We start from the raw sequence: 57671 nt of genomic DNA, 5'->3' as shown, positions 1-57671 counted from the left end.
GGCAGTTGGACAGATTGTGTTTGAAGCAGCAAAACAAGGGGAGAGGATGTAACCATGGCAAAGCGAGCAGAAGAGTTGAAGCAATATAATGATACGCAGGAACAGATGGGCACGGAGCCTGAAGAAAGCGGGTCTAAATGGCGTTTTCCGCACATTTACGTGCTGCTTGTTATGTTTATCGCATTAATGAGCCTTGCCTCGTATGTGATTCCAGCGGGGGAATATGAGCGTATAGACGGACCGGCTGGACAGGAAATGATTAATGCGGAAGAATTCAATTTTATTGAAGCAGCTCCAATCGGACTGATGGACTTTTTGACTGCTGTACCAAACGGATTGATTGATGCAGGACCGGTCGTCTTCTTTACCTTTATGATCGGCGGCGTCTTTATGGTCATGCATGCAATCGGACTGATTCAGTTTGGCGTTGACCGGCTGACGAGGAAATTTATGAATCGAAAAGTGCTCATTATTCCGGTGCTTGTCGTGTCGTTTGCTTCAATCGCCGCTTTTGTCGGAACCCCGGAATTAAGCCTGTTGTACGTGCCGATTTTAATTCCGCTGATGATTCAGCTCGGCTACAATAAAATGATGGCAGCGGCGGTCGCCCTTATTGCAACCTCCGGAGGCTTTCTTGGATCGATTACCAATCCGGGAACAGTCGGGCTCTCGCATCAGCTTGCAGAGCTTCCGATGTATTCCGGTGCTGCGTATCGGGCACTCGTGCTGTCAACGATTATTCTGGCAGGCGTATTGTTTTTAATCTGGTATGCTAAAAAACTGGAGCGCAATCCGGAGCTTGTCGAAGAGGACCGGCAGGAGTTTGAGGAAAAGGGAGGACTTGAGCAGGAAGGACCGGTGGAGCTGTCGCTGCGCGGACGTATTGCCGGGATCGTTGCGATTTTGATGTTTATCGGCATGATCGTCGGGGTGCTGACGTTCCGCTGGGATTTCGTACAGTTGGCAGGTTATTTTCTTGCTATGGGGATTGTAGTCGGAATTGTCGCCGGCCTTTCCGGGGACAGGCTCAGTGAAGCGTTTAACGATGGTTTTCGTCAAGTGCTCATGGGCGCGATGATTATTGGAATTGCCAGAGGGGTAGCAGTAGTTATGGAAGAAAGCCAGATCATCGATACGATTATCTTCGGGCTCTCAACGGTCGTCAGTCAGCTGCCGCAGTCGGTTACGATTTTAGGGATGCTTGGATCACAAGGGTTTTTCAATTTCTTTGTCCCATCTGGAAGCGGCCAGGCACTGATTACGATGCCGATCATGATTCCGCTGGCAGATTTGGTTGGGACCACTCGTCAGACGGCGATTCTTGCTTTTCAGCTTGGAGACGGTATTTCCAACATTCTCTTTCCAACCTCCGGTTACTTTATGGCAACGATTGCCGCTGCGGGAATTTCCTGGTGGAGATGGACGAAGTTTATTTTTCCACTGCTCATTGCCTGGACGATCATAGGGTCTGTGTACCTGCTGATCGCTCACAGCATCGGCTGGGGTCCGTTTTAAAACGATGCAGATAAGCCTTCGGCGTGGTGCCGAAGGCTTGTTTTGACCGCGCTCGTGAATATCTAATGCTGCTTTTGCCTCAGTGTTCCAATCGCAGGTAGTTGTGCAGCTTTCGCCAGCCGGTAAGTTGTTTTTGAAAGGGCGCCCTCTTCAGTACAAAAAAGCCCGTCCGGAATAGAATCCGGCCGGGCTTTCATCATGATTTTTACAGGCTTAATCGGCCGGCGTCTTCCAGTTTGGCATACTTCAGCTTGTGATAGGCAACGGCGCCGATCAGGCCGGCGTCGTTTTTGAAACGGCACGTGTCCACTTCCGTTTGAAACACACGGTCAACGTAAGCCAGCTGAGAGCGGATTTCACTTAGAAAGGCCGGGCGTGCTGTGATGCCGCCGCCGATCAGCACCTTCTCCGGGTTAAGGACAGATACAATATTGTAAATGCCGACTGCGAGCGTCTGGTAAAATGCATCTACAATCTGCACGGCTACCGGCTCTCTCCGGTCATAGGCTTCAAAGACGCGCTCTCCTGTGACGTCAGCGAACGGCAGATCAAGATACTTGGCATACTGTTCCCGTACAGTCGTCATCGAGGCGTTGCAGCTGAGTCCGTCATATTCGGGGCTGCTGCTGTGAATGCCGTGGGTGATCATAAAGCCGAACTCGCCGCCGCGAAAAGCATGGCCGCGGTAAAGCTGATCATTTAAGAAAAGCGCGCCGCCGATTCCGGTGCCGACAGTCAGGCAGACAAAGTCTTTCAGGTCCGTGCCGTGACCGAGCCATTTTTCTGCGAGAGCGACACAGTTCACATCGTTCTCGACAGAAACGGGAAGACGGTGTTCCCGTTCAAGCGCTTCCTGGAGATTAAAGTGGTCAAATGACTTTACGGCTCCACCCATTTCAATGTATCCGGTCTCCGGATGAATGAAGCCGGGGGCGGATACAGCGACACCCTGCACGCGTGCGCGGTGCGTGCGGATGACGTGATGAATGCCGTTTAAAATCGTTTCACCGCAGCCGTGATTTGCTGCAAACTGTCCTTTCTCTGCAATAACTCCGTGAATGTCGACGAGGCCCCATTTGACGCTCGTACCGCCGATATCAAAGGAAGCAAATAGATGCTGGTTCACTGGCTGTTCACCCTGCCTTTCCAAAGGTTGGCTCCATGCTGCTGAATCGTCTGCTGGTACCAGAAAAAGCTTTTCTTTTTAATCCGTTCCAGACTGCGTGCGTCGTTTTCATCCCGGTCAATATACACGAAGCCATACCGCTTCTGATAGCCGTTCAGCCAGCTGAGCAGATCAGTAAAGGACCATGTGCAGTACCCGATAACATCCACGCCGTCCTGGAGGGCACTGCCAATTTCGCGAAGGTGGGCAGCCAGGTAATCAATTCGGTAGTCATCATGAATTTCCCCGTCCTCCAGCTTATCAAACTCTCCGAGGCCATTTTCCGAAATAAGAATAGGAAGACCGTAGCGGCTGTGGATACGGCGCATGCCGATACGCAGTCCTGTCGGATCAATTTCCCAGTCCCAGTTCGTCGTATCGAGGTTCGGGTTGCGGATCGTCTTAAACAAGCCTGGAACGCCGGAATCAGAGGACGTTCCCTTTTTACCGGTAGTATTCATCTTTCCTTCGGAAATGCCGTCCAGCGGATTACGTTCCACGGTCGTCGTCTGATAGTAATTAATGCCCATGAAATCAGGGCGTCCGAGACGAAGCAGCGCCATGTCACCTTCCTCTATCTCCGGAGCCTTGCCTTGCCGCTGCAGGTGCTCAAAAATGGTTTCCGGATAGCGGCCCCATGCATATACGTCCATGTACCAGTGATTCATCATCTCTTCCGCATTTTCAGCCGCGAGCACGTCCTCCGGATGACTCGTATAGGGATACACCGGACTTAAGGCAAAGCTTGGACCGACCTGTCCGTTTGGCACGAGCTCCCGGAAGGAGGCAATCGCCTTGGCATTGGCAAGGTTTGCGATATGATTTGCTTGGAACATGCGCTTTTCGTCCTTCACCCCTGGAGGATGAATCCCGGAGCGGTAGCCGAGGCCGATAAAAATATTCTGTTCATTAAGCGTCACCCAGTATTTAACGCGGTCCCCGTAGCGTTTAAACAGCGTCACGCAGTAATTATGAAAGTCATCGATGATACTGCGGGATTCCCAGCCGCCGTATTCATCCATGAGTGCCTGCGGCAGATCCCAGTGATAAACGGTTACGATCGGCTCAATATTGCTGGCGAGAAGCGTATCAATCAGCCGGTCGTAAAAGGCAAGCCCTGCTTCATTTGGCTCGCCGCGTCCCTCCGGAAAAATGCGTGTCCATGCAATCGAGAAGCGGTATGCTTTCAATCCCATTTCTGCCATGAGACGAACATCCTCTTCCATGCGGTTGTAATGATCGACAGCGGTATCGCCGTTTGTATCTTTATAGGTCGTACCTGGCTGCTTCGTGTAGACGTCCCAGACGGATGGCCCTTTTCCGTCCTGATCCCAGGCACCTTCAATCTGATAGGCAGCAGAGGCAGAACCCCATAGAAAAGACGTTGAAAAAACCGGCTGTTGCGGATGATACATAGCTAATCCCCTCCAGAATAATTAGAGCGCTTACCGAAAACGGTTTCGTAACTTGAGTATAAAAGAGAGAACTCTCCATGTCAAAGGATTTTCCAGTAAAGGCATGAACCTTTATCAAAAGAAAATACCGTTGATTTTCGAAAAAATATAAAACGGTTTCGTTGGTGCGGTTTTTCTTGATAGAAAATGATATGATGGAGGCATCGATACAGAACGGCGGAGCAGCAGGCTGCCGTCTGAAAGGGAGCGTCAGCAATGAAAATGACGATTAAAGAGATAGCGAAACTTGCAGGAGTATCGCAGGCGACCGTATCTAAAATCATTAATAACTATGATGATGTCGGGGCCAAAACGAAGGAACGGGTGCTCGGCATTATGGAAGAGTACGGCTATCGGCCTTCCTATGCCGCCCAGTCACTCGTGAAAAAAGTGACGAAGGTGATCGGCGTCATTTATGCTGGTAAAATCAACGCGAATTTTAATCATCCGTTCTTTGTGGATGTGATGAGCACCTTTAAGAAAACGATGGGGATGGAAGGATATGACCTGCTTTTCTTCTCAAACGAACAGTTCCATAAAAACGACGAAAATTATTTAGCCCGATGTCAGCATTATAACGTAGACGGCTGCATCATTATTGGCGGAGATGAAGTGGAACCGTCCGTTTATGAACTCGACCAGAGCGACATTCCGTGCATCGGGATTGATCTGACGCTCACCGGCAGCCATTCCGGCTACATTATGACGGATAACGCGAAGATATCAGCGCTTGCAGTCGAGCATTTTTATATGCTGGGCCAGCGTGAGATCGGCTTTATTGGAGGGAAACAATCGTCGAATATTTCACGTGAACGGCTCGAAGGGTTCCGGGACGTGATGCAGACTTACGGTCTTCCGGTAAAGGAAAATTGGATTCGCTACGGTGATTTTTTTGAAGACAGCGGCTATGAAGCAATGAAAGAGCTGCTGAAGCTTGACCACGTACCGAAATCTGTTTTTGCTGCTTCGGATTTGATGGCGATGGGAGCGATGCGTGCTGTGAAAGAGCTGCACGGGTCGATTGACGATTTTTCCATCATCGGCTGCGATGATATTACAGCCTCTAAACATACGGATCCACCGCTGACGACAGTAAAACAGGATAAAGACAAAATCGGGCGGATGGCAGCGTATATATTGAAAGATATGATTCACGATCAAATTGAGCGGACGGCGGTCAAGGTTGAACCGGAGCTGATTGTGCGGTCTTCCTGCGCGCCGGGCAGGCGGGTCCGCTAGGGGGAACACCGATGAAAATGATTGAACGGACGACGGAATGGATTTACCGCCTGGCCCTCTTAAATCTTTGCTGGATTTTCTTTACGCTGCTAGGGGGCGTCGTGCTCGGCGCCGGCCCGGCTACTGTGGCACTTTATGGAGCGTTATCCGATCAGGTACAGGGAGAACGCGGCAGCAAATCGCTGCCCGCGCTCTTTTTTCAGTATTATAAAGCGCATTTTCTGCGGGGGAGTCTGCTATTCGTCGCGGCCGCGGGCTTATCTGCGTTAGTAACGCTGAATGTGTATACCGCGTTTCGCATCGAAGGATGGGCGGCGGGCCTTTATCTTGGCTTTGTGCTCTTTTTAACGGTACTGGCGGCGGTCTTTGTCTTCTATAGCTTTCCGCTGCTGGCGATTGGCGGGGAAGGGATCCGCCGTACGATTATGAAAGCCTATCTGTTTGCGTTTTATGCACCGGCCTTAACATTGTCAGCTTTTCTCGCTGCAGGTGCAGTCTGGTACATGGTGTACGTGTTTCCGGTGCTTGTTTTCTTTTTTGCGGTCAGCGCGCCGGCAGCAGTGGTAACAAGAATCCTGCTTTATCTCCAGGAGCACCTGCAGAAGCGGATATAATTTTCAGAAAAAAAATTAAAAAGAAAGCGTTGACATTTTAATTAGCGCGCTATACAATTGCCTTACGAAACCGATTTAGTAAATTTATCTGACAAACGAACAAGAAAAAGCTGAGCGCTGAAAATGCCGGCTTCTCTCTTTTTTGAAATTTACGAAACCGGTTTAGGTACTAGCGTCAGGTTGTGTTTTGGTTGGTTTTCATACTTGAATCAAGGGGGATTTTATGATGAAAAAAGCAAGTGTATTGACGGCTCTTCTTTCTGTGACAGTTCTGGCAGCCGCCTGTGGTGGAAACGATGAAGATGCGCAGGCAGATAACAGCAACGCAAGCAATGCCAGCAATGAGGTGGCAACGGAAGATGAGGAAGCAGAATTAACAAGCCTCGGATCAGAGGATGCAGACGTTGAGCTTTCATTCTGGCTGTTTGGTGCTACTGGCTATCCGGAGCTCGCTGAAGAGTACGTTGAAGAAAATCCAAATGTAAACATCACCTTCCAGGAAATCGATATGGAAGACCACCATAACAACCTGTTTACAGCATTATCAGCCGGAAGCGGCGCGCCGGACATGGCAGCCATTGAAGTATCTGAAATTGACGGCTACAAAGGCGCTGAAGACCGGTTCCACAACTTATACGATCTCGGAGCAGAAGAAGTCGAAGAAGACTTCCTCGACTGGGTTTGGGAAGTAGGCTCCAGCGTTGAAGGTGACTTCCAGTTTGGACTTCCGACAGATATCGGACCGACTGTTATGTTCTACCGTGCGGACATTTTCGAAGAAGCAGGACTTCCAACGGAGCCTGAAGATGTCGAAGCAGAAATTCAGACGTGGGATGACTACCGTGCGGCATCGGATCAGGTATTAGAGGAAGCTGGCGTACCGATGGCAGGAAACCCGGAAACAGTTTACAACGCAAAGCGTGACCAGGCTCCGGAGCAATATTTTAATGAAGAGGACGAGCTGATTCTCGACTCTACTCCTTACGTGGAGGGTGCATTCTTTGATACATCCGAGATGATTGAAGACGGTCATATTGATAACTATGGCATGTGGACGCCGGAGTGGGGCGGCGCGATGGACGACGGCGGTTACGCAACACTGCTTGCACCAGCCTGGATGCAGGGTGTTATCAAGGACAACGCTCCCGACCAGGAAAACTGGAGAGTTGCGGCAATGCCTGAGGGCGGCGGTAACTGGGGCGGATCGTACATCACGATTCCTGAGCAGTCCGAGCATCCTGAAGAAGCGTACGACTTCCTGACGTGGCTTCTGGCACCGGAACAGCAGCTGAAAGCATTTGAAAACATGGGTCTCTTCCCATCTGCACCGGCAGTATACGAAATGGAAGAATTTCAGGATTACTCCGATGACTACTTCGGCGGACAGAACACCGCTCAGGTATTTGCGGACAGCGCTCTTGAAAACGAACACGTGCATAAGGGAGCTCAGTACGGCGATGTAAACTCTGAAATCCTTGCAGGTCTCGATAACGTCTATGACGGCATCGATCCGGAAGAAGAGTGGGAAGACATCCTGACACGGGTGGAACAGAGAATTTCCAGATAAGCTGCATGCAGAAGAGGGGGAGCGTGGCGTTCACGCCATGCTCCTTTCTGCATCCGGGCAGCTGCAAGGAGGAACAGCATAATGTCTGAAGCGGTCAGAAAGCAAAGCGGGCCAGGTCATCAGCCGCCGGCAGAAACATCTAATCAGCCTCCGTCTCCGCAAAAGCCAAAAAAGAGACGGATTTCACAGAAGCACCGGGATATGGCTTCTGGCTATATGTTCATTTCCCCATTCTACTTATTGTTTGCCGTGTTCGGCGTTTTTCCCATTCTCTTCAGCTTCTACCTCGCTTTTTTCCGGTGGGACGGGCTTGGGGACATGGAATTTGTCGGACTGAACAATTTCAACATCATTTTCAATGATCCGTTATTCTGGAAGTCGCTGTATAACACCATCATCATCGGGCTCATGGGAACGGCGCCTCAGCTTATCGTCGCCCTGCTGCTCGCCTTTGCCCTGAACTCGGCGCTGATCAAATATCAGAGCATCTTCCGGCTTGCAATCTTTCTGCCGTATGTAACATCTATCGTTGCAGTGGCCATCATTTTCAGTGTTATTTTCAGCAACCAGGATTCCGGGCTGATCAACTCGTTCCTCGGTCTGTTCGGTATCGAGCCAATCACGTGGACTCGTTCCGAATGGGGCGCGAAGGTTGCCATATCAGCGATGATTTTCTGGCGCTGGGTCGGCTATAACACGATTATTTATCTGGCAGGGATGCAGGCGATTCCAAAGGACCTGTATGAAGCTGCCAAAATTGATGGTGCATCGCTGCGTCAGCAGATCTGGCACATTACGATTCCAATGCTGAAGCCGTTCATTATTTTCACGGTTTTCACTGCTACAATCGGTGCGCTGCAGATCTTCGCTGAGCCGCACATCTTCCAGGGACGCGGAGGCCGTCCGGAAGGGATGAGTATCGTGTTGTATCTCTACCGTGATGCGTTCGGTAGCAACTTCTTTGGAACCGCTTCTGCGACAGCGATCGTGCTCTTCTTTATCATTATCATCTTCTCAACGTTAAACTTGTATTTCGCTAATAGAATCGGTCGTTCCAAGAAAGTGGAGGTGAAGTGATGAAATCGGAAAAGCAGAAACAGCGCACAGGTAAAATCCTGCTTTACATCGGTCTCGGAATTGTGTCACTTGCCTCTCTCTTTCCGTTTTACTGGATGTTTGTCATGGCGACAAACCCGAATAATTTAATCAACCGCAACCCTCCGGTAGCCATACCGGGAAGCGAGCTTATTTCGAACTTTCAGAAGGTAACGGAGAGCATTCCGTTTTTCCAGGCGATGATGAACTCGCTGATCGTGACGACGACGATTACAATCGGGGTGCTGATTCTTTGCTCACTGGCAGGCTTTGCGTTTGCGAAGCTGCACTTTCCGGGCCGGACGCTGTTGTTCGTCTTTATCCTCGGAACGATGATGATCCCGCCGCAGCTCGGCTTGATTCCGACGTACTTTATTATCACGGAACTCGGCTGGCTCAGTGATCTGCGTGCGGTTATCGTGCCGGGTCTGATGAACGCTTTCGGGATCTTCTGGATGAGGCAGTACATTTCAAGCGCTGTGCCGGATGAACTGCTCGAAGCAGCCAGAATCGACGGGTGCTCCAACTTCCGGATTTACTGGAATATCGTTGTACCCGTTATTTTGCCGGCTTTTGCAACCCTCGGTATTATCGTGTTCATGGCCATCTGGGGAGATTACCTCTGGCCGCTCGTCGTGCTGCAGGATCAATCAACGCATACGATTCAGGTCGCTTTGCGATCCCTTATGGATGACAGGGTGCGCGACTACGGCATGATCCTGTCCGGAACCTTCTGGGCAACGGTACCGCTGATTGTTGTGTTCCTTCTGTTCAATCGGTTATTTATTAAGAGTATTACAGATGGAGCAGTGAAGAGCTGACGTATGGTGTGAAAAAAGACAGGTGTGAAGGCGCCTGTCTTTCTTATTGCCAACATGACTTAGAAACGCTGGAGGAATCACATGTACAAGCTAAATGACGATCATTCATTTTCGATTATGGACTACCAGAAAAAAGCGCCTTTCTCGAGCTTTCTGCCGGGACTTGCCGGGGAGGAAGGGATCCCGATCTGGGCGTTCTATGTGAACCGGGGGCAGGGAATTGTCAGCTTCGGCACGCAGGATAAAAACAACGCGGTATTGGAATTTATGCCGGCTGATAAGGCGTATCGAGACGTGTATACGCACGGATTCCGAACGTTTATCAATCTTGTGGAAGGTGACAAACGCACCTTTTTGGAACCGTTTTCGGCCTATCCTGCTGAACATGAACAGATGGAGGTCGCACAGAACGGGCTGAAGCTTCAGTCAAAGGGAAACGACGTTGAGGTGGAGGTTGACTACTTTGTGCTTCCGGAATCGGCTTCCGGGGCGCTTGTACGCCGCCTGCAGCTGCGAAACGTGAGCGGACGCTCCCTCCAAATCGAGGCGGCAGACGGGATGCCGGCCGTTCTGCCTTCCGGCGTGGACCACGTTCCGTATAAGGAACTCGGCAATACGCTGAAAAGCTGGTTTGACGTGCTGTATACGGAGAGCGGCACACCGTTTTATCAGCTGCGCGGCAGTACTGCCGACAGCTCGGAAGTGTCCTCTGTGGAAGCTGGGAACTACTACTGGAGCCTTGTCTGCCGTGGAAACGAAGAAGAGCTCGGGAGCAAGCTGACAGAGCGCTCGCGCTTGTTCGGAACGGATACGTCGCTTCAATTTCCGCAGCATTTCGTAAGTGGCTCGGTGTTTACGAAGCTTGGGGATGCTCAGCAGACGACGAATCAGGTATCCTCCGGCTTTACGCTCGTAAGCGGTGAGCTCGCAGATGGAGAAGCCTGGGAGGTTTGGAGCGTCTCCGGCTGTGCCGATTCGATTGAGCTGTTGGAAAAGACAGAAAAGCACTGGGACAGAACCTTTCTGCAGCAGTGCAGCGAGCGTGCGGAGGCCATCGCCGAAGAAGTAACAGCGCCGGCCGCTGCTGCAACAGGTGAAAAGACCGTCGATGCATACACCCGCCAGTGCTACCTCGATAACGGGCTGCGCGGAGGATTCCCGCACGTATTCGAATCCGAAGCTCAGCGTCATGTTTACTACTTATTTTCCAGGAAGCACGGCGATCTGGAGCGGGATTACAACTTTTTCTCGATCAGCCCGACCTTTTATTCACAGGGGAACGGCAACTACCGGGATATTAACCAGAACCGCCGCATGGATGTCTTTTTCGAACCGGAAGTGCGAGACGCAAATATTCATCAGTTTATGAGTCTCACGCAGCTGGATGGCTATAATCCGCTCCACGTTAAAGGCGTGCTGTTTCATCTTCCGAAGGGAGCAGACGTCCTCAAGCGCTTTGCAGACAGCCGTCAGGCGGCAAAACTGCTTCAGGACGGGTTTACGCCCGGAAGCGTCAAGCATCTGCTTGAGAGCGGCAAACTGTCGTCTTCCGAATCGTTCAGCGAGCTGCTTGGCTACATGCTGGACGAAGCGGAAGTGTCGTACGAAGCGGACTACGGTGAAGGCTACTGGACCGATCACTGGACGTACAACCTGGATTTGATCGATGCGTTCCTCAGCGTGTATCCGGACAAGCAGCACGACTTGTTCTTCGGGCGCAGCTATCCATTTTTCCGCAGTCCGGCGGTCGTCGTACCGAGATCAGAAAAATACGTGATGACAGCGAACGGCTTGCGCCAGTATAAAGCAGTGCGCGTGGATAAAGACCGCACCGGCAAATGGGAGCAGACGACTGACGGAGGCCGCTACGAAACAAATCTGTACGGGAAACTCCTGCTGCTTGCTGCCACAAAGGCAGCGAACCTGGCTCCTTACGGCTACGGGCTGGAAATGGAAGCAGACAAACCGGGCTGGAACGATTCATTAAACGGACTGCCGGGCATGATCGGGTCCTGCACAGCAGAATTGTTTGAGCTGAAGCGCCTGTTTTACCTGCTCAGGAAAGCAGACGGAGAGGCGTCACTGCCTGAAGAGGCAGTTCGCTTCATCGACGGACTGTGTAAGGACGCAATAGCCTTTTCCCTCGATTCGATAGCGCTTTGGCACGCGTTTCACGCTCGCAAAGAGGCTTACCGGCAATCGATTCTGGACGGCGTGAGCGGAGCGGAGAAGCGGCTTGCTGCTGCTGAATGGAACAAGAAGCTGGAGCCGCTGCAGCAGCTGATCGACGAGGCGGCAGAAAAAGTGAACGAGCCGGAACTTCCGGCAACGTACTACTATTTTGAGGCTGACATCAGCAGCCTTCCAGAAGACCTCACCGAGCTCGACGTCACACCGAGGGCGGTAGCCCCTTATTTGGAAGGCATCGTCAAATCGATGAAAATGCGTGACTCGCAGGCGGATCAGAAAAAGCTCTATGATGCCGTGAAACGCTCCGGGCTGTATGATCAAAAGCTTGGTATGTACAAAGTTTCCGGGCCGATTGGAGCAGAGCCTGCAGAAATCGGACGTGCAAAAGCCTTTACGCCGGGCTGGCTTGAAAATGAATCCGTGTTTTTGCACATGGAATATAAGTACATGCTTGAAGTGCTGCGTTCCGGTATGCATGACGCTTTCTTCGATGACGTTTCGACTGTATGGATTCCTTTTCTCGATCCGGATGTATACGGCCGAAGCACGCTCGAAAACAGTTCCTTTATTGCAAGCTCTGCCAATCCGGATCCTGCCCTGCACGGGCGCGGCTTTGTCTCACGTCTGAGCGGAGCAACCGTTGAATACCTGCACATGTGGATCCACATGATGACAGGGCCTGCCCCGTTCCGCATGCAGGACGGCGAGCTTCGTTTACAGCTGGAGCCGGTGCTGCCAAGCTGGATGTTTACAGAGGACGGCACTGCCTCGTTTACGTTGTTTGGAAGCTGCAGCGTGACGTACCACAATTCATCAGGGAACGCAACATTTGGTGAAGGGTCTGTGCAGCCGGAAGCATATATCGTGACGTACCGTGACGGAAAAAGCAAGACCATCACTGGGAGAAGTCTCGGACAACAGGAAGCAGAGGCTGTCCGCAGCAAAGATATTACATCGGTGGACGTCTATCTGAAGCCGCCCGTAAACACGGAAGCGCAGTCAGCATCAAGTGTGAATCACAGCAGCTAACTTTATTTTGGGAGGGATTGGATGAAGAAGGGACTCGTATTTACTGCAGCAGCAGGACTGGCAGGGGCTGCCCTGCTTGCACTGCCACAGGAAGGGAAGGCGGACAAAGAAGACTGGTCGCTTATCTGGGAAGACAAGTTTGAAGGGGACACGCTCAACGAAGACAACTGGACGATTGATATCGGCAATGGCTTTGAAGATGCTAACGGAAACTGGGTTCCAGGCTGGGGCAACGAAGAGCTTCAGTCGTACCAGGAAGACAACGTAACGGTAGAGGACGGCGAACTGATTCTCGAAGCACGCGAAGAAACCGTGTCGGATGAGCGCGGTACCTATGACTACACGTCCGGAAAAATCCACTCTCAGGGGAAGTTCAGCCAAAAATATGGCAGGTTCGAAGCGAAGATGAAGCTGCCGGAAGGTCAGGGCTACTGGCCGGCCTTCTGGATGATGCCGGAAGATGACGTCTATGGCGGCTGGGCAGCATCCGGTGAAATCGATATTATGGAAGCAGCGGGCGGACGCACGAATAAAATCGGCGGCGCCATTCATTACGGCGGCGAATGGCCGCAAAATACGTACACAGCTAGGGACTACTACTTCCCGGAAGGCACCGATATTACCGACTACAATGAATATGCGGTGGAGTGGGAGCCTGGGGAAATCCGCTGGTACGTGAACGACGAGCTGTATCAGACGCTGAACAACTGGAGCAGCGTCGGGGCGGGAAATGCAGAAAAGTTTTCGTATCCGGCTCCGTTTGATCAGGAGTTTCACCTCATTCTGAACCTGGCAGTCGGCGGCTGGTACGGCGGAGATCCGGATGAAACGACCGAATTTGAAGGCCAGGTGAAAGTGGACTACGTCCGTGCTTATGAGCTGACGGGCCGTGACTACATGGAGCCGGTCGAACCGGAATTCGAGCCGGAAGAGCTGCCGGAAGGTGCGAAGGAAGCCATTGATGGCAACTACATTTACGATACGTCCTTTGCAGAGCCGTTCCGCACCATTTCGACAAACGCTGAATTGGAAACAGAATGGACGAAGGACTACTGGAACTTCGTGAAGCTTGGAGAGTTTAACGGAGACGGATCGGTAACGGCAGAAGAGGTCGACGGGGAGTCTTTTGCGCGCGCATCCATTACGAGCGGAGGCAGCCAGCCTTACTCTGTCCAGCTGATTCAAAATGTCACGCTTGCTGAAGGACGCTGGTATGAACTTTCCTTTGATGCGTTTGCAGCAGCCGACCGGACGATGAATGTCAAAATCGGTGGTGGACCGGAGCGTGGGTACACAGCTTACTCCCCAGCACGTGATTTTGCACTGACGACCGAAAAGCAGCGCTACACGATGGCTTTTCAAATGCAGCATGAGAGCGATGCGCTGGCTCGCCTCGAGTACAATCTCGGCCTGAATACAAGCGATGTATGGATCGGCAATCCGGTGCTGAAAGAAATAGATGCCGCAGATCCATATGATGAAATGGCACCAAAGCAGCCGCTTGCGAACGGCAACTTGATTCATAACGGCACCTTCGATCAGGGACGCATGGATCGCATGACACACTGGCTGCTCGATACAGAAGGTGCAGAAGCACAAGCGTCTGTTGATGCAAATCGGCGGGAGCTGGATCTGCAGATTGCCGATGGCGGGACTGAGCCGGAAGCAGTTCAGCTGAGCCAGTACGGGCTTTCGCTGCAGCAAAATGCAGAATACATCCTTTCCTTTGATGCCCGGGCGGACGAAGAGCGTGAGCTGACCGCTGCACTCATGAGTAAAGATGGCAGCGAGGAATACGGGCGTACGACGCTGGAGCTTGGAACGGGTATGGCAACGCATGAAGCAGTTTTCTCAATGGAAGGAGAAACGAATCCGGAAGGCCGTCTCGTCTTTTTGGCAGGCGGAGCTGATACGGATATAACACTTGATAACGTATCGCTGATGGGCGAAGGAATGGCCCTGCCACTCGATGAATTGACGATGGAAGAGCGTTTTCCGCTGCTTAACGGTTTCTTCCTGCGAGGCACAGAAGGATGGACCACGCACGTGCAGGGAGACTACGGCGATTCATCTTCTGCAGGCTCGTTTGCAGCTGCAGATGGGACGGGTGTTTTTACGGTAGAGCATACTGGCGCGAATCCGTGGGATGTCCTGCTTGCCCAGGAAGAGCTGAAAGTCCTCCAGGGTCAGGAATACACGATTCAGTTTGATGCACGTTCAAGCCTCGACCGATCAATCGGCGTCATCGCAGAAAACAGCAGCTACGAGCGTTCGTTTGATGAGAAAGCAGAACTGACGAACGACTGGCAGACGTATACGTATACGTTCACGCAAGGATCTGACGGCGAGCTGGGGCTGAAATTTCTGCTTGGCACGCTTGAAGGAAGCGACGCCATTTCGGAAGCGCATGACGTGGAATTCACCAACGTTTACTTTGAAGTAAGCGGAGCGCGTGAGCAGCTGTCACCGCTGCGAAACGGCTCATTTGAATCCGGATTTGATGGCTGGAACACGCACCTGCAGGGAGACTTTGACGGTGATTCTGCCGCTTCTTTCACAGCTGACGACGGCGAGGCCCGTATTGACGTCAGCAACACAGGCACGAATCCGTGGGATATACAGCTGTTTCAGCCGGATCTGGAGCTGAAAGACGACGTTTCCTACACGCTGCAGTTCGATGCAGCATCGACGGTTGACCGGAAGCTTGAGGTGGCGATGGATGCTGGTGAGGCTGGCGGTTATTACCGATTCGGAGAAGACGTTGTAGAGCTGACAAATGAGATGCAGACGTATACACTTGACTTTACGATGACCGACGACTCGAACCTGCTGCTGATTTTCATGATGGGTGCAGTGGACGGCACTGTGATCAGCGAGGGCCACACGATTACGGTCGACAATGTAGCGCTTATTAATCAAGATGCAGCGGCATTTTTCGATGCACGCAACGGTAAGCCGGAGACAGAGGAACCGGCAGAACCGGCAGAACCGGAAGAGCCGGAAGTACCGGCCGACTGGAAGGCTGACATTGCAGCGCTTCAGGAACAGACAGCTGCTTATGCAGAAGACGGTGCGGTGACAGGACCGCTGCGCAATCAGCTGGCAAATACAGTGCGTCAGGCACTGCACCATGCTGAAGCAGATCGCACAGATCAGGCGGTTTCCTTTATCGAGCGGTTTGCAGAGCGGCTCCATTCCAACCTTGGAGAGCGCCACGTAGAACCAGAAGCGAAAGAAGCACTTTTGGAACAAATCGATGTTATTCTCGAACAAAACTAAAGCACTAGCCTGAAAAGACTGACTGGATGCCGGCATCGCCGGCCCGGCCGGTCTTTTTTTAGCGGAGCGATGCTAAAATTGTTTGGCACCCCGTTAAGTGACGTTCGACGAGCACGCTTTTGTGCAGTTTTTTACCGCCTCCAGCTAGCTGGAGCATGACTCAGCTTCCTTCGTGTCATCCTATTGCTCATGCAAGAATAAGGCAAATGCTTAAAGGAATTTTCTGCCACTTGTCGAATCAAAGAATAAGTACAGAAATCTGAAAAATGGGGGCAATGAAATGTAATACAACCTTTATCGCAGAGAAAACAGAATACGGATAAAGGTGTGACGAAAATGCTGATAACAGAACGATCATTTTTGATAATGTGGATCGGCCAGCTTGCGACTATTTTTGGGAACCGCTTCAGTGAAATTGCCATTCCGCTTATTGTGCTGCAAGTAACTGGATCACCTTTGCAGGCTGCATTGGTAGTAATCTGCTCTCAGGCTGCTCCGTTACTGCTCTCTCTTCCCGCGGGGAAATGGGTGGAGCATCGCCGCAAACGTACGGTGGCAATGTCGGCTGAAGCGGTCAGTTTTTCGGTGATGAGCGTATTTACACTGGCTGTGCTGTTCGATCAACTCACCGTATGGCTGCTTGGGGCGGGCTTATTCATGATTGGCGCTGCAGGACTTTTCTTTCGTGTTTCCTTTGGAGTACTTGTGCCGCAAGTAGCAGGACGTAGACGTCTTGTCGAAGCACACGGGTGGTTCGAAGGAGCAGACGCGCTCAGTACGTTTGCGGGACCGGTTTTAGCTGGCGTGATTTTATCAGCGTATGGCACGGCTGCTGTGCTTGCGGTAGATGCAGCCACCTATGCTGTTTCGTTTTTGGGTATCGCGTTTCTAACCTTGAAGGAAAAGCCGGTTTCGAAAAAACAGCTCTCAGATGAGTCGCTGTTTGCAGGCTTACGTATGCTTATTTCAGACGGGCGTCAATCGTTTATTACGATCCAGCATATTGTATTAAATAGTACGACGACCGCTGCCGTGCTGCTCGTCATTATATATACGAGTGAATCGCTTGATTTTGAAGCATGGAAGACAGGGGTCATTCTTTCAGCAGCAGGAGCAGGAAATATTGCAGCGGTTCTCATGCTGCGGATCGTCAGTCGTATTGCATGGAACAAGCTGTTCGGTACGCTTATGCTTCTGGCAGCTGGAGGGATGTTCGTCATCAGCTTAACAGACAACCTGGCTTTACTTGCTGCAGGTATGTTTGTATTTGATGGTGCGCTCTCCATGGCGTTTGTGTTGAATGGATCCGCTCGAACAGCGGTGACAGCTGATCACCGACTCGCACGTGTTCTCGCTGGCTCCGCCTTTATAAGCGGGGCGGCTGCAATAGCCGGAAATGCGTTTGCAGGCAGTATATCCGAATGGTATATACCGCAGGGCGGCTTGATAGGGCTCTGTCTTCTACTTACAGCCAGCGCATGCTGCAGCCTTCTGTTTCGGGAAGGCTCTTCACCGGTGCAAGAACTGAAACCATAATGATGAAAGGATGAAAACAACGTGTTCTCATACGAGATAGATAATGATATCGTACTTGAATTAGTGGCGGCTAAGCATACTGCTGATCTGTTTAACCTGACCGTTTCGGATAAGGCCTACCTTGGGGAATGGCTCCCATGGGTCGACCAGATCGAAAAAGAATCGGAAACGGCGGCGTTTATTCAAAGCAGCAGAAAACGGTTTGCCGAACAAACTGCACTTGACGCAGTCATTTTGTACCGCGGGGAAACTGCAGGGATTGCAGGGTTCAATCGAATCGATACGACAAACGGAGTTGCTTCTGTCGGCTACTGGCTCGCTGCAGCGTTTCAAGGAAACGGAATCATGACGCGGACAGTTCGGGCATTGACGGATTATGCATTCGAAGAGCTCTCGATGCACAAAGTGGAGGTACGCGCAGCGGCCGGAAATCAAGCCAGCAGGTCGGTCCCGGAACGTCTCGGCTTTAGCGAAGAAGGAACGATTCGAGAGGTGGAAAAACTTCGCAGCGGCCGGGTTGATCATGTTGTGTATGGCATGCTGAAGCGGGAATGGGATGCGGCTGGTAACGAATGAGCGCTGCGCCATGCCCGCTTTGAGGAGGAATGGAGATGGAACAGCTTCCTGAGAAAAACCTGTTTATGGTTTGTCATGACCCGAACCGGAAGGCCTTTGCGGCATTTCCTGACGCCGTCAGCGTCCGGTCGATGCAGGCCGCTGACCTGCAGGCGTGGATGGCTATGCCATTTGATCATCCGATGGACGCTGAGGCGTACCGTCCGTATATGGAGGAGTACGTTGAGCGTGTGTATGGTGCCGATATGGACCGTTTCTTCAGGCAGACGGCGATTGTTGAAGATGGAGAGCAAATGATCGGTGTCTGCACGAGGTGGAAGGCGTACGGGAAGCTCGACACCGTACATTGGCTGAAAACAGTTCCGGATTGGGAAGGGCGCGGAATTGGACGAGCGCTGATGACGCAGCTCCTTGAACGGGCTGAGCTGCCGGTATATTTGCACACACAGCCTGAAAGCTATCGTGCAGTCGGCTTGTATACAGATCTCGGCTTTCAGCTGATGGAAGGAGACCGTTTCGGTACGAGGCTCAATCACCTGGAAGAAAGCCTTCCTTACCTGAAAGTGAAAATGAAGCCGGAGCTGTACGCGAAGCTGCAGGTAGTAAAGGCTCCAGCTGCTTTTGTAAACATAATAAGAGAGGCTGAAACAGAAGAGTTTTAACAGCGTCTTTTGAATAAAAGAGAGAGGAATGACGCCTATGCGTAAAGCAGGGTTTGGAATGGTGCTGCTTTTGGCCGCCTGCGGATCAGGAGAATTGAGTGCTGAAACAGAATGGGAAGAAGGGCACGGCGAATTGCCTGAGGCCATCGAAAGTGAATTCGCTCATGAGGAAGACATCCTCGCCTGTCTGCGTGAGAACGACTTGAATCATGGCGCGGATTTCGGTGGAGTACCAGAACCAAAAAAGCTTACCGGAGAATGGTTTCTGCATGATGGTGCTGGTATTTTCGGCTACGGATGGCCCCATGGAACGATGCCATCCGGAACAGCGTACGAAGTGGTCCTGTTTGAGCATGAAGCGGAAAGTGTGGATGTTGATCGGGAGCTGGAGCTGAAGGTAATGGATTACAGCAGCTGTGAAGCAGGAGAAACCATTGTACAGGAGCGTATCGGGATCGGCTCATTCGATCAGAAGAAAACGTTCTTTTCCGGTGATATTCCCGGACCGGACGGCATGCTCTATCTGTCAGAACTGAGCGTGCTTCATCCTGACACCAGGGAGACAGAGGATACGCTGAGCGGATTTATCTTGACCGCACCGAACGAAATTGGAGCAGCGCTGTCGTATGAGAACGATGCAATGATTCTCAAAAACACCGGCCCTGTTCCGCTTGTGACAGGGAGCAATTATACGGTCGAAAAGCGTGTTAACGAGACGTGGCGCACCGTACCGACTGAGCAGGCGTTTACAAATGAAGCTATTGTTATTGGCATTGGAGAGAGCGTGGAAGAGCCGGTAGAGCTTCCGGAGCTGACAGCGGGAGAGTACCGCCTCGTCAAGCAGGTCCATCCCGATGGTTTTACCGATGAGGGCATACTGGCCGTGCCGTTCGAGGTGGAGCGGCCATGAAGGTTCAGGTGACAGAAGAGGCGGACGAGGCACTGCTTGCTCGTTTGGAGCCGTTATACCAGCGTGTGTTTAGCGACGTCCGAACGCTTCAGGAAAAAGCAGCTGCAAAGCCTGCTCTGCACGTTACAGCAGCCTGGGAGCGTGAGACTCTCATTGGATTTAAGATCGGGTATAGGACAGGAGCAACGACGTTTTACAGCTGGCTTGGAGCGGTCGATCCGGACCGACGCCGGGCCGGAGTTGGCAGCGCACTAATGAGAGGTCAGCATGAAGCGCTCAGGAAACAGGGGTATATAAGCGTCTGCATGAAAACGATGAACCGCTGGCGCGGAATGTTGATCCTCGCATTGAAGCACGAATTCTTCATCACCGGCACAGAAGAAGGAGAAAAAGGGTTAAAAATAGTGCTGGAAAAAGTGCTCACTGAACGTTCATAACAGCTGGCAGACATATAAATAAAGAGGCTGTCCCTATGTATGAGTCGGGACAGCTTCTTTCGTTATTTCCCGGGAAATAGGAGCATCCTACGATGTTAGGCTCATCATTCGTTCGATAGCGAGCCCGGCATCTGCTGCTATGTTATCCGGTACGCGTATTTCATGAACGATTTTTCCAGATGCAACTTCATCAAGCACCCACGCCAAATGAGGCAGATCAATCCGGTTCATCGTGAGGCATGGACACATATCCGGATTAAGCGACACAATGGACTGCTCCGGATGTTCGGCAGCAAGCCTCTGAACGAGGTTCATTTCCGTTCCGACGGCCCACTTTGAACCCGGGGCAGCCTGCTGAATCTGGTTGATAATATAGGAGGTGGATCCTGCTAAATCGGCTGCCTGCGTCACTTCCCATGTGCATTCGGGATGCACCAGAATCTGTCTGTCCGGTTCTTCGCTGCGAAACTGCTGAATGTGCTCCATTCTAAAATTCTCATGTACCGAACAGTGTCCTTTCCAGAGCAGCAGCTCCGCGTCATCCAGTGCCGCCCCCGGCTGATCCGGTACCAGTTCGGCACGAATCGGATCCCAGACTGCCATTTTTTCGCGGCTCATGCCTCCTTTATACGCAGTGTTTCGTCCAAGGTGCTGATCGGGCAGGAACAGCACCCGTTTTTTCTGCGAATAGGCCCACGCCATGACCTGCTTGGCATTTGAAGACGTAACGGTTGTACCGCCGTGCCGGCCAACGAACGCTTTTACAGCCGCAGAAGAGTTTACATACGTGACAGGAAGAATCGTGTCGCCATAGCGGTCCGTCAGCTGCTTCCACGCCTCTTCACACTGCCGGTCATCGGCCATGTCAGCCATGGAACAGCCGGCTCGTAAATCGGGCAGAATCACGCGCTGTCTGTCCGGGGTGAGAATATCAGCTGTCTCTGCCATAAAATGCACACCGAGAAAGATAATCACATCCGCTTCGGGACGGGCTGCCGATTGTCTGGCGAGTTGAAGCGAGTCACCGGTGACATCAGCAAAGCGGATGACTTCGTCGCGCTGGTAGTGGTGTCCTGGTAAAAACAGCGAGCTTCCAAGAGCTTCGCGCTTTTCGCGTACGAGTTGCTGGAGCTCGTTATCAGACAGCTGCTTGTATGCAGCGGGAATTGCCGGTGTCAACTGGTCGAACAGCATAGACTTCATCGAACTGCCTCCTTTATTGTCAGTCGCATGCTCATATCAAGAGCAGGTGCTGAATGCGTCAGTGCTCCAAGAGATATATAATCAATGCCTGGAACGGCTGCTTCGCGGATCGTGTCGAGCGTGATCGCTCCTGAACGTTCGATTCGAATGGTTTCAGGCACGAGGCTGGCCCAGCGAATCGCTTCCTCGTTCGTGCAATTATCGAACATGATCACGTCAGGTCCGCACTGCACAGCTTCTAAAAGCTCAGCTTCTGTTTCAATTTCGATTTCTAACGCGGTGAGCGGTCCTGCGGTGCGACGGATCGCTTCCGCGGCGTTCGTGATCGACCCTGCCGCTGCAATGTGATTTTCTTTTATCATACAGACGTCATCAAGCCGGGCCCGGTGGCTGACACCGCCGCCGGCACGAACTGCGTCCTTTTCCAGCATACGAAGTCCGGGTGTTGTTTTCCGGGTATCGGTCACCCTTATGCCGGTTCCTGCAAGACGGGCCGCCGCCTGCTGTGTGAGCGTCGCCGTACCGCTCAGCCGCTGCAGCAGGTTCAACAGCACTCGTTCTCCAGACAATAGGGCTGAGGCAGGTCCGTGAAGCAGTACCGCTGTATCTCCAGCCTCTACGTTGACGCCGTCTTCCAGACATAACGACACGGACAGTCCCAGAATAGAAGCTCCGGTATGTATAATGTCATGTCCGTAAAAGCATCCATCTGCCTTCATCATAATCGCGGCTTCAGCTTCTGTTCTGCCTAGTGCAGCTGCTGAGCGGTCTCCAAAGCCGATGTCCTCATTAAAAAACTGGATCAGCTGTTCGCGTAAAAGCAATCGGTTCATGTGTAGTCTCCTTCCAATGGGCGCCAAGCGGCGTATTGTTTTTTCTGGCTGCTTCGGCCATTAAAGTCGCTGTCTGGATCCTATTAGCTGTCTCGAGCGCCGTTGTCTTTTCAAGCGCAGGAGAAAAGGACCGTAAATAATCGAGCAGTCCGTCAAGCGCTGCATTGTTGCGGACCACGCCGAGCCCTTCATGGATGTGACGCTGCAGCTCCTTCACATCCGGCTCTTCAGCAGGAAGTGGAGGGGCGAGCTTTGTCACCCCTTTAAGGCCTGGAATCGGCTCTTCGCGTAAAGCAGCTCCGCAGCGCGTTCCGGTAACGATGGCTTCAAGCAGTGAATTACTTGCAAGACGATTCGCTCCGTGAACCCCGGTACAGGCTGCCTCGCCGACAGCAAAAAGCCCAGGGAGCTCAGTTCTGCCGTCCAAGTCGGCCGGAACCCCGCCCATATGAAAGTGAGCGCCGCAGGCGACCGGGAGACGAAGGCCGGATTTACGGCGGCTCATTTCCTGATAGAGAAACGGGAATCGTTCAGCCAGCTTTTCGACGGCGCTGACATCAAGCCAAACGCTCCGGCCCTGCTGGCGCTCCTGGTCGACTGCTCGGGAAGTAACGTCTCTCGGAGCCAGGTCACCGCCGTCCTCTTCCCGCATCAATCTCGAGCCATCCTCCCTGCGCAGCACAGCACCTGCGCCGCGGACGGCTTCTGAAATGAGCTGTATGGTGCGCCCGTTTTCGACCCAAAGCGTCGGATGAAACTGCATATATTCCATATCAGTAAGGATCACGCCGGCTCTGGAGGCCATTGCGGCTGCGTCTCCGGTCGTCCCGGGAGCATTTGACGTATAGGGAAACAGCGATCCGCTTCCGCCGGCGGCAAGGATGACAGCGTCGCTTCGAAGCTGAAACCGCTCGCCGCGATGGCGGTAGATGACACCGGTACAGCGTCCGTGCTCGATGAGCAGATCCTCGGCCGGTGCCTGTTCGAGTACACGGACGTGCTTCAGAATGCCGTTTGCTTGCTCCATGAGTCTGGATCCGGTCTGATCTCCTCCAGCATGAAGAATGCGCGGGAGGGAATGGGCCCCCTCCATTGCCAGAGCCGGCGATCCTTCATGATTTTGATCGAACAGATCAAGCTGTTCGGTCAGAAGCTGCTTCCCATTTTGTATCAGCTCCCGCACCCGTGTACCGTTATTTTTCCACGACCCGCACTCCATTGTGTCGAGCCAGTGCTTTTCAACCGAATCATCAGGATGAAACGGCGCGGCAATGCCTCCTTGGGCAAGATAAGAATTGCCGGAGTACCGGCTGTTTTTTAGAAGCACCGTGCAGCTCGCCTCTGGCGGCAGATGAGCGAGCACGCTGCAGGCAGCTAATCCGCCTCCTATTACAATCACGTTCATAAACGTCACCTGTCTTTATAAGTGTCTTGACACTTATCTTTACATAAAACTACACTAAGGACAAGTACTGGAAAGGAGAAGAGCGATGATATATTTGGATCACGCAGCAGGAAGCCCGATGCACCCAACAGTGATAGACACATGGTGCCGGGCACAGAACGAATTTGCCGCCAATCCGTCGAGCCTGCATGAGCCGGGAACAAGGACCGCGCGGCTGTTGGAGCTTGCCAGAAAGGAAACAGCAGCGAGGCTGGACGCAGAAACTGAGCAGCTGTATTTCACAGCAGGGGGCAGCGAAGCGAATCAGTTAGCACTCGGAAGCCTGCTGCAGGGGAAAGACCCGAAGCATGTGGTCACGACAACGATTGAACATCCCTCTGCTGCTTCATTTTTCGGGCGGCTGGAACGAAACGGAACAGAGGTGACGAGACTCGTGCCGGATCGCAGCGGGGTGCTGACTTCAGAGCAGCTTACTCGCGTGCTGCGACCGGACACGGCGTTGATTTCGATCCAGCTTGTAAACAGCGAGACTGGAATCATGCAGCCGGTTTCGGCATTGAAACAGGCAGCCGGTGATACGCCATTTCATACGGACGCGGTGCAAGCTTTTGGAAAGCTGCCTCTTTCTCTGAACAAGCTGGGAGTGGAGGCGGCAAGCGTATCTGCCCACAAGCTCGGCGGACCGAAGCACATGGGAGCAGTCTATTTGAAAGATCGGATGTGCTGGAAAGAGGTGTGGCCGAATACAACGCAGGAACACGGCTTCCGACCGGGTACGGTTGACGTACCGGGTACGGCTGCGTTTGCAGCTGCTGTACAGGCGTTACCCGACCTTCGCGTTGCCTCCCGGGAAGCGCTGGAAAAGCGGAGGCTGTTCATCCGGGCGCTGCGGCCTGCAGGAGCAGAGGTGGATGAAGCGCCTCAGCAGTCCCCCTATATCATTGGTATTCGTGTGCCGGGTGTTTCAGGTCAGTACCTGCTGGCTCTTCTCGATCGGAAGGGAATTTACGTGTCGACGGGAACAGCGTGCACACAGGGAGAAACCGATGCCTCGATGATGATGCAGGCGCTGCACCCGGACAGCCATGCTGAACGATCGCGGTTTCTGCGCATCTCGTTTACGCATACGACAACGCCGGAGGAGCTTATTCAGGCAGCGGAAGCAATTTGTGATATCGTGGAAGCAGTCAGGAGGAATGAACATGTCAGCAAAAGTACTCGGTGAAGAACGGCGCCAAGCAATTGTTCAGGAGCTGAAGCAGTCCGGGAAGGCGCGTACCGGCAAGGCGCTCGGAGATCAGTTTGGCGTCAGCCGGCAGGTGATTGTACAGGATATCACGCTCTTAAAGGCGCAGAACCTGCCGATCACGGCGACGAGCCAGGGCTATATTTGGCGTGAGGAAGGAAGCGGCCGCATTGAAAAAACTGTCGCTTGTATTCATCCGCCTGAACGGACGGAAGAAGAACTGCTGCTGTTGGTAGACCACGGAGTGACGGTAAAGGACGTCCGCGTGGAGCATCCTGTTTACGGCGATCTGCGCGCGAGTATCATGGTCAAAAACCGTCGCCAGGTGCAGCAGTTTCTTGAAAAAGTTCGCAGGACCGAAGCAAGCTATTTGTCTGAGCTGACCGACGGCATTCACCTGCATACGCTGGAGGCAGACAGTGAAGAAGAGCTTAACGAAGCGGTTCAGGCACTCGGTCAAGCAGGACTTCTTCTGCACGAAGCCTGAACATACCCCTGCTAGGACAAACTGTTCAATATGCCCATTTTTTGTTTTACTTTCCTTTCGTTCGTGAATGGTACATACAATAAGCCTATTACGATGGATGAAAGGATGGTTCGATGAAAGCTGTAACGTATCAAGGCAAGGATCACATGGAAGTAAAAGAAGTAGAGGCCCCGTCGATTCAAAAAGATACCGATATGATCGTGAAAATCACCGCCAGCGGTATTTGCGGCTCTGACCTGCATTTATACAAAGGCGGAATTCCCGCACCGCAGGATTATATCGTCGGGCACGAGCCGATGGGCATCGTGGAGGAAGTCGGTCCGGGAGTTGAATCCTTGAAAAAAGGCGACCGCGTCGTTATTCCATTTAACATTGGATGCGGACAGTGCCACTTCTGTCAAAATCAAATGGAAAGCCAGTGCGACGAGTCGAATCCGCACGCGGAAATGGGCGGATTGTTCGGCTTTTCCGAAGACTTCGGCAGTTTCCCAGGCGGACAGGCGGAGTACCTGCGCGTTCCGTATGCAGATTTCACGTCGTTTAAAGTGCCGGAAAACAGCGAACTGGATGACGAAAGCGTGCTGTTTTTATCCGATGTTGTCCCGACCGCTTACTGGAGCGTGGAAAACAGCGGTGTTTCCTACGGTGATACCGTCATCGTACTCGGCTGCGGACCGGTCGGGCTGATGACGCAGAAGTTTGCCTGGCTCAAAGGTGCTGAACGCGTGATCGCGGTGGACCACTATGAATACCGGCTGGAGCATGCCCGCCGCACCAATAACGTGGAAACGTACAATTTTGAGAAGAATCCGGAGATCGGCAAGCTGCTTCACGAAAAAACAAAGGGCGGCGCACAGGTTGTCATTGACTGTGTCGGTATGGACGGCACTGTGCCGCCGGGAGTGGAGCACGGATCTGATGGAGACAATCAGTTTGGTACGATCAGCCCGATCATTACAGCCTCCCAGGCCGTTCAGAAATTTGGCGTCGTGCAGCTAACCGGCGTCTATGGTACCGAAGCCAACAATTTCCCGATCGGCGATTTCTTCACCCGCAATGTCGCGCTCACGATGGGACAGGCTCCTGTCATTCACATGATGCCGGCACTGTACAAAATGATCGAGAACAAGCTGTTTGATCCGAAAGATATTATCACCCATCCAGTTCCGCTCGATCAGGCAGCAGAGGCATACCGCATGTTCGATCAAAAGGAAGAAAACAGCATCAAATTCGTGCTGAAACCATAAGCAGAAGAGGCTTCCGGCTGATGCCGGGAGCCTTTTTTGGGGGCGGAAGGCGGCACTCTTTCTGATGGGAGCAAGGCTGCTGCAGGGAAAGTGTTTAACCTCTCGTGTAAAAGCGTTAACTTGGCTCATGAAAGCTTCAACTTCAGCTGCAAAAGCATTAACCTCGGCCGGAAAGTGTTTACGAGCTTCGACTTAGGACTGCTATAACGAAAAAACGTTCATTCAGAGCGGCAAAACGTTCAACATTTGCCAGCAAACCCTCCGGCCCCCTAAATACCTTGGACACGTTTTCTCCTCTTTCTATATACTACTACTATCACGAGGAGGTGACCTGGGATGGGTGACAAAACGAGTGCGCTTGATGAAATGCGCCGTAAATACGTGCGCATGGCAATCGAATTAGATAATAAACAGAAAGTTTGTCGGATCGCCGGTGTTAGCCGCGGGGCGCTGAATGTGTGGATTCGTCGCTATGGCGATGAAGTGCAGGAGGAATTAGCCAGGGAAACGATTCCGGTTCATGAGGGAAACCTTTCCCGGATCGAGTTGGAGAAACGATATGAGAAAGTGCTCAAACTGTTGGGTGAGAAGGAGCTGGAGGTGGCCGTGCTCCGGGATATGATCGAAAAAAAAGAGTTTCTTTAGCCGACCGGCTTCCCGTCGCCCACCGATGGATCCATGCCGGATTCCGGGCTCGTTTGATCCTGCGCCTGGTGGGGATTGCCGTTTCGACGTACTACGCTGCCTATCCCAGACGTACCATGAACGCAACCCTGCGTCTGCTTGAACGGCCACGAGGCCGACCGATTCCCGGTTATTCGCTGACAATCCACGGAGACCCCATTCCCGATGACGCGATTAAAGAACGATTGATGGAACTGGCCTGTGACGAGTGGGCCAGCACCTGTGGCTACAAAAAATGGGGGGTCTTCCTTCGCCGCGACTTTGATCTTATTATTAACAAAAAGAAGGTCTACCGCCTCTGCCAGGAGCTCGGTATTCTCAAGGAACAGCGGCACAAAAAGCCGCCTTACCCTCGTCACCTGGCACGCGTTCGGGTCATCACCGCACCGAACCAACTCTGGCAGATGGATATTAAATACGGCATCATTGCGGAATCGGGGCGATTCTTCTTTATCTGCAATGTGATTGATGTCTTTGACCGGACCATTGTCGGGTATTATCGCGGCCCGGAGTGCCGCTGGATTCAGATTCGCCAGATGCTGGTCAAAGCGTTTTTGATCCGCGGCATCCACCATTCGCCGGAAACCTATGAAAAAAAGTTGATCATTCGGACCGACAACGGTCCTCAGTTTGTCAGTCGTGGCTGCGGAGCGTTTATGCACCAACACCACATTTACCATGAACGCATTCCACCAAAATCTCCGAACCTGAACGCATACGTGGAGGCGTTTCACAGCCAGCTCCAGCAGGAATGTTTCGATCAACGCGTCTTCACATTCTTCGATGAAGCCTATGCCGAAGTGGACGACTACTATGCGTACTACAACGCTAAACGGCCTCATGGCAGCCTTCACTACATGACCCCAGCCGCTTACCATGAAGCAGCGATGAAGGGGGAGCTTGCGCCCATCGAAATGAAGGTTTGACGAAGCGATCGGTGAAAAAGGGAGAATGACAAAGCACGAGGTCGAAAGCGTCCAGAATTAGGGGGCCAGAACGCAAACGTTTAACTTTTTTCGGAGTCATGTCCTAATAGGTCAGCCAATACATACAAAAGAAAAGCCTTACGTAATGGTATCAAACGTTGCCATAACGTTAATTGTCTGATACTGCATGTAGCCGGTTGCGTTTTTTCATCAAACGCGTTTAGATAAATAGAAGACGATATTGGAATGAGGAGTTGTACATACATGAAAAAACGCGTGAAAGTAGTAGCAGCTGTAATTGAAAATAGTGAAAGTGAGCTTCTCTGTGCGCTGCGGAGTCACGACATGTCACTGCCTAACGTTTGGGAATTTCCCGGTGGGAAAGTGGAAAACGGTGAAGATCTTGGCACAGCGCTGGAGCGGGAAATAAAAGAGGAGCTCCACTGCAGCATCCGAGCTGGTGAACTCCTCCATACACACGTTCATGAATATGAAAAAGCGATCGTCGAGCTTAACTGCTTGAGCGCAGTGATTGAGAAAGGGGAGCCTCACGCATCTGAACATGCTAAGCTGCTCTGGCTGCCTAAAGAAAACCTGACCTCCCTGCATTGGGCTCCGGCAGATATTCCAGCAGTTGATTTTCTTACAACAAAAGTCAGTCGCTAAACCTTTTCGGTCAGCTCTTTATACAAAATCGACGGGAGAGGCTGCTTCAGGTGCATGCGAAACTGGATGGGTCTGCTGCCGCTCGCTTCAACCACTGTCAATTCTCCGACATAAATAAACGGCTCCGTTCGATTTCCTTCGATTGATTTATACTTACGGACAAACAAATGCAGCCTGTAGCCTCTTGCTTCGTGTTCCATTATATTGCGCCCTCGCAGCGAATCTGGCGTCATATTATTTGGGCTGTCCCAAAGAAACGTTGAGCGGTCAAGGAACTCATCGTGATAGTTCAGCCGCTCTGCAACGTCCGCGTCTTTATGCAAGTCGACATACAAAAAATAATCCTTCTCATTGGCCAGCAGACCGGATCCTCTGAAGGAAGAGTGGGTCTTAGAAAAATTGGATAACAAAGCGGCGTCTTTCATTTGGTATTGTGCTCCTACCTTTAAAAAGGGCAGTCCATGATCGGCAGAACCGAAATCACGCTCGTAGCGGTGCAGACCATATTCGATCACATCATGAAGGCGTTCATAGTTGTCCCGACTTTCTAGCAAGTGTGTAAAATGTTCGGTTCTTACTAAGCAATCATGCTGCCACTCTGCTAACGCAGGTGAACGCTGCTGCTCTCTTTTATCCATATACTGCTGTGCAACTGTGTTCATGGCATGGGCGACAGATGAAGGTGGTACCGTATCCAGCCAGTGCAGAATGGCGGCTTCTGCATCCTCCCTTGTTAACTTGTCTTTTGTCATTAACGCATCCAGAAGTGCAAATTCATGCGGTCTCTTTAATGGAAGGTGGCTGGAAAGGGACTTGTAGACAAGCTCCGAGGACTTTTCTTCAAATGGAATCTGAAACAAATCGTTCTTTTCTACTTTTGCTAAAAAATGAAGATAGCTGCCGCTTTTTTCGATAAATGGTATCGGATCCGGAGCGCCGTCGTACGTAAAATAATCCATTAATGCGCTAGGCGCTTTGCCATTGCGAATCTGTTTAAACTGCAGGTATGCCTCTTTTAAGTATTTCATGCTGAAAAAGGATTCCTGATCAATTTGCGCAATGATCCGCTCCTTGGCAATCCGGTCCATTTGAATATGAACGGGGGCCGGAACAGTCGCAAAATCGGTTGCAACAGCAACTTTTAAGCTTTCTTTATCGTAGTAGCGGCTGCCGTTTAATGCGATAGCGACTAAAAAAGCGCGGTTGTGATTGCCGATGAAATCGAGTACGGTCAAAAATTCCTTGCCCGGGTGCTTGCGAAGGCCGCGGCCAAGCTGCTGAATAAATACAATTGGAGATTCTGTCGGACGCAGCATGAGAACCAGGTTCACACTTGGGATATCGACACCTTCATTAAAAATATCGACGGTGAAAATAAATTCAAGAGGATCGTGCTCATCTTCGAGTTTTTCAATCATCTTTTTCCGCTCGAGCGCAGGATCATCACCGGTCAGGGCAACACTAGGCACCCCGGCCTGGCTGAATGCATCAGCCATATAGACAGCATGGTCAATGTTGACACAAAAACCGAGCCCTCTACGTACAGCACCATCATGCTTATAAAAATACATATTCGTTAAAATATGTTCCACGCGAAAGTGCACTTGCAGTCTTCTGGAAAGCTCGGCTTGATCGTTCGGTGCAACGTCGTCTAAACGAATGCCATCTACATCAGTGATGCCGAAATAGTGAAATGGTGCAATGATTTCATCCTTCAGTGCGTCATGAAGCCGAACTTCTGCTGCGACGTTATGATCAAATACTTCAAATACAGAAGCTTCGTCACTGCGCTCCGGAGTTGCCGTCATCCCAAGTGCAAAAGCTGGATGAAAATGTTTCATCACTTGCTGATATTGAGGTGCAGTTGTGTGGTGAGCTTCATCATAAACGATGTAATCAAAATGGGCAGGATCAAACTGGCTGTAGTGATTTGCCATCGTGCGTATGTTAGCAAACAGATAGTCAGCCCCGATATCTTTTCTGGAGCCGGTCATCATGCCAAACGAGTGTTGCTGGTGAAGCAGGTGGGAAAAGGTTTCTTTTGCTTTTACTAAAATGTCTTCGCGATGAACGAGAAACAGGAGGCGTTTCGGCTGCAATTTTTGTACATCAAAAGCAGCCATGTACGTTTTCCCTGTACCAGTAGCAGCAATAACCAATGCTTTGTTTTCACCAAGAGAACGGAGGCGCTCAAGGCTTTTCATTGCCCGGCTCTGCATGCTGTTCGGTGCGATGTACGCTGGAAGTGTATGCAGGGACTGCTGACGCTCTTTCACTTGTCGTGTACTTCGATAGATGCTTCTATAGTGATCAAGAAAGTCTTCGGTCGGAATCTGACTTCGATTCCACAGCGTTTGATATTCTGTTAATACTTGCTGTACGAACGATTCGTCCTTTTTAGAGATGATTTCGACATTCCATTCGACATTTGTTTTTAATGCAGCTCTCGTTAAATTAGAAGAACCGATTATTATTTTGTAATGCTCTTTGTACTCAAATATGTACGTTTTTGTGTGAAAGCCACCGTTTTCCTCAGAATTAAACATCTTTGTATCGATGAACGGAAAGGCCGACAGTCGTGCTACAGCCTCTGGATCAGTGAAGTTCAAGTAGGTGGAGGAGAGAATGCGACCCGATTTGCCGCGCTCCCCTGCTTCTTTTAACGTATCAAGCAGTAGCTGTGCACCGCTGTATGTTAAGAATGCGACTCCGAAATAAAACCGTTCGCATGTCTCAAGCGAGCTGGTAAGCTCCTTTAATAAATGTTCAGTACCGCCATTAATTAATAAACGTTCTGTCATCGGGCTCAGCCCCCAGTCTTTAAAATCCTGTGCTCTTCCATTGTAGAGAATAATAAAGCAGGATAAAACAACAAACATGCAAAAAAAAGGAAAATAGAGCAAAGAGTCGAACGTGAAGGTATAGACGGAATTCGGTGAGAAAGGAAACGATGCAGATGTTGTCATTGAAGCAGGTGAATCAGAAGTGTGTTCAGGATTTTTTGCGGGAGCGCTGGGGCGGCGAAGAAATGGTGCTCTCCGCCGGCACGTTCCGCTACGACGAGCTGGATGGATTTGTGTATGAAGAAAATGATCAGCTGACGGGGATCGTGACATATGCCAAAGTCGATCATGAGCTGATGATCATTTCCTTAAACAGCGAGGTGCCGGGCAAAGGAATTGGAGAACGGCTGCTAAAGCGGGTCGAGCAGGAAGCTATAATGGATGGATTTGCTGCCATAACCGTTTTAACGACAAATGATAACATACGGGCACTTGCGTTCTATCAGAAAAACGGGTTTCGCCTCACGGAGGTTATCATCGGTGCTGCAGATCAGGCGCGCAAACAAAAGCCGTCTATTCCATTTACAGGTGATGGCGGGATCGCAGTGCGGGACGAGTGGAAGCTTTTGAAACGCGTAGCAGGAGTCCAGCTGCAGCCGTTCGACGAAACGTTCCGCGATGCACTCAGCCGGTTCGAGCTCCCGGAAGAGCAGCACGTTTTTACCTCTCTTCCGCTGAGAAAAATAGCAATGGTACCCGATGCACATCACGTCGTCGTAGTGAAAGACGGGGAAGCGGCGGGGTATTTCTGCCTGGAGCAGGGGGAGAAAAAAGACCGTTATACGGCCAATCCTTCAGCTGTGCTGCTCACTTCTTACTCTGTCACTACAGCGTTCCAGGGAAAAGGTGTGGCTGCTATTTCTCTTTTAAAGCTCAAAGACTATGTCCAGCTGCATTTTCCTCAGGTGAATGAAGTGGTGCTTGGTGTGAACGAACGTAACAAAGCGGCACAGTCGCTGTACCTGCGCTATGGTTTCACTGATCAAGGGGAGCGATACGAGGGACCGAAAGGGCGGCAGCTGGTGCTGTCGATGCCGATAGCGAGGGAGGAAACCTATGTTTAAGCGCGATCTGGGGGATGGACTGAAGCTGACGCTGCTCGAAAAACGTCATGCAACGACTTTGTTTGCGGCCATTGATCAAAACCGGGAAAGCATCGGCGCCTGGCTGGCGTTTCCAATGCATACAAAGCAGGTGAGCGATACCGAGGCCTTCATCGAATGATCGCTTCTCCGCTGGGCGGAGGAGGATGGCTGGTGGGCGCTCATCTGGGACGGGGGCCAGCTTGTCGGATCAATCGGGCTGCTCTATGTCGACCAGGATACGGGAAAAACAGAGCTTGCTTACTGGCTCGTGAAAGAAGCTGAAGGAAAAGGCATCGTGACCCGCGCGGCGAGAGAATTCATACATACCGCATTTGCAGAATTAGAATTAAACAAAATCGAGATCGGTGCAGCTGCGGGAAACGAACGAAGCGCTGCCGTAGCAAGGCGGCTCGGTTTTCAAGAGGAAGGAACGATCCGCAGCTACGAAAAGCTGCACGGCCGCTTTCTGGACCGCACGATTTTCGGACTGCTTCGAAGCGAGTGGCAGACCTCGTAATGCAACATAAGGCTGCTCTCATACAGCCCGTCTCTTTTTAGAGAACGGGTTGTTTTTTCTGACCAGGTATATTATGATAACCTAAAGCAAAGTAAACAGGTATGTATTATAAATAATGGAGGGGATTACGCCGTGGCAGACACCCTGGTGCACGTTCAAGAGCTGCAAAAATCCTTTATTAAAAACGAAAAAGCCGAACTCGTGCTGAAGGATATTTCGATGGAAATTCAAAAAGGGGAAACAGTTGCGGTGCTTGGAAAAAGCGGCTGCGGAAAAAGCACGCTCCTTAACTTGATCGGCGGCTTTCATGAACCGACAGAAGGAACCGTGCTGTTTGATGGGGCGAAAGTGCAGGGACCATCGCGCAGAGCGATTATGCTGTTCCAGCACTATGCGCTGCTGCCGTGGAAAAACGTGCTTGCCAACGTGGAGCTCGCGCTTGAGCCGGAAGGATTAAACGCTGACGATCAGCGGGCTCGTGCAGAGAAATACTTAAAACTTGTTGGATTGGAAGACAGCCTTGGCCAGTTTCCGTCAGAACTTTCCGGAGGCATGCAGCAGCGTGTGGCCATCGCCCGCGCGCTTGCGATTCAGCCGGAAATGATTCTGATGGACGAGCCATTTGCGGCACTCGATACGTTCACCCGCTATTATTTGCAGGATGAGCTGCTGCGGATTCAGCAGGAAGAGAAGACGAATATCGTGCTCGTCACGCATGACATTGATGAGGCCGTTTATTTAGCGGACCGGGTTTTCATCATGGACGCAAATCCCGGCAGAATCCGCCGCACGGTGCCGATTGAGCTGCCGAAGCCGCGGGACCGGAGTGACCGGGATTTTCAGTATTACCGCAGGCTCATTTTGGATGAATTCAATTTCAGCCGCCAGGAAGAGCAGCTTGAATACAACATTTAACGTCAGGCAGGAGGATATGGCATGAAACGTCGCAAGCAATTTTTCATGAGCTGGGGGCTCGTTTCCTCGCTTATTATTACAGGATGCGCCCAGCCCGGCGGAGGTCAGACGGCAGAAGGCGAGCAGGTGATCCGTATCGGTCATCTGCCGATCACGCATGCAGCTCCTGCTTATTTTCTTGATCACTATCAGGACGAGCTGCTGGATGGGGTCGAGGTCGAGCTGATCCGCTTCAGCAGCTGGATTGAGCTGATGGATGCGCTGAATGCCGGCCGTATCGACGGTGCATCCGTGCTGTTCGAGCTGGCGATTAAAGCCCGCGAACGCGGAATCGGCATCGAGGCTGTGGCGCTCGGGCACCGCGAGGGCAACCCGATCATCGTAGACCCCGAGGTGGAACGTGTCGAAGATCTCGAGGGCACGACCGTTGCTATCCCGCACACGCTTTCTGCGCACAATTTGCTGCTGGATGAAATGCTGCAGCGGGCCGGTATGGAGTATGGCGATGTAAACGTCGTGGAAATGCCGCCGCCGGAAATGCCGGCAGCTTTATCAGAAGGAAGGGTATCAAGCTATATTGTGGCGGAGCCCTTCGGAGCGCTCGGGGTGCAGAACGAAGTTGGCGAAGTGCTGTACCAGTCGAATGACTTTTGCCCGGATAACTGCCTCTGCTGCGCCCTTGTCCTTCGCGAGGACTTTATGGATGAATTTCCGGACGCAGCCGATGAATTTATGCAAGGGTATTTTGCAGCGAGTGAACGTGCCGGTGAAAATTCCGAAGAGTCGAGAGCCGTGCATGCGTCGTATCTGCCGGTAGAGGAGAGCGCGCTGGAGCTGTCGCTGGAGTGGATTTCCTACAGCAACCTCGACATTGAAGAAGAGGAATTTGATTACCTGCGCCGCAAGCTGGTGGAAATGCAGCTTGTTGATCAGCCGCCGCGCTATGAAGAGCTTGTCAATCGGACGTATCTGGAAGGCAGGGAGAGCTGATGTCGTTTTTCAAATCACTAGGGTATGCAGCCATCGCATTCATCGTCGTTATCGCCATCTGGCAGACCGTTGTTCTTGTCGGAGATTATCCGGAGGCGCTTCTGCCGTCTCCGCTCGCCGTATTTTCGGGCATCGTTTCCATTACCGTCGACGGGACGCTGTTTGAACACGTCCGCATCAGCCTCTTTCGCTTCTTTACCGGCTATATCAGTGCCGTTGTCGTCGCGGTTATTTTAGGGCTGCTGCTGTCGCAGTCCACACACGTATGGCGCATTGTCGATCCGATCGTGCAGGTGCTGCGTCCGGTCGCGCCGGTCGCCTGGTCTCCGTTTATCGTGCTCTGGTTCGGTATCGGCAATATGCCCGCAATCGTCATCATTTTCATCGCCGCCTTTTTCCCGGTGCTGCTGTCGACTGTATCTGCGGTGAAAAAAATTGATCCGACTTACGTGAAGCTCGCGCGCAACATGGAGCTGAGCCGCACGTCGCTGCTGTGGAAAATCATCTTTCCGGCATCGTTTCCGTACATTGCAAACGGCCTGCACATCGCGGTAGGGACGGCTTGGATTTTCCTTGTCGCAGGGGAAATGATCGGCGCCCAGTCCGGTCTTGGATATTTGATCGTCGATTCCAGAAACGCCCTCGACCTGGATCTCGTACTGGCCGGCATTTTCTTCATCGGGATTCTCGGCTTGATTCTCGACAAGTCACTCGGATTGTTCGAGCGCTGGATCGGCCGTCAGTGGGGAGCGAAAACATCATAAGAATACGAAGAACCGGCCTAAGCGCCGGTTTTTTCGCGTTCAGGCAAGCTCCGGCCGTTCATGATTCCTTCATAAACTTGATTCAATCTTTATCCGTGCTTTACATGAGCTTGATAATCGTCCTGTAAGGTGGAGGCTGAATCAATTCATGATGGGGGAATGAAGTGTGAAGCGTTATGTGTACATGTTCAGTATCCTGACAGGAGCAATGCTGCTGTCAGGCTGCGGAGACGATGATAACGAAGCCGCAGAAACAGAAGGAAACCCTGATGAAATTGTCATGGGGTTTGTGCCAACGACCGATTCGGATGAGATCGCCTCTACCGTGGAGCCGCTTGCCGAACGACTTTCAGAAATACTAGATCGTCCGGTTGAGGGGACGGTCATGACCAGCTTCTCGGCGCTCGTGGAAGCGATGGGCAACGGCCAGGCCCATATCGGCTTTCTGCCGGCCTTCGGCTACGTGCAGGGAAATGAAGAATATGGCATTGAAGTTATGCTGAAGTCCGAGCGTGACGGGGCGGATTCCTATCGAGCCCAGTACGTCGTGAGAGCAGATTCCGGACTGGAAACATTGGAGGATCTGGAAGGAACGCAGTGGACCTTTCCGGACGTTGCTTCTCCTGCCGGCTATCTGTTCCCGGCAGCTCATATTGGTGAAGAGATCGATGGTGTGCAGGACGCTGAAACGGAATTTTTCAGCGGCGTGCTTGAAGCCGGTTCGCATGACAATGCCTTGATTGCTGTCATGGAAGGCGAAATGGATGTGGCAACTACGTACGAGGACGCAAGAGAGGTTATGTTGGACGACTATCCGGACGCTATGGAAGACTTAACAGTGATCGATTATACGGACGACATCCCGAATGACACGATCAGCATCATGCCGGAGCTTGATGAGGGGCTCGCAGATGACATTAAAGAAGCATTTCTGCAGTTCAATGAAGAGGAAGAGATGATTCAGATCATGAACGACGTGTACCGCTGGGACGCTATTGTCGAAGCGGAAGACAGCGACTACGACATCGTGCGCGAAACGTACGAAGCTTTCCGTGATGAAATCGACGTCGATGACTTGTAATCTGTTAGTTGAAGCGCTATGAAGGAGGCTTTCGGCTGAAGCGGCGAGAGGCAGTTGCCTTGGAAAGTAACGTAAGTCGGGCGGAAAGCGATTTAAAGCCGCGTGAAACGAACGTAACTCTGTTCAAGAGCAACTTTCACCATGAAAAAGGGAGGGCCCGGTTCGGGACCTCCCTTTTTGCTTTCAATCATCAGGCAGCTGGATGGTGCGTCAGACGGTTTCGGTTACGGTAAGCTTTTCCGGTGCGACGGCATCTGCATCGACGCGCGTTTCGCAGGAAGGGCAGTAGTAGCCGATCTCGACTTCCGTACGGCATTCAGTATGAACGAGCTTTTTGTAGCACTCATCCAAATGATCCCGTCCCCAGACGAGCATGGCATCAAAGACGGTCGTAAAAGCACGTCCGCTTTCGGTCGGTTCATACGCATAGCGCGGCGGATGCTGGGAATAGATCGTACTCGTAATTAATCCGAGTTCTTCAAGGTGTTTTAAGCGATCGGAAAGGACGTTCGCTGAAATGACAGTTAACTCCTGCTTCATCGCATTAAAGGTAGACCGGCCGACGAGCACTTCGTGCAGGACGAGCATCGTCCATCGGTCTCCAACGAGATTCAGCGTCTGGGCGATGTTGCACTCCAGCGGATAGCGGTTCTTCATCAGGTCAGCCTCCTGTTTTCTAAGTTGCACTTAGTATATCAAAAAACTCGGAATTAAAAAAGTGTGGTTGGGTTGTTTTTTCTAACTTAGTCCTGTATGATAAAACATATAAGATTGATAGGAATAATTAATTCAAGGAGGATTTTATCATATGGCACTGTATCTCATTGAATCATCATTAAACGAGGACGTAAAAACGGAAGAAGCATTTGAAGCAAAGGTGGCACAGCTGCAGGAGAAGCTGCAGGAAGAACTGATTGAAGTGCAGGTTTCCGCTGACTTCGGCCGTGCATTTTTTATTTTTGAAGCAGATGACGATACGCTGCTGGAAATGAACCTGCAGGCGCAGGGACTGCCGGTTGATTTGAAGAAAGAGGTCCGCATCGTCGGTCAGGATCTGGAAGAAGCGAAAAAGCAGACAGATAAAATCAACTATCTCGTCGAATGGAACTTGCCGGAAAACCTGACGATGGACGCATACCTGGAACGTAAAAAGAAAAACTCCGTTCACTACGCGGAAGTACCGGAAGTGCAGTTTTCCCGCACGTACGTCTGTGAAGATATGAGTAAGTGCCTTTGCTTCTATGATGCACCGGATGACGAAGCCGTCGTTCGTGCCCGTGAAGCAGTAAAAGCACCGATCGACAGCATCACGCAGCTTTCCAACAAGAAGTAACATTTTGAAAGGAGAATCCGACCGTGCAGACAGTACACCAGGAAGAAGTGCTCAGCAGTCTCCTCCAGGAGGAATTGAAGCCGCTTGTCCGAGCCGTGGATGAGAAAGCGTACTATCCAGAATCGTTTCTGCTTTCTCTGGGCCGTCACGGCCTGTTGTCTTCAAAAGGGAAAACGATCGCCGAAGCCGCGCAGTCCGAGGCGGAAGTCGTACGGGCGGTATCCTCTGTCTGCATGACGACCGGTTTTAACCTCTGGTGTCACCTGGCAGCTCTCACGTATGTGCGCCATACGGACAATGAGGCGCTGCGCGAGCGGTTTTTGGAGCCGCTTGAAAACGGTGAGCTGCTCGGTGCAACCGGACTTTCCAACCCGATGAAATTTTACGCTGATCTGGAAAAGCTTCATCTTCGCGCGGAGCGTGTAAAAGGCGGATACGTGCTGAACGGGGCACTGCCGGCAGTCTCCAATCTTGGCGAGGGCCACTGGTTCGGTGCGATTGCGCATGCAGAGAATACGAGGGTGATGGCGTTTATCTCCTGCGATGCCAAAGGCCTCAGTCTAAAGGAGAAGGTCTCCTATCTTGGCTTAAACGGAAGTGCGACGTACGCCTGCAAGTTTGAACATGTCTTCATCCCGGATGAACAGATTTTAGCGGAGGATGCGGACACCTTCGTTCCGAAAATGCGCCCGTACTTTGTCACGTACCAAGTTCCGCTTGGCGTTGGCGTGACAGAAGCGGCCGTTGCCTCAATGAAAAAGTGCAGCAGCAAGCAAAACGGTGCTAACGCTGTGCTGCCGGTTCAGCCGGAGCATATTCAGGAGCGGCTTGACCACGTCAAGCAATCGTTTCGCGATCAGCTTGAGCAAGGCGTGACGTGGAAAGGGATTCTGGAAGTGCGCCGCAGTACAGTCTATCTGACGCTCGATGCGGTGCAGGCGGCGATGATGCACGCAGGCGGCTCGGCGTATCTGCAGACGAGTGCAGACGGAAGAAGGCTTCGTGAAGCATATTTCTTCCTCAACCTGACTCCGACAGCACGTCATCTGGAGCGAATGCTGGCCAATTAGATTAAGAATAATAAATGCCCTGGACTGCTGTCCAGGGCATTTATTAAGCATAGGCTTCAACAAATCCGCTCTTTATGTCGCTATTAGTACCTATGCGATAACATGAGGGCCTGCGGTCCGATAAATGTAGCTTTTAACATAACGTTTGGTTACCTGAATGTATCATTGTTCACTAGAATGAAAGAGAATGTTTGACGTTTTATGATAGATTAACGCACTGATATGAAGATAATGGTAATAAAAACAAATAAATGGAATATAGTCACTCTAACGTTTTATTCCATTTCTTAACTGGCAGAGAATTGTAACTCTTTTTCACTCCATCTGGGTCAAAAGACGTTGTTGAAATGAAATCCAGCCTGCTATACGGTTGGTATATAAAGGAATTTGAATTGCATGAGCTGCTGCCAAATCGGCAGCGACGTGGGAGAAGAGAGCCCGTGAACGGTTTAAAACAGAGGCTCCCATTCTCGAGATGAAAGCTTTTTAGACGAATAAACGAGGTGAATCGGAATGGATTTAGCTAGTGTCTTTCTTTTCGTCATCATCGGCGTGATTATTGTCAGTATCGGCATGCTGGCGTACACGACTGTGAAAAACAAATAAGAAGCAAGATGGCACCCTGTGGAGCATTTACAGGGTGTTTTCTGCGTTCATCTGACGAGATTCGTCATGTCTTAACATGCGGACATCTATTTCGTGATGTCGTACTTGGCAGTCAGGAACTGGAATCTGCTATGATGAAGTAGACATGGATTTCCAATCGAAGGGATGGGGCGTATGACGCGGATTTACATAGCAGCGGCCGCCGCTGGCTTTTTGGCACTGGCTGCTCTCATGGGCATCGGACGCTTTGCGTATACGCCGATCCTTCCACTGATGGAGACGGACAGAGTTGGAGAGCTGGAGGCGGGCTGGCTTGCTTCTGCAAATTACATCGGCTACTTCCTCGGAGCGTTTGCCGGAGGGAGCTTGATGGCAGGGCGGCTGCGCTGGATCGCAGTAGTCGTGCTGACCGGGCTAACCGTACTGCTGATGGGGCTTACAGAGTCTTCCGTCATCTGGAGCCTGCTTCGATTTGCCGCCGGCTTTTTAGGAGGAGTCGGATTCGTCTGGACAGCCGGACTGATTCTGCCCATCCTGCAGCGGGCAAAGGCTGCCCCTTATTGGATCGGACTGCTGTATGGTGGGGTAGGCTTCGGTATTTTTCTTTCCGGCTATGCCGTACCGCGCTTCGCGGGAGCTGAAGAAGCATGGGAAGCAGCCTGGATTGGGATGGGGCTGCTCGTATGCATCGCCGCAGCTGTCATACTGCTGCTGTATCCGAAAAAAGCGGAAGCGAAATCGCATACCGCTTCCGTACAGACGGCCCAAAGCGGAGATCGGCGCAGGGAACGGACGCTTTACACTGCCTATTTTCTCGAAGGCTTTGGCTACATTATTTTTGCGACCTTTATCGTATCGATTTTGGCCGGCACCGGCGGGTTGGATACCGATCCGGCCGTTATCTGGATGTTTGTCGGGATCGGTGCTGTGCCGTCGTGTCTTTTCTGGGCGTGGGTCGGGGCGAGAGTGACGAAGCAGTCGGCGCTCATCTGGGCGTATATGGCACAAACAATCGGTGTGCTGATTCCGGCGTTAACCGGAAACCTCAGCCTGCTGCTCGTAAGTGCGGTGCTGTTTGGCGGCACGTTTATGGGGATTACAATGATGACGATCAGCCTCGCTCACGAGGAATTTCCGGGCAAACGCCAAAAGGCGACCGGAAATTTAACAGCCCTTTATGGCATTGGCCAAGTGCTTGGGCCGCTCGCAGCCTCCGCGCTGCTGCTCTATGCGGCTGAAGCCTTGGTATTCGTTACGGCAAGCGGAATCCTGGCAGCTGCCGGCCTGCTGATGATCGCGTTTCGGAGGCAAAATAGGTCAACCTAATAAAAAAAAGGAGGATGACGATGATACACGTGAAGCGTGCAGAACTAGAACATGTAGAAGGCATTCAGCGTGTCTGCTGCGAGGGCTGCCGCGCCGCCTACCGCGGATTGCAGGAGGATGCCTATATTGAACGCAACAACCGTTACTGGTACAACGAAACCAGAATAAAGGATGAGCTTGAAGAGAGCGAGCGGTGGGATGGCTATTACGTTGCTGTTGAAAATGGAGAGGTCGTCGGTGCAATCGGGGGTGGGCTGACGGGTGAAGCCGAAAGCGAAGTTTACGTGCTCTATCTCGATCCGGCGCGCCGCGGTGAAGGGATCGGTACCATGCTGCTGGAGACACTGACACACGTTCAGCAGCTGAAAGGATCACGGAGACAGTGGGTGTCCGTTGCAAAAGGCAATCAGAAGGGCATCCCCTTTTACGAAAGCAGAGGCTTTCAATTTGTGGCTGAAAAGCCCTCTTTTTCGAATCAGGAAGGAGACGACTATCGTTCTTTCCGCTACGCACGCGAAATAGGGGAGGAGTCATAATGGAATGGATCAGCGTCACGCCGCTGCTTCTTTTGGCCGTTGTTTGTGTGCTGCTTGTTTATTTTCTCCCGGCAGCGCTTGCGTACCTGTTCGGACAGACGAGACGGCGGCTCATCCTGATATTGAACGTGCTGATTGGATGGAGCGCAGTAGGCTGGGCGCTGCTTCTGGCCTGGACGATCGTCGTAAGGCTGCGTGCATCATGAGGCTGCTGCTTGTTATAGCGCTGCTGCTGGCGGGTTGTTCGCCGGACATTCGTGCAGATCAAATCGCTGTTTACAGCTTTACTTCCTTCCATGGCTGGGGCGGGGATCCGGTGATCGTCCTGGAAGACGAGGAAGCGGTGAACGCATTTACAGAGACGCTTTCTGAAGGCAGCCGCCTCTCCGGAGCGGTGGACGTCGTGGAGCCGGACTGGACGGTCGTGCTCGATGGAAAAGACGCCTGGCACCTGTGGCTCGATGACGAGAACGGAAGTGCCATGCACGCAGACGACACACATACGCTTTATGAAGTGGGAAGTACAGAAGACATTCAAGCCTATTTACCTTAGCGTCTTCTTGCGCAGTTGCGTGAGAGGGCTTTTTTATGTTTCCGTTTCACTGTAACCGATGCCGCTGTAAAGCTCCGTAAAGAAAGACTCCATGATCGGTGTAACGGGGCGGTCTTTGCGGTAAATTAACGAGATCCAGCGCGAGGCTTGCTCATACGGAAGCGGTCGGATTGCGAGTTTGCCCGCAGCAAGATCTTCCTCCACTGCCCGGGAGGAAAGGATCGCACAGCCGCTTCCAAGCCGGACTAAGAAACGAATCGCCTCTACGTTCGTCAGCTCCATCGCGACATTCAGGTTCAGCTTCTCTTCAGCTGCCCAGTCGTTGACGATATCACGCGTCGATCCGCTTTGATGAAGTAAGAGCGGGAACCGCTCAATATCTGCTTCGAGCTGGGTGGAATCCAACAGGGGATGTCCGGGAGGCGTAACGAGGACAACGTCATCTGGACAAAGGCGTTTAACCGTCAGCTTCGACGTCGTCAGATTCTGCTCGGACACGATGCCGATATCGAGCCGCTTCATGATGATATCATCTGCTGTCTGGGGAGCAGGCTGGATAGAAATACGCAGCTGCACACCCGGTGTCTTCTGCTGAAACTGGTATAAAATCGGCGGCAGCACGTAGTTGGCCGGAATGTAGCTTGCGCCGAGAAATAACTCCCCTTTCTTATCCCGGTAATCGCGCATCACCCGCTCGGTTTCCCGGAACAGCGCCATCAGCTCCCGGCTGTAGTGCCGCAGTGCTGCACCGGCTGGAGTGAGCGTGACCTGTTCCCCTTTTCGTTCAAACAGCGGTGTTCCGATCGACTGCTCCAGCTGCTTCAGGTGAAAGGTCACTGTCGGCTGCTTGACTCCCAGCTCTTCTGCGGTTCGTGAAACGTTTTGCAGCTGTGAGAACGTATAAAATACCTCGATCTGCTTCCATTTCATTCAGCATCTTCCTTTTTTGAATAATACAAGCTGATTTTGCGGTGCAAGTATAGAAAAAATCTATATGTAAATAGAGAATACCACAGCAGTATTGAAGGAATGTTAATTCTGTCTTTAAATTTCCTTAACATTTCATCCGTAACATACGGAGTGTAGACGAAAGGAGCGGACAGTATGGATATTCAGTTCAGACAGCTTGAAAAATGGTTCGGAACGCTGCAGGCACTGAAGCCGTTATCAATGACCATTCAGTCAGGAGAATTTGTCAGCCTCGTCGGCCCGTCCGGATGCGGAAAAACGACGCTGCTGCGAATGATTGCCGGATTAGAAGATCCTGCAGCAGGATCGATTCTGTTTGGCGGAACTCCTGTTTTTGATAGTGAAAATCATATAAATAAACCGCCGCAGAAGCGGAAGATCGGCATGGTGTTTCAGGACTTCGCGCTCTGGCCGCACATGACGGTATTTGAAAATGTAGCTTATGGCTTAAAGGCAACCGGCCGCAAGCGTGAAGTAAAGGAAAAAGTGGCCGAGGCGCTGAAAAGTGTTCAGCTGGATGCTCATCACGAACGGTATCCGCATCAGCTTTCAGGCGGCCAGCAGCAGCGCGTGGCAATCGCCCGGGCGATTGCAACCGATCCGGAGATCATTCTCATGGATGAACCGCTGAGTGCGCTTGACGCTTCTCTTCGCGATGAAATGCGGATCCTGCTGCAGTCGCTCGTAAAAAAGCTGAATATGACGGCAGTTTACGTTACGCATGACCAAAGTGAAGCGATGGCGATGTCAGACCGAGTCGTCGTCATGAACGCAGGTGACGTGCAGCAGACGGGCACCCCGGAAGAAATATATCAGCGTCCGGTTAACGATACCGTCGCCTCTTTCATCGGAAAAGGAACGCTTCTGGACGGGCTGGTTACGGAAGTGGAAGAGGTGCCGATGCTGAAGGTGAGCACCGAGGTGCAAATTCCGCTTTCGAGCAAAAAAACAGATGGGCTAAAGCCGCATGACTGGGTGCATGCGATCATTCGGCCGGAGCAGGTGAAGCTTGATACAAAGCCGTCAGAAGCAGGTCTTGCAGGCATCGTTGAAACAGTTAGCTTTCTCGGCGAACGGTATGAAGTCAGCGTAAAGCTGCACGGCTGTAATGAACGGCTGTTTGCTTATACACATGAAAAAACAGCGCCAGGTCAAGAGATTTCGCTGACGGTACGCAACACCATCCATCTGATACAGCATAAGGGAGGACTTACACATGAAGAAACAGCTTAGCATAGCAGCAGGGACAGCAGGGATTCTTTTTTTAGGAGCATGCGCGCAGACGGAATCGGAGCAAGGAGCCGAAAACGCTCCGGAAACAAACGAAGCAGCGGAGCAAAATGAAGCGGAAAACGCCGGGAACCATGAAGAGACGGGTGAACTGACTATTTATACGTCCGGTCCTGCGGGAATGGCAGAGGCGCTTGTGGAAGGATTCGAAGAGGAATCCGGCGTTGAAGTGGATATGTTCCAGGGCACGACGGGTGACGTGCTGGGCCGTCTGCAGGCAGAGGAAGACAATCCAATCGCAGACGTTGTTGTGCTGGCTTCCATGCCGCCCGCAATAAATTTTAAGGAGCGGGGCATGACGATGGCTTATGAATCTGAGTATGCGGATTCTCTTCGTGACGGCTGGTATGATGAAGAATTTCATTACTACGGCTTCAGTGCGTCTGCTCTGGGGCTGAGTTATAACACCGAGCTTGTCGATGAGGTGCCGGATGACTGGAGTGACCTTATAGATGAGCAGTACGCCGACCAGATCGCAATTCCGGATCCGTATGAGTCCGGCACGGCACGCGACTTTATTGCGGCCTATATCAATCAGGAAGGTGACGCCGGCTGGGAACTATTTGAGGAGCTCGCCGAAAACGGACTCCAGATGGAAGGAGCGAATAACCCGGCGCTGCAGACGGTCATTGGAGGATCCAACCAGCTCGTAATGGCAGGAGTGGACTACATGGTTTACAACAATATTCAGGACGGCGAGCCGGTGGACATTGTCTTTCCGGAAAGCGGCACGATGGTAACGCCTCGTCCGGCCTTTATTATGGAAAGCGCTGAGAACGTGGATTCAGCACAGCAGTATATCGACTACATTCTGTCGGGTGCCGGACAGGAAATTGTCGCAGACGCCTTCCTCATGCCGATCCGGGAGGATATCGACGTGCACGAAGATCGCGCGGATATCGATGATATTGAACAGCTCGATTTTGAGTGGGAGTACCTGGAGGAAAACGGAGAAGCCTATCTGGAGCGGTTCCAGGAGATTGTCCGGTAAATGGCACACGTATCCTGGACACAGCGCGTCAATAAATACTTGGCGCTCACGGTGCTGACGCTGCTCGTTTTTATGCCGCTGGTACTAGTCATTATGCGGGCCGTCACACCGGAAGGCACGTTTGAAGGATTTGGAGCCTTTTCGATACTTGGGGAGGGAATGTATCAGGAAATTCTGTTGAATTCCCTGCTGCTCGGATTTGGCGTTGTGATCCTCTCCTCGCTGATAGCTGCACCGCTTGCCTTTTTCATGGCACGGACGGAGCTTGGGAAGCACCGCTGGATTGATATTGTTCTGATCATTCCCTTTATGACGCCGCCTTATATCGGCGCGATGGGCTGGATTTTGTCGATGCAGTCCAATGGGTACGCGGAGCAGCTGTTTCCGTTTCTTGCACCGGTGACGCCGTTATTCTTTACGTACTTCGGCATGGTGCTTGTGATGAGCCTGCACCTGTTTCCGTTTATTTATCTAATCATGCGAAACAACCTGGAGAATATCGGCGGCCGGCTTGAGGAAGCAGGGCTGATCCACGGTGGAAGCTTCGGCTACCGGCTGCGACGCATCGTGCTGCCGCTCTTCGTTTCCGGCTACAGTATGGGGGCGCTGCTCGTTTTTGTGAAGACGATCGGTGAATTCGGCACGCCGGTAACACTTGGAAACCGGATCGGCTTTTACGTGCTGACGTCCGAAATTCACCGGCATGCTTCTGTCTGGCCGATCGACTTTGGCACGGCAGCGATTTTATCGACGATGCTTTTGAGCGTGAGCATGGCCGTCTGGTATTTCCAGCAGTGGTTTGCAGCCCGGACCCACGGCAAAGTAGTGTCTGGAAAAGGGCAGACAAAGGCGTTTACGCCGCTCGGAAAAAAGCAGGTGTTTGCCTGGATTTATCTCGCGGGTATACTCGGTCTGGCGATCGGTGTACCGTACTTTTCTGTTGCATCCACGGCCTTTATGGATGTTCAGGGACAGGGGCTCGCATTTGACAATCTGACGCTGCGTCATATGCAGGATCTGTTTACCGGAAGCGGACTGGATGCTCTCTGGAACAGCATCTGGCTGGCAAGTATTGCGGCAACGATCAGTGCAGCGATCGGCCTGTGGGTCACGATTGTGATCATGAAAAAGCGCGGGACGGTCGAAAAAAGCATGGATTTTCTGTCGATTGCGCCGAATACGGTTCCCGGAATCGTCGTTGTCGTCGGGCTGATTCTTTTTTGGAACGCCTACTGGAATCCGGCTCCGGTATACAATACGTGGATGATGCTTGTAACGACATATGTCGTTCTTTACATTCCGTTTACAGTACAAAACATTAAGGCGATCTACGGCCAGCTTGGGGATTCGTTGTTTCAGGCAGCGAGAACGAGCGGTGCCTCCCCGTGGTACGTGCTGCGAACGGTGCTGCTTCCGCTTATTTTGCCGGGCGTGCTCGCAGGCTGGATCATGTCCTTTACAATTTCGATGCGGGAGCTTGTCGGCTCGCTCATCTTGCGGCCGCCGAACATGCATACGTCAGCCACATTTATTTATTCCCAATTTGAACAGGGGACGGTCGCCCAGGGCATGGCAATGGCACTTGTCACGGTGGGATTAACGACAGTTGTTCTCATCGGTGTGGAAAAAATGAAAGAACGGTCACAGCGCTACCGGACGTAAAGGAGAATGATGAACATGCACGTTACGTTTCTGGGAGGGGCCGGCGAGTACGGCCGCTCCTCTTTTTTGTTACGAACTGACGAGCAGGACTACTTAATTGACTGCGGCATTGCAAAGGGTCAAAACGGGGCCGTGTATCCGGAGTTCCATCGCATCGATCAGAAGCGGCTGAAGGCCGTCTTTTTAACCCACAGCCACGATGATCACACGGGTGCATTAGGAAAACTTGCCGAGACAGGATGGAGCGGACCGGTTTATGCATCGGCCCCGACGCTTGCGCAAACAGGTCCGCTTCCGGACGGTTTTTACGCCGTAGAGCTGAAATCAGCTGCAGCCGGATCCTGGCACGCGGTTGATAAGACGCCATACTGCTTTGGAAGAGCAGGACACACGGAAGGGGCCTGCTGGTTCTTATTTAACGTGAAAGGCGAAACCGTGTTTTTTTCCGGTGATTATTCGATGCGCTCCACGCTTTATCCATACGATCTCCCGCCTGAAAAGCCGGTAGACTTGGCCATCCTGGACGGTGCCTACGGTCTTGAAACGCGTGATCCGGAGAAGATGGAGGAGGCGCTGCTGCAGCGCTTGAGGGAACGGATGCCGGCTGCAATTCACGGGCCGCTTTCGGGTAAGACACAGGAGCTGCTCGTTCTGTTAACAGAAGCAGGCATGAAGGTAGCATTGGATCCGCAAATCCGCGTCTACACGCTAAACAGCCTGAAAAAGCGCTGCGACTGGTACACGGAAAAAGGAGGCGCAAGACTGGAAGCAGCTCTGATGAGAGCGGCAGCACCTGATCAACAGGATCAGCATACCGCAGGGCTTTATCTCGAAAGGACGCTTGCCGGCGGAGATCTATCCGGCTCCACCCTTTTTACCACGGGTCCAAAGCTTTCTGTGTTTAAATCAGGTCCGTATGAAAAAGTCTCGTTCTTCGTACATCCGCTTTTACGCGAAACGAAAGCATTGCTGAAGCGAATTCAGCCTGTTCGAACGGTGTTTACGCATACCTCAGCGCCGGAAGTGTTTTTACCGCTCTCAGAGACGTGCGTTGTCATAGCGGGTGTAGGAGATACAGTAAGCGTGAGCAGAAGCAGAACCGGCTGATAATAGCAGCAGGAAATCGTGCGCCTCGAAGAAGATGATGACTACACAATTTTACCAATTGATACATGACATTTCCGCAGACACTGGAACTGGCAGAAAGTATACTTCTCCTAATACCATTAAAGGGGAGTAGCCACTTCAGCTGAGTCGTCAGGACGGGGATTTTATCCCCCGGTTCAGCTGGGCAGCGTCATTTGCCGGCAAGACCTTTACCGCTGAGGTAAAGGTCTTTTCTTTTTGCCTCAGACGCTGATACGAAAGAGGTTATGAGAGATGACGGCAATGCTGCTTGAGTACGGATGGACACTGTTGATCCTGATTGGTCTGGAGGGGCTGCTTGCAGCTGATAACGCGCTCGTGCTGGCAATGATGGTACGGCACCTGCCGGAAAAGCAGCGCAAGAAGGCATTGTTTTACGGCCTCGCAGGCGCTTTTTTATTCCGATTCAGCTCGTTGTTTATGATTTCCTTGTTAATCGACGTGTGGCAGGTTCAGGCGATCGGTGCCGCTTACCTGATCTTTTTGGCTCTGAACCACTTTTTCCGCCGCCATGTACAGGCGAAGATCCGCAAAAGCGGCGGTGGATTCTGGAGCACTGTGTTTAAGGTGGAACTGGCGGACATTGCATTTGCAGTAGACTCGATTTTAGCTGCAGTCGCGTTGGCAGTGGTGCTTCCGAAAACTGGCCTGCCATCGGTTGGAGGTATGGACGGAGGCCAGTTCGCAGTCGTACTGGCTGCCGGATTGATCGGCATTGTGCTCATGCGTTTTGCTGCTCACTGGTTTATCCGTCTGCTGGAACAAAAGCCGCAGCTGGAGCACGTGTCTTATTTGATCGTCGGCTGGGTCGGCTTTAAGCTCGTCGTTTACACGCTCGCTCATCCGGATATTGCTGTCATCGATCATCATTTCCCGCATTCCCTGCTCTGGAAGGGCTTGTTCTGGAGCGTGCTGCTCCTCACATTTACGACAGGGTTTTTCTGGAACAGGTTTCCCTGGTCTGCTGCAGCTAAAAAAGAAAAAGCTGCAAAGGTGGAGGTATGAGCGCTGTTTCTGCAGCAGGCTGGTTCGGAAGCGCAGAAGTTACGATCGCAACAGCGCTTCTGGCAGCCGGCGTTTTTCTCATATATAAAAAGCGCCGGCTTGCCTGGTATGTGATGGCGTATTTTTTCGGAGGCATGCTGTTTACGTTGCTGCTGAAATTCCTCGTTCAAAGAGAGCGTCCGGGAGCCGAGCGAATGATAGAGCTGTTCTCCTTTGAATTCGAACTCGAATCCTACAGCTTCCCGAGCGGTCATGCAATGCGGCTGTTTTTACTGGCAGGCTTTTTAATCTGGCTTTTGCTGCACTATTGCTCAAGCAGGGTGATGCGGGCGGGAGCTGGTATCTTCATCTTTCTCGCAGCGACGGCTGGCAGTTACTCGCGTGTTTCTGACGGTTGGCATTATCCATCAGACATTGCCGGATCTGCCTTTGCAGCTGTGATATTTGCCATGTTTTTCATGCTCATGACGCGGAGGCGAATTTTTGAGAATGTTTCAAAAACAAAAAACCGCTTATTTGTTTCACCAAAGTGAATGTAACGAAAGAATGCATTAATTCCATATAAAGGTAAATAATAGTGGGATCGTCGAGCAGTTATCTTGAGAATCTGTGAAATCTGGCTGTCAATGGAGCAAAACCTCAAATGGGCATTTTTTCAAACGTTGCAATTTTTTTTATTTTGTTTTATCTTCACGGTAACTTGGAAAAAGGAGGAGATCTTCATCCTGCAGCAGTTAGGAAAAAACGTTGTCGTTTTGATGTCTTCGCTTTTGCTTATCTTCAGCCTTGTCACCCCGGCCTTTGCCGAAACGAACGGGGAACAGGCAGTGCCGGCGGCCTCAGAGCTGGATCAGGTCCAGCAGCAGCTTGAACCGTATTTGATTCCGGTAAACGGCTGGTATGAGCTGGACGAAGAGGCGGCATCTGCTTCGTTTACCGAAGAGGAAATCGCTGATATTTCTCAGGCGCTGCAGTATTACGGAGCCGTCCATCACGATCCCGGCGAAATTTCTACGCAGGCTCTGCCCGTTGCTGTTGTTGTCTTCCTCGGCGGTCTGGCGGCCTTCGTTGGCTGGGAACTTGCTTCTGAAATAACGAGTGACTTTTACACGTGGGGCGTGACAGAAGGCTGCAACCGCTGGAGCCACGTTGGCGTTGTAAACAGCTTCTGTACAGCAAACGATTATCTTTAAACGGTTCATAAAAGGACGGTGTTAAGTATGAGCGGAGCAATTGTGTTTTTTGGCTCGTTGGCAGCGCTCCTGTTTGCCGGAGTCGGGCTGATCCTGTGGGGCGGAAAAACGTTGATTAAGGCCGCAAAACAGCTGCGATAAAGCGGCTTCTATTATCAAGAACGAACCACAAGCCGGGAGCATCACTGCTCCCGGCTTGTTGTTTATGGCTTAGTTTCTAGTATTCTTCTGCCATAGCTGGCTCCAGAGCGGTTCCCGGTCCGAAAAACTCGTAGTGGATACGATCGTCAGAAACACCGATCTGGCTGAGCAGCCCGGCGGCTGTCTGCATGAACGCTTCAGGTCCACACAGGTAAACATCTGCAGGCTGCTCCGGCATAAAGCGGCGAAGCGTGTCGGCTGTCAAACGTCCCTGTGCATCCCCGTCCTCGATGTGTGCAGGATGTTCAATGACGAGGAAGCGTTTGTGAGGAGCGGTGGCCCAGTCTTCTGTTTCTGCTGTTAATCCAGCTGTGCGGCCGTCCCGGACGGCATGAATCAGCGTCATCGGACGTTCCGGCTCGGCTTCCTTTTGCTGCTTCATCATGCTGAGCAGCGGTGTGATGCCAACTCCGCCGGCGATAAAAACGGCGGGAGCGGAGGACGATTTAACGGTGAAATCTCCGGCTGGCGCGCTGGCCGGGAGTGTGGAACCGACGTGAACACTGTCATGCAGCCAGCTGGAAACGATGCCGTCCGGTCCGCCTTCCCGCTTCACGCTGATCCGGTAATAGCCGGTATCAGGCTGATCCGACAGAGAATACTGGCGAATGTGCGTATACTGCTCTCCCGGGATTTGCGCCATGATGCTGATGTATTGTCCCGGTTCAAATGATGGGAGCGGCCTGCCGTCTGCGCGTTGGACGTAAAACGACGTGATTTCGCTGCTCTCTTGTCGTTTTTCCACGACTTCAAGCTCCTCAAAGCCATCCCATCCGGCATCCTCGTACATCTTCTTTTCCGTTTCAATGAAAATATCAGCAATTATTCCGTAGGCTGCACCCCAGGCTTCGATCACCGGATGATCCGTTTCCAGGCTCAGCTTCTCCTGCATCGCCCGCAGCAAATACTCTCCGACCAATGGATAATGCTCGGCGCGGACACCGATGCTGCGATGCTTATGGGCGACACGCTCCACAAACGGGCCAATCGCTTCCAGGCGGTCGATGTGGACAGCAGCCTGATAGAGAGAATAAGCAAGCGCCCGCGGCTGCATGCCCGTTTTCTGGTGGACATGATTAAACACGTGGAGCAGCTCCGGATGATCCTCGAACAACGTGTTATAAAAATGCGTCGTTACCGTGGTGCCATGCTTTTCCAAAACGGGAATCGTCGCCTTAATCGTCTCTTTCTGTGCTTCTGTTAACATCTTTATCCACCTCCACATAATCTACTTCTATTGAACCATATTCAGCGCTTAAAGATGTATTTAAAATACATCTATTTTGTGAACAATGGCAGAAAAAGGAGCCCTGACATGTAATCACAAGCTGAGGGTGCCATGCGTATGAAGTGATTGGCTGCGGACATGTGATCTCTGGGGAGTGGGAAATCAGATGAAACAGACGGACTTGGGGCAGGAGTTTTCACAAAAAAGCACTGAAAATGGGTACAGACCCATTTTTAGTGCGGAAGCTAATCTATTCGTTTAAGACGGAAGCGGAGCATCAGGTGAAACAAGACCTTCGTCGATCATGTCGATCCAGAACGCAGATGGAATATGCTCGGATAAGGCGTCGAGATCAGCCTGAATCCGGTCGGGACGAGTCGAACCTGGAATAACAGCCGATACGTTCGGATTTGCCGTTGAAAATTGCAGGGCTGCGGCCTTTAAGCTGACGCCGTGCCGCTCAGCAATTTTCTCTACCTGTTTAATATGCTTGCGCTGGTCATCTGTGATGGGTGCATAATCAAAATGGTCGCCGCCAAGCAGCGCGCCGGAATTATAGGGACCGCCAACAACAATGCGGGAGTTTTGCTGGCTGATACGCGGCATCAGATGTGTCAGAGCACGCTCATGCTGCAGCAGCGTATACTGAAGTGCCTGCAGGCTGATATCCGGCTTCGTTTCCTCCAGCTCCAGTGCGAGCTCGATCGGTATCGTCGTGTTCACACCGAGCCCCCAGGCGGAAATAACCCCTTCATCCCGCATCTCAGCGAGAGCTTTAAACGCGCCGTTTCGGGCTTCATCAAATTTAGTAATCCACTCATCCCCAAGGAAGTCAGGCGATAAGTCATGGACATACACGATGTCGAGACGGTCTGTCTGCAGTCGTTCGAGGCTTTGTTCGATCGAACGCTTCACCGCATCCTCTGTATATTCATTCAACAGCTTATTTTGATAACCGTCCTCAAACAGTCCCTCCTTGTCCTCTTTTTCATCAAGGACAACGCGTCCGACTTTCGTGCTTAAAATGAAGTCATCGCGATTTTTCTCTGAGAGAACACGGCCTAATCGTTCTTCAGCAAGGCCGGCTCCATAAAACGGAGCAGTATCAAAATAGCGGATGCCTGCATCCCATACCGCACGCACCGTATCCTCTGCTTCCTGTTCAGGTACGTCCCGGAACAGGTTTCCGAGCGGTGCTGTCCCATATCCTATTTTCTTCTTTAGTTTCTCATCCAAGATCGTCATTTTTATTCCTCCTCGTTTCGAGCTTCCTTCGACGTTTACCTTTTTATTGAAAAATCTAAACGTCTGCATGAACATACACGTGAAGTTGGATAAAATGGGATTAATTGCTATTTCATTCGGCGAGAAAGCAAACAAAATGTTCGGAACTACAAAATAATTCTGAGAAAATGTCGCATTTTATTCTTATCTCCTATATAATTGTTTTCATTAATCAATTATTTTGATTTATTTGATAATTGAGTAAACATGCAGGTGGGTACAAAGCCCATTTCGAAAGGGGACGAGAACATGAGAAAGCGTGCAAGCACCTATTCAACAGCAGCCGGATCCATCCTCGCTGTTACAGCACTCGCAGCTTGCGGAGGCGGGGAAGAAGCGGTGGAGGATTATCCGAGCAGAGAAATCGAAATGATTATTCCGTGGGATCCGGGCGGAGGAAGTGACATTGAGGGCCGTCTTGTCACAGAGCATGCGGAAAATCATATTGATACGAATTTCGTTAACGTCAACATACCGGGCGTTGGCGGAACGGTCGGCTTGGAAGAACTTGCAGAAGAGCAGCCGGACGGCTATACGCTTGGGCAGGTACATGAAGGACTGATCGTCGCTCATCATTCAGATATCACGCAGATTAACTATGATACATTCGAACCGATTGCAGCGATGTCTTCAGCTGATCAGATTCTCGCCGTGTCGACTGATCTCGGTGTAGACACACTCGATGAATTCGTCGAGCTGGGGCAGCAGGAGGAAATTAACTTCGGGGGCACAGTGTCCGGAATTCCACGTATCTGGGTCGAACAGATGGCCCAGGAGCTTGAAATTGACTACAACATGGTTGGGTACGAAGGTCTGGCAGAGGCCATTCAGGCACTTGCCGGCGGGCATATTGATGCCGCGATCGTCGACTATCCATCTGCCTCTGATTTTGTCGAAGCAGGTGACATGGAGTTCATCGCAATTGGAACCGAGGAGCGGCTCGATCACCTGCCGGATACACCGACGTTCGTGGAAGAAGGCTATGAGCTGACGATGGGCTTAAACCGTGGTTATGTAGCGCCTGAAGGAACGCCCGACGAGATCATTGAGCGTCTCGGAGAATGGTTTGAGGCGACAGCTGAAGATCAGGATTACATCGATGCGGTGGAAAATGTCGGAGCGCAGGTAGATTTTATGGGACCAGAGGCGTACCGGGAGCACCTTGATGAGCAAAATGACATCATCAGCGGCATCATTGAGGAACTGGGAGATGAGCTTGAGGAATAACTGACAGTGTGCCGTCCGGGAGTGATGCTCTCCGGACGGTTCTGCCGTATAGGACGTCTGATACGAAAGGAGAATAAATAATGGGAGAAATAATTGTGTTGCTGCTGCTGATTATCTTCAGCGGGCTGATATTTATGCAGGGAGATGAGTTTGCCCATTTAAATGAGAGTCAGCTCGGACCGGGCACGTTCCCGCAGCTGATTGCTGTTCTGCTGGCCGTCCTGTCTTTCGTGCTGTTAATTCGAAAGATCATCGATATGAAGCGTGCTGCCGGCACAGGTGCATCAGCGGGTGAGCAGTTCCGTGCCTTTATTCACGAATACAAGCTCGTCATCATTATGTTCGCGATGCTGACTGCTTACATCATTCTGATTGATGTAATCGGCTTTGTCGTGATGACGCTGTTATTTGTGATTGCCGCAGGACTTCTGATTGGACCAAAGAAGCGGAAAAACATAGTAATCCTCGTCTGCGTGTCTGTCGTTCTTACATTCAGTACGTACTTGTTTTTCCAGAACGTGTTATACGTGCGTTTCCCAAGTGGCATCTTACTATAGAAAGGAGGTAACTCCATGTTTGATCTGTTAATTCTCGGCATGAATGAAATTTTTCAACTACATATTCTGCTTATCATTTTCGTCGGGGTTGTCGTCGGAATTTTAGCCGGACTGATTCCAGGCTTCACCGTCGCGATGGCAATTGTGCTGACCCTTCCACTGACGTTTGGCATGGATCCGGTAACCGGTGTGGCGGCGATGATCGGCGTGTTTGTCGGCGGTATGTCAGGTGGACTCATCAGTGCGACACTTCTCGGTATTCCAGGAACGCCCTCGTCGATTGCAACGACCTTCGATGCCTATCCGATGGCGAAAAAGGGAGAAGCGAGCAAGGCACTTTCGATCGGCATCTGGGCTTCGTTTTTAAGTTCGATTATCAGCCTGCTTCTGCTCGTTACCATTGCGCCGCAAATTGCGAGGTTCGCGCTCATGTTCGGTCCGTGGGAGATGTTTGCGCTTATCGTTCTGTCGTTGACGATCATCGCGAGTGTGACGGGAGAGTCAATCGTGAAAGGCCTGATTGCCGGGCTTTTCGGGCTGCTGATAGCGACAGTCGGAGCGGATCCGATTGCCGGCGTATCACGATTTACGTTTGATCTTGGCATACTTCGCGCCGGCATTCCGTTTCTCGTCGTGCTGATCGGCATGTTTGCGATCTCCAGGCTGCTCGTCTTCTTAGAACGCACGGAGATGGCTAAAGATAAGGAAGAGAAGCAAAAAGATGAATTGAAGGATATGAAAGTAGTACTGAAGCCGCTTCAGACACTGCGCATGGTGCTGCGAAAGCCGGGCACGCTGACCGGTTCGTCTATTATTGGCTCGGTCGTCGGGGCAATTCCTGGCGCAGGCGGCAGTATCGCAAACATTATTGCGTATGACCAGGCAAAAAAGTGGTCGAAGGATCCAAAAAAGTTTGGAACCGGCTGTGAAGAAGGAGTCGTCGCATCAGAAGCGGGTAATAACTCTACTGTCGGCGGTGATCTGATTCCGACCGTGGCACTCGGTATCCCGGGTTCAGCTGTAACAGCAGTCCTGTTATCGGCGCTCATGATTCACGGGATTACCCCGGGACCGCTGCTTGTGACATCTGAGCCGAACATCGTCGGCGGTATCTTCTTCGCCTTTTTTGTTGCATCCTTTTGGATGCTGATCGCACAGTTCGCAGGAATGAAATTGTTCGTGAAGGTAACCAACGTCCCTGTGCATCTGCTTGTGCCGATCATTTTCGTCCTCTGTGTCGTCGGGACGTTTGTGTTAAACAATCGCGTGTCAGATCTGTACATTCTTTTGCTGATGGGCCTGATCGGGTATTTGTTTACGAAGTATAAATTCGCTCTGGCTCCGGCCATCATCGGCGTGATTCTCGGTCCGCTTGCGGAAGTAAACCTGCGCCGGGCGTTTATGACAAATCCGGACTGGACGCTCTTTTTCACAAGACCGATCTCGATTACATTTTTAATACTAGCTGTACTCTCGATCGCCTTCACGGTATGGCAGACGAAACGATCCGGAAAACGGATGGCGGGAGCAGCTTAAAAGGAGGCAGAATGCATGGATATGAAGGTGAAAGGCCGCTCAGTCGTTGTACTGGCAGCTAGTAAAGGACTTGGAAAGGCTACGGCTGAAGCGTATGCACAGGAGGGGGCTTCAGTAGTCATTGCCAGCAGAAGCAGGGAAGAGCTGGAGCAAACGGCAGCGGAAATCCGCCAGAAAACCGGTAGCCGCGTGGAGGCCGTTCCATGTGACGTTAATGATCTGGAGTCCATACGTGCGCTGATGGCGAAAAGCGCAGAACTGCACGACGGGATTGATGTACTCATAACAAACGCCGGCGGTCCGCCGCCCGGGACGTTTGACAGCATCACAGATGAGCAGTGGCAGCAGTCGTTTCAGCAGGTGCTGCTGAGCGTCACCCGGCTCGTGCGTGAAGCACTTCCGTGGATGCGAAAAGCAGAGGCGGGGCGGATTGTGATGATCGCGTCTTCGTCCGTGAAGCAGCCGATTGATGGTCTAATTCTCTCCAACACCTTTCGGGCAGGGCTTTCCGGTCTTGCGAAAAGCCTGTCACAGGAGCTGGCGGCAGAAAATATCCTCGTCAATATTGTCGGGCCGGGTCGGATCGGCACCGACCGGCTGAAGCAGATGGATACTGCCAGAGCAGAGCGAACCGGGACATCTGTCGAAGAGCTGCAAAAGCAGGCGCAGGCAGAAATACCAGCTGGACGCTACGGAACCCCTGACGAATTTGCTCAGGCAGTTGTCTTTCTCGGCTCCGGATCGAATACGTACATCACCGGTCAGACGCTGCTTGTCGACGGCGGACTCGTTAAAGCCTTCTAAAAAGAAAAATGCCCTTCCTCGACGTGAGGGGCCACTGAAAAAGTCCTTGATGAAGACTAGAAACGTCCTTGTGGACGTTTTTGGTCTTCTTTATCTTTTTTGCTCCCTTTTCCCAGATGATCGTCTATACTTAGTTTACTACTTGGAAAGCGGGTGGCGACCATGCTTCGTCG

53 protein-coding genes and 1 pseudogene (1 of these 54 running past the window's edge) are annotated in these 57671 nt (G+C 51.7%); 44 read left to right on the top strand and 10 right to left on the bottom strand.

All coding sequences use genetic code 11. The features are described from left to right. Positions 1-52, top strand: the 3' portion of a protein-coding gene (gene allB / locus ACFO4L_RS15095; RefSeq protein ID WP_377910498.1) for an allantoinase AllB. It extends 1259 nt beyond the left edge of the window; the window shows 52 of its 1311 coding nt (coding positions 1260-1311); the start codon falls outside the window, past its left edge; the stop codon is at positions 50-52. Between the two features lie 2 nt (positions 53-54). After that, complete coding sequence (locus ACFO4L_RS15090) at positions 55-1515, top strand: YfcC family protein (RefSeq protein ID WP_377910496.1); 1461 nt, start codon at positions 55-57, stop codon at positions 1513-1515. A 205-nt stretch (positions 1516-1720) separates the two neighbouring features. Here the strand turns inward: ACFO4L_RS15090 and ACFO4L_RS15085 are convergent, their stop codons facing one another. Together ACFO4L_RS15085 and ACFO4L_RS15080 are read right to left on the bottom strand one after the other, a co-directional pair. Beyond that, positions 1721-2641: an ROK family protein gene (locus tag ACFO4L_RS15085; RefSeq protein ID WP_377910495.1), complete on the bottom strand. Its 921-nt coding sequence runs from the start codon at positions 2639-2641 to the stop codon at positions 1721-1723. Next, entirely contained in the window at positions 2638-4095 is a 1458-nt protein-coding gene (locus ACFO4L_RS15080; protein WP_377910494.1) for a glycoside hydrolase family 1 protein, read from the bottom strand. The genes ACFO4L_RS15085 and ACFO4L_RS15080 overlap by 4 nt, the downstream gene beginning before the upstream one ends. A 255-nt stretch (positions 4096-4350) precedes the next feature. On the opposite strand from ACFO4L_RS15080, the gene ACFO4L_RS15075 reads away from it, so the two are divergent. From ACFO4L_RS15075 to ACFO4L_RS15020, 12 genes are all read left to right on the top strand, one after another. Further along, complete coding sequence (locus tag ACFO4L_RS15075; RefSeq protein ID WP_377910493.1) at positions 4351-5373, top strand: LacI family DNA-binding transcriptional regulator; 1023 nt, start codon at positions 4351-4353, stop codon at positions 5371-5373. 11 nt (positions 5374-5384) lie between these two features. Further along, complete coding sequence (locus ACFO4L_RS15070) at positions 5385-5987, top strand: YesL family protein (protein WP_377910492.1); 603 nt, start codon at positions 5385-5387, stop codon at positions 5985-5987. A gap of 226 nt (positions 5988-6213) precedes the next feature. Beyond that, the gene (locus ACFO4L_RS15065) at positions 6214-7554 is read left to right on the top strand and encodes an ABC transporter substrate-binding protein (protein WP_377910491.1); all 1341 of its coding nucleotides are present in this window, start codon (positions 6214-6216) and stop codon (positions 7552-7554) included. A 201-nt stretch (positions 7555-7755) separates the two neighbouring features. Continuing rightward, on the top strand, positions 7756-8631 hold the full coding sequence (locus ACFO4L_RS15060; protein WP_377910569.1) for a carbohydrate ABC transporter permease: 876 nt from the start codon (positions 7756-7758) through the stop codon (positions 8629-8631). Continuing rightward, positions 8631-9470: a carbohydrate ABC transporter permease gene (locus ACFO4L_RS15055; RefSeq protein ID WP_377910490.1), complete on the top strand. Its 840-nt coding sequence runs from the start codon at positions 8631-8633 to the stop codon at positions 9468-9470. The genes ACFO4L_RS15060 and ACFO4L_RS15055 overlap by 1 nt, the downstream gene beginning before the upstream one ends. Positions 9471-9551: 81 nt before the next feature. Then, positions 9552-12689 (top strand): hypothetical protein, encoded by a 3138-nt coding sequence (locus ACFO4L_RS15050; protein ID WP_377910488.1) that lies wholly within the window; start codon positions 9552-9554, stop codon positions 12687-12689. Between the two features lie 21 nt (positions 12690-12710). Beyond that, entirely contained in the window at positions 12711-15968 is a 3258-nt protein-coding gene (locus tag ACFO4L_RS15045; protein WP_377910487.1) for a carbohydrate binding domain-containing protein, read from the top strand. Positions 15969-16304: 336 nt separating this feature from the next. After that, positions 16305-17504, top strand: coding sequence for an MFS transporter (locus tag ACFO4L_RS15040; protein ID WP_377910486.1), 1200 nt, complete (start codon positions 16305-16307; stop codon positions 17502-17504). A 21-nt stretch (positions 17505-17525) separates the two neighbouring features. Beyond that, complete coding sequence (locus ACFO4L_RS15035) at positions 17526-18080, top strand: GNAT family N-acetyltransferase (protein ID WP_377910484.1); 555 nt, start codon at positions 17526-17528, stop codon at positions 18078-18080. 35 nt (positions 18081-18115) lie between these two features. Then, positions 18116-18742 (top strand): GNAT family N-acetyltransferase, encoded by a 627-nt coding sequence (locus tag ACFO4L_RS15030; protein ID WP_377910483.1) that lies wholly within the window; start codon positions 18116-18118, stop codon positions 18740-18742. A 37-nt stretch (positions 18743-18779) separates the two neighbouring features. Then, positions 18780-19652 (top strand): immunoglobulin-like domain-containing protein, encoded by an 873-nt coding sequence (locus ACFO4L_RS15025; RefSeq protein WP_377910481.1) that lies wholly within the window; start codon positions 18780-18782, stop codon positions 19650-19652. Then, the gene (locus ACFO4L_RS15020; protein WP_377910480.1) at positions 19649-20089 is read left to right on the top strand and encodes a GNAT family N-acetyltransferase; all 441 of its coding nucleotides are present in this window, start codon (positions 19649-19651) and stop codon (positions 20087-20089) included. Before ACFO4L_RS15025 ends, ACFO4L_RS15020 begins: the two co-directional genes overlap by 4 nt. An 87-nt stretch (positions 20090-20176) precedes the next feature. Here ACFO4L_RS15020 and nadA read toward each other — a convergent pair whose 3' ends face one another. The 3 genes from nadA to ACFO4L_RS15005 are packed head-to-tail and all read right to left on the bottom strand — an operon-like array spanning position 20177 to position 23530. Further along, complete coding sequence (nadA, locus tag ACFO4L_RS15015) at positions 20177-21292, bottom strand: quinolinate synthase NadA (RefSeq protein WP_377910479.1); 1116 nt, start codon at positions 21290-21292, stop codon at positions 20177-20179. Continuing rightward, positions 21289-22125 carry a carboxylating nicotinate-nucleotide diphosphorylase gene (gene nadC, locus ACFO4L_RS15010; protein ID WP_377910478.1) on the bottom strand — a complete coding sequence of 279 codons (837 nt, stop codon included), beginning with the start codon at positions 22123-22125 and terminating at the stop codon, positions 21289-21291. Before nadC ends, nadA begins: the two co-directional genes overlap by 4 nt. Beyond that, positions 22082-23530, bottom strand: coding sequence for an L-aspartate oxidase (locus tag ACFO4L_RS15005; protein WP_377910477.1), 1449 nt, complete (start codon positions 23528-23530; stop codon positions 22082-22084). The genes nadC and ACFO4L_RS15005 overlap by 44 nt, the downstream gene beginning before the upstream one ends. An 85-nt stretch (positions 23531-23615) precedes the next feature. Here ACFO4L_RS15005 and ACFO4L_RS15000 point away from each other — a divergent pair, with 85 nt between their 5' ends. The 6 genes from ACFO4L_RS15000 (at position 23616) to ACFO4L_RS14975 (ending at position 28786) form a co-directional block, all read left to right on the top strand. Then, the gene (locus ACFO4L_RS15000; protein WP_377910476.1) at positions 23616-24755 is read left to right on the top strand and encodes a cysteine desulfurase family protein; all 1140 of its coding nucleotides are present in this window, start codon (positions 23616-23618) and stop codon (positions 24753-24755) included. Continuing rightward, positions 24727-25263, top strand: a complete 537-nt coding sequence (locus ACFO4L_RS14995; protein ID WP_377910475.1) for a transcription repressor NadR — start codon at positions 24727-24729, stop codon at positions 25261-25263. The genes ACFO4L_RS15000 and ACFO4L_RS14995 overlap by 29 nt, the downstream gene beginning before the upstream one ends. A gap of 113 nt (positions 25264-25376) precedes the next feature. Further along, a complete protein-coding gene (locus tag ACFO4L_RS14990) occupies positions 25377-26510 on the top strand; it encodes an alcohol dehydrogenase catalytic domain-containing protein (RefSeq protein ID WP_377910474.1) in 1134 nt (377 codons plus the stop codon). Between the two features lie 336 nt (positions 26511-26846). Then, positions 26847-27155, top strand: coding sequence for a hypothetical protein (locus ACFO4L_RS14985; protein WP_377910472.1), 309 nt, complete (start codon positions 26847-26849; stop codon positions 27153-27155). 29 nt (positions 27156-27184) lie between these two features. After that, the gene (locus ACFO4L_RS14980; protein ID WP_377910568.1) at positions 27185-28120 is read left to right on the top strand and encodes an IS3 family transposase; all 936 of its coding nucleotides are present in this window, start codon (positions 27185-27187) and stop codon (positions 28118-28120) included. Positions 28121-28384: 264 nt separating this feature from the next. Next, entirely contained in the window at positions 28385-28786 is a 402-nt protein-coding gene (locus tag ACFO4L_RS14975; RefSeq protein ID WP_377910471.1) for a (deoxy)nucleoside triphosphate pyrophosphohydrolase, read from the top strand. Here ACFO4L_RS14975 and ACFO4L_RS14970 read toward each other — a convergent pair. Next, positions 28783-31587: a DEAD/DEAH box helicase gene (locus tag ACFO4L_RS14970; protein WP_377910470.1), complete on the bottom strand. Its 2805-nt coding sequence runs from the start codon at positions 31585-31587 to the stop codon at positions 28783-28785. The genes ACFO4L_RS14975 and ACFO4L_RS14970 overlap by 4 nt on opposite strands. A gap of 155 nt (positions 31588-31742) precedes the next feature. On the opposite strand from ACFO4L_RS14970, the gene ACFO4L_RS14965 reads away from it, so the two are divergent. The 7 genes and pseudogenes from ACFO4L_RS14965 (at position 31743) to ACFO4L_RS14935 (ending at position 36981) form a co-directional block, all read left to right on the top strand. Next, positions 31743-32693: a GNAT family N-acetyltransferase gene (locus tag ACFO4L_RS14965; protein ID WP_377910469.1), complete on the top strand. Its 951-nt coding sequence runs from the start codon at positions 31743-31745 to the stop codon at positions 32691-32693. Beyond that, complete coding sequence (locus tag ACFO4L_RS14960; RefSeq protein WP_377910468.1) at positions 32686-32853, top strand: hypothetical protein; 168 nt, start codon at positions 32686-32688, stop codon at positions 32851-32853. Before ACFO4L_RS14965 ends, ACFO4L_RS14960 begins: the two co-directional genes overlap by 8 nt. Positions 32854-32874: 21 nt before the next feature. Then, positions 32875-33231, top strand: a pseudogene (locus ACFO4L_RS14955) (GNAT family N-acetyltransferase); the annotation flags it as partial. A gap of 132 nt (positions 33232-33363) precedes the next feature. After that, positions 33364-34146: an ABC transporter ATP-binding protein gene (locus tag ACFO4L_RS14950; RefSeq protein ID WP_377910467.1), complete on the top strand. Its 783-nt coding sequence runs from the start codon at positions 33364-33366 to the stop codon at positions 34144-34146. A gap of 21 nt (positions 34147-34167) precedes the next feature. Then, positions 34168-35136, top strand: coding sequence for an ABC transporter substrate-binding protein (locus ACFO4L_RS14945; protein WP_377910466.1), 969 nt, complete (start codon positions 34168-34170; stop codon positions 35134-35136). After that, positions 35136-35900 carry an ABC transporter permease gene (locus tag ACFO4L_RS14940; protein ID WP_377910465.1) on the top strand — a complete coding sequence of 255 codons (765 nt, stop codon included), beginning with the start codon at positions 35136-35138 and terminating at the stop codon, positions 35898-35900. The genes ACFO4L_RS14945 and ACFO4L_RS14940 overlap by 1 nt, the downstream gene beginning before the upstream one ends. A gap of 166 nt (positions 35901-36066) precedes the next feature. Beyond that, positions 36067-36981 (top strand): phosphate/phosphite/phosphonate ABC transporter substrate-binding protein, encoded by a 915-nt coding sequence (locus ACFO4L_RS14935; RefSeq protein ID WP_377910463.1) that lies wholly within the window; start codon positions 36067-36069, stop codon positions 36979-36981. Between the two features lie 210 nt (positions 36982-37191). Here ACFO4L_RS14935 and ACFO4L_RS14930 read toward each other — a convergent pair whose 3' ends face one another. Beyond that, a complete protein-coding gene (locus ACFO4L_RS14930; RefSeq protein WP_377910461.1) occupies positions 37192-37638 on the bottom strand; it encodes a winged helix-turn-helix transcriptional regulator in 447 nt (148 codons plus the stop codon). 151 nt (positions 37639-37789) lie between these two features. On the opposite strand from ACFO4L_RS14930, the gene ACFO4L_RS14925 reads away from it, so the two are divergent. The 6 genes from ACFO4L_RS14925 (at position 37790) to ACFO4L_RS14900 (ending at position 42405) form a co-directional block, all read left to right on the top strand. After that, positions 37790-38314, top strand: coding sequence for a DUF4242 domain-containing protein (locus tag ACFO4L_RS14925; protein WP_168004500.1), 525 nt, complete (start codon positions 37790-37792; stop codon positions 38312-38314). A gap of 23 nt (positions 38315-38337) precedes the next feature. Beyond that, positions 38338-39384, top strand: coding sequence for an acyl-CoA dehydrogenase family protein (locus ACFO4L_RS14920; protein WP_377910460.1), 1047 nt, complete (start codon positions 38338-38340; stop codon positions 39382-39384). Positions 39385-40164: 780 nt separating this feature from the next. Then, positions 40165-41316 carry a YbfB/YjiJ family MFS transporter gene (locus ACFO4L_RS14915; RefSeq protein WP_377910459.1) on the top strand — a complete coding sequence of 384 codons (1152 nt, stop codon included), beginning with the start codon at positions 40165-40167 and terminating at the stop codon, positions 41314-41316. 20 nt (positions 41317-41336) lie between these two features. Then, positions 41337-41852: a GNAT family N-acetyltransferase gene (locus ACFO4L_RS14910; protein ID WP_377910458.1), complete on the top strand. Its 516-nt coding sequence runs from the start codon at positions 41337-41339 to the stop codon at positions 41850-41852. Continuing rightward, positions 41852-42058, top strand: a complete 207-nt coding sequence (locus tag ACFO4L_RS14905) for a superinfection immunity protein (protein ID WP_377910457.1) — start codon at positions 41852-41854, stop codon at positions 42056-42058. Before ACFO4L_RS14910 ends, ACFO4L_RS14905 begins: the two co-directional genes overlap by 1 nt. Beyond that, on the top strand, positions 42055-42405 hold the full coding sequence (locus ACFO4L_RS14900; protein ID WP_377910456.1) for a YhfM domain-containing protein: 351 nt from the start codon (positions 42055-42057) through the stop codon (positions 42403-42405). The genes ACFO4L_RS14905 and ACFO4L_RS14900 overlap by 4 nt, the downstream gene beginning before the upstream one ends. Positions 42406-42438: 33 nt before the next feature. Here ACFO4L_RS14900 and ACFO4L_RS14895 read toward each other — a convergent pair whose 3' ends face one another. Continuing rightward, positions 42439-43335: a LysR family transcriptional regulator gene (locus ACFO4L_RS14895; protein ID WP_377910454.1), complete on the bottom strand. Its 897-nt coding sequence runs from the start codon at positions 43333-43335 to the stop codon at positions 42439-42441. A 174-nt stretch (positions 43336-43509) separates the two neighbouring features. Here ACFO4L_RS14895 and ACFO4L_RS14890 point away from each other — a divergent pair, with 174 nt between their 5' ends. The 7 genes from ACFO4L_RS14890 (at position 43510) to ACFO4L_RS14860 (ending at position 50661) form a co-directional block, all read left to right on the top strand. Continuing rightward, a complete protein-coding gene (locus ACFO4L_RS14890; protein ID WP_377910453.1) occupies positions 43510-44607 on the top strand; it encodes an ABC transporter ATP-binding protein in 1098 nt (365 codons plus the stop codon). After that, positions 44591-45655 (top strand): ABC transporter substrate-binding protein, encoded by a 1065-nt coding sequence (locus ACFO4L_RS14885; RefSeq protein WP_377910452.1) that lies wholly within the window; start codon positions 44591-44593, stop codon positions 45653-45655. Before ACFO4L_RS14890 ends, ACFO4L_RS14885 begins: the two co-directional genes overlap by 17 nt. Next, complete coding sequence (locus ACFO4L_RS14880; RefSeq protein ID WP_377910451.1) at positions 45656-47317, top strand: ABC transporter permease; 1662 nt, start codon at positions 45656-45658, stop codon at positions 47315-47317. Positions 47318-47332: 15 nt separating this feature from the next. Further along, on the top strand, positions 47333-48424 hold the full coding sequence (locus ACFO4L_RS14875) for an MBL fold metallo-hydrolase (RefSeq protein ID WP_377910450.1): 1092 nt from the start codon (positions 47333-47335) through the stop codon (positions 48422-48424). A 273-nt stretch (positions 48425-48697) separates the two neighbouring features. Beyond that, positions 48698-49468: a TerC family protein gene (locus ACFO4L_RS14870; RefSeq protein ID WP_377910449.1), complete on the top strand. Its 771-nt coding sequence runs from the start codon at positions 48698-48700 to the stop codon at positions 49466-49468. Next, positions 49465-50001: a phosphatase PAP2 family protein gene (locus tag ACFO4L_RS14865; RefSeq protein ID WP_377910448.1), complete on the top strand. Its 537-nt coding sequence runs from the start codon at positions 49465-49467 to the stop codon at positions 49999-50001. Before ACFO4L_RS14870 ends, ACFO4L_RS14865 begins: the two co-directional genes overlap by 4 nt. 225 nt (positions 50002-50226) lie before the next feature. Beyond that, entirely contained in the window at positions 50227-50661 is a 435-nt protein-coding gene (locus ACFO4L_RS14860) for a hypothetical protein (protein ID WP_377910447.1), read from the top strand. A gap of 217 nt (positions 50662-50878) precedes the next feature. Here the strand turns inward: ACFO4L_RS14860 and hmpA are convergent, their stop codons facing one another. Further along, the gene (hmpA, locus tag ACFO4L_RS14855) at positions 50879-52069 is read right to left on the bottom strand and encodes an NO-inducible flavohemoprotein (protein ID WP_377910446.1); all 1191 of its coding nucleotides are present in this window, start codon (positions 52067-52069) and stop codon (positions 50879-50881) included. A 279-nt stretch (positions 52070-52348) separates the two neighbouring features. Next, positions 52349-53335, bottom strand: a complete 987-nt coding sequence (locus tag ACFO4L_RS14850) for an aldo/keto reductase (protein ID WP_377910445.1) — start codon at positions 53333-53335, stop codon at positions 52349-52351. A 288-nt stretch (positions 53336-53623) separates the two neighbouring features. On the opposite strand from ACFO4L_RS14850, the gene ACFO4L_RS14845 reads away from it, so the two are divergent. The 4 genes from ACFO4L_RS14845 (at position 53624) to ACFO4L_RS14830 (ending at position 57498) form a co-directional block, all read left to right on the top strand. After that, on the top strand, positions 53624-54601 hold the full coding sequence (locus tag ACFO4L_RS14845) for a Bug family tripartite tricarboxylate transporter substrate binding protein (protein ID WP_377910444.1): 978 nt from the start codon (positions 53624-53626) through the stop codon (positions 54599-54601). An 80-nt stretch (positions 54602-54681) separates the two neighbouring features. Further along, on the top strand, positions 54682-55158 hold the full coding sequence (locus tag ACFO4L_RS14840) for a tripartite tricarboxylate transporter TctB family protein (RefSeq protein WP_377910443.1): 477 nt from the start codon (positions 54682-54684) through the stop codon (positions 55156-55158). 15 nt (positions 55159-55173) lie between these two features. After that, positions 55174-56694, top strand: coding sequence for a tripartite tricarboxylate transporter permease (locus ACFO4L_RS14835; RefSeq protein ID WP_377910442.1), 1521 nt, complete (start codon positions 55174-55176; stop codon positions 56692-56694). Between the two features lie 15 nt (positions 56695-56709). Next, complete coding sequence (locus ACFO4L_RS14830) at positions 56710-57498, top strand: SDR family oxidoreductase (RefSeq protein WP_377910441.1); 789 nt, start codon at positions 56710-56712, stop codon at positions 57496-57498. The last annotated feature ends 173 nt before the right edge of the window (positions 57499-57671 follow it).

Source organism: Bacillus daqingensis (assembly GCF_042654445.1).
GTDB lineage: Bacteria > Bacillota > Bacilli > Bacillales > Salisediminibacteriaceae > Alkalicoccus > Alkalicoccus luteus.
Note: the sequence above shows the minus strand (reverse complement) of the source record. Positions and strands in the feature narration are given on the sequence as shown.

What these genes read in the sequence shown, in the direction of transcription:
- ACFO4L_RS15090 (WP_377910496.1), top strand. Translation starts at nt 55, where the DNA reads ATGGCAAAGCGAGCAGAAGAGTTGAAGCAATATAATGATACGCAGGAA.
- ACFO4L_RS15080 (WP_377910494.1), bottom strand. Translation starts at nt 4,095, where the DNA reads ATGTATCATCCGCAACAGCCGGTTTTTTCAACGTCTTTTCTATGGGGT.
- ACFO4L_RS15075 (WP_377910493.1), top strand. Translation starts at nt 4,351, where the DNA reads ATGAAAATGACGATTAAAGAGATAGCGAAACTTGCAGGAGTATCGCAG.
- ACFO4L_RS15070 (WP_377910492.1), top strand. Translation starts at nt 5,385, where the DNA reads ATGAAAATGATTGAACGGACGACGGAATGGATTTACCGCCTGGCCCTC.
- ACFO4L_RS15065 (WP_377910491.1), top strand. Translation starts at nt 6,214, where the DNA reads ATGAAAAAAGCAAGTGTATTGACGGCTCTTCTTTCTGTGACAGTTCTG.
- ACFO4L_RS15060 (WP_377910569.1), top strand. Translation starts at nt 7,756, where the DNA reads ATGGCTTCTGGCTATATGTTCATTTCCCCATTCTACTTATTGTTTGCC.
- ACFO4L_RS15055 (WP_377910490.1), top strand. Translation starts at nt 8,631, where the DNA reads ATGAAATCGGAAAAGCAGAAACAGCGCACAGGTAAAATCCTGCTTTAC.
- ACFO4L_RS15050 (WP_377910488.1), top strand. Translation starts at nt 9,552, where the DNA reads ATGTACAAGCTAAATGACGATCATTCATTTTCGATTATGGACTACCAG.
- ACFO4L_RS15045 (WP_377910487.1), top strand. Translation starts at nt 12,711, where the DNA reads ATGAAGAAGGGACTCGTATTTACTGCAGCAGCAGGACTGGCAGGGGCT.
- ACFO4L_RS15040 (WP_377910486.1), top strand. Translation starts at nt 16,305, where the DNA reads ATGCTGATAACAGAACGATCATTTTTGATAATGTGGATCGGCCAGCTT.
- ACFO4L_RS15030 (WP_377910483.1), top strand. Translation starts at nt 18,116, where the DNA reads ATGGAACAGCTTCCTGAGAAAAACCTGTTTATGGTTTGTCATGACCCG.
- ACFO4L_RS15025 (WP_377910481.1), top strand. Translation starts at nt 18,780, where the DNA reads ATGCGTAAAGCAGGGTTTGGAATGGTGCTGCTTTTGGCCGCCTGCGGA.
- ACFO4L_RS15020 (WP_377910480.1), top strand. Translation starts at nt 19,649, where the DNA reads ATGAAGGTTCAGGTGACAGAAGAGGCGGACGAGGCACTGCTTGCTCGT.
- nadA (WP_377910479.1), bottom strand. Translation starts at nt 21,292, where the DNA reads ATGAAGTCTATGCTGTTCGACCAGTTGACACCGGCAATTCCCGCTGCA.
- nadC (WP_377910478.1), bottom strand. Translation starts at nt 22,125, where the DNA reads ATGAACCGATTGCTTTTACGCGAACAGCTGATCCAGTTTTTTAATGAG.
- ACFO4L_RS15005 (WP_377910477.1), bottom strand. Translation starts at nt 23,530, where the DNA reads ATGAACGTGATTGTAATAGGAGGCGGATTAGCTGCCTGCAGCGTGCTC.
- ACFO4L_RS15000 (WP_377910476.1), top strand. Translation starts at nt 23,616, where the DNA reads ATGATATATTTGGATCACGCAGCAGGAAGCCCGATGCACCCAACAGTG.
- ACFO4L_RS14995 (WP_377910475.1), top strand. Translation starts at nt 24,727, where the DNA reads ATGAACATGTCAGCAAAAGTACTCGGTGAAGAACGGCGCCAAGCAATT.
- ACFO4L_RS14990 (WP_377910474.1), top strand. Translation starts at nt 25,377, where the DNA reads ATGAAAGCTGTAACGTATCAAGGCAAGGATCACATGGAAGTAAAAGAA.
- ACFO4L_RS14985 (WP_377910472.1), top strand. Translation starts at nt 26,847, where the DNA reads ATGGGTGACAAAACGAGTGCGCTTGATGAAATGCGCCGTAAATACGTG.
- ACFO4L_RS14975 (WP_377910471.1), top strand. Translation starts at nt 28,385, where the DNA reads ATGAAAAAACGCGTGAAAGTAGTAGCAGCTGTAATTGAAAATAGTGAA.
- ACFO4L_RS14970 (WP_377910470.1), bottom strand. Translation starts at nt 31,587, where the DNA reads ATGACAGAACGTTTATTAATTAATGGCGGTACTGAACATTTATTAAAG.
- ACFO4L_RS14965 (WP_377910469.1), top strand. Translation starts at nt 31,743, where the DNA reads ATGTTGTCATTGAAGCAGGTGAATCAGAAGTGTGTTCAGGATTTTTTG.
- ACFO4L_RS14960 (WP_377910468.1), top strand. Translation starts at nt 32,686, where the DNA reads ATGTTTAAGCGCGATCTGGGGGATGGACTGAAGCTGACGCTGCTCGAA.
- ACFO4L_RS14945 (WP_377910466.1), top strand. Translation starts at nt 34,168, where the DNA reads ATGAAACGTCGCAAGCAATTTTTCATGAGCTGGGGGCTCGTTTCCTCG.
- ACFO4L_RS14940 (WP_377910465.1), top strand. Translation starts at nt 35,136, where the DNA reads ATGTCGTTTTTCAAATCACTAGGGTATGCAGCCATCGCATTCATCGTC.
- ACFO4L_RS14930 (WP_377910461.1), bottom strand. Translation starts at nt 37,638, where the DNA reads ATGAAGAACCGCTATCCGCTGGAGTGCAACATCGCCCAGACGCTGAAT.
- ACFO4L_RS14925 (WP_168004500.1), top strand. Translation starts at nt 37,790, where the DNA reads ATGGCACTGTATCTCATTGAATCATCATTAAACGAGGACGTAAAAACG.
- ACFO4L_RS14915 (WP_377910459.1), top strand. Translation starts at nt 40,165, where the DNA reads ATGACGCGGATTTACATAGCAGCGGCCGCCGCTGGCTTTTTGGCACTG.
- ACFO4L_RS14910 (WP_377910458.1), top strand. Translation starts at nt 41,337, where the DNA reads ATGATACACGTGAAGCGTGCAGAACTAGAACATGTAGAAGGCATTCAG.
- ACFO4L_RS14905 (WP_377910457.1), top strand. Translation starts at nt 41,852, where the DNA reads ATGGAATGGATCAGCGTCACGCCGCTGCTTCTTTTGGCCGTTGTTTGT.
- ACFO4L_RS14900 (WP_377910456.1), top strand. Translation starts at nt 42,055, where the DNA reads ATGAGGCTGCTGCTTGTTATAGCGCTGCTGCTGGCGGGTTGTTCGCCG.
- ACFO4L_RS14895 (WP_377910454.1), bottom strand. Translation starts at nt 43,335, where the DNA reads ATGAAATGGAAGCAGATCGAGGTATTTTATACGTTCTCACAGCTGCAA.
- ACFO4L_RS14890 (WP_377910453.1), top strand. Translation starts at nt 43,510, where the DNA reads ATGGATATTCAGTTCAGACAGCTTGAAAAATGGTTCGGAACGCTGCAG.
- ACFO4L_RS14885 (WP_377910452.1), top strand. Translation starts at nt 44,591, where the DNA reads ATGAAGAAACAGCTTAGCATAGCAGCAGGGACAGCAGGGATTCTTTTT.
- ACFO4L_RS14880 (WP_377910451.1), top strand. Translation starts at nt 45,656, where the DNA reads ATGGCACACGTATCCTGGACACAGCGCGTCAATAAATACTTGGCGCTC.
- ACFO4L_RS14875 (WP_377910450.1), top strand. Translation starts at nt 47,333, where the DNA reads ATGCACGTTACGTTTCTGGGAGGGGCCGGCGAGTACGGCCGCTCCTCT.
- ACFO4L_RS14870 (WP_377910449.1), top strand. Translation starts at nt 48,698, where the DNA reads ATGACGGCAATGCTGCTTGAGTACGGATGGACACTGTTGATCCTGATT.
- ACFO4L_RS14865 (WP_377910448.1), top strand. Translation starts at nt 49,465, where the DNA reads ATGAGCGCTGTTTCTGCAGCAGGCTGGTTCGGAAGCGCAGAAGTTACG.
- ACFO4L_RS14860 (WP_377910447.1), top strand. Translation starts at nt 50,227, where the DNA reads ATGTCTTCGCTTTTGCTTATCTTCAGCCTTGTCACCCCGGCCTTTGCC.
- hmpA (WP_377910446.1), bottom strand. Translation starts at nt 52,069, where the DNA reads ATGTTAACAGAAGCACAGAAAGAGACGATTAAGGCGACGATTCCCGTT.
- ACFO4L_RS14850 (WP_377910445.1), bottom strand. Translation starts at nt 53,335, where the DNA reads ATGACGATCTTGGATGAGAAACTAAAGAAGAAAATAGGATATGGGACA.
- ACFO4L_RS14845 (WP_377910444.1), top strand. Translation starts at nt 53,624, where the DNA reads ATGAGAAAGCGTGCAAGCACCTATTCAACAGCAGCCGGATCCATCCTC.
- ACFO4L_RS14840 (WP_377910443.1), top strand. Translation starts at nt 54,682, where the DNA reads ATGGGAGAAATAATTGTGTTGCTGCTGCTGATTATCTTCAGCGGGCTG.
- ACFO4L_RS14835 (WP_377910442.1), top strand. Translation starts at nt 55,174, where the DNA reads ATGTTTGATCTGTTAATTCTCGGCATGAATGAAATTTTTCAACTACAT.
- ACFO4L_RS14830 (WP_377910441.1), top strand. Translation starts at nt 56,710, where the DNA reads ATGGATATGAAGGTGAAAGGCCGCTCAGTCGTTGTACTGGCAGCTAGT.